Annotated in this window: 45 protein-coding genes; 19 read left to right on the top strand and 26 right to left on the bottom strand. The window is 70.6% G+C overall.

All coding sequences use genetic code 11. The annotated features are described in order from the left end of the window. Positions 1–385: 385 nt before the first annotated feature. On the top strand, positions 386–1324 hold the full coding sequence (locus FNH05_RS02210) for an EamA family transporter (protein ID WP_144585478.1): 939 nt from the start codon (positions 386–388) through the stop codon (positions 1322–1324). On the opposite strand, the gene FNH05_RS37760 is transcribed toward FNH05_RS02210, so the two are convergent. The 3 genes from FNH05_RS37760 to FNH05_RS02200 all read right to left on the bottom strand — a co-directional run bounded on the left by FNH05_RS37760 (position 1319) and on the right by FNH05_RS02200 (position 3325). Beyond that, positions 1319–1480 (bottom strand): hypothetical protein, encoded by a 162-nt coding sequence (locus FNH05_RS37760; protein WP_186382331.1) that lies wholly within the window; start codon positions 1478–1480, stop codon positions 1319–1321. The two genes, FNH05_RS02210 and FNH05_RS37760, sit on opposite strands and share 6 nt — an antisense overlap. A 69-nt stretch (positions 1481–1549) precedes the next feature. Continuing rightward, positions 1550–2674 (bottom strand): S1 family peptidase, encoded by a 1125-nt coding sequence (locus tag FNH05_RS02205; RefSeq protein WP_144585475.1) that lies wholly within the window; start codon positions 2672–2674, stop codon positions 1550–1552. Positions 2675–2791: 117 nt separating this feature from the next. Next, positions 2792–3325 carry a helix-turn-helix domain-containing protein gene (locus FNH05_RS02200; protein ID WP_144585473.1) on the bottom strand — a complete coding sequence of 178 codons (534 nt, stop codon included), beginning with the start codon at positions 3323–3325 and terminating at the stop codon, positions 2792–2794. 33 nt (positions 3326–3358) lie between these two features. Here FNH05_RS02200 and FNH05_RS02195 point away from each other — a divergent pair, with 33 nt between their 5' ends. Then, positions 3359–4702, top strand: coding sequence for an erythromycin esterase family protein (locus FNH05_RS02195; RefSeq protein ID WP_246127452.1), 1344 nt, complete (start codon positions 3359–3361; stop codon positions 4700–4702). On the opposite strand, the gene FNH05_RS02190 is transcribed toward FNH05_RS02195, so the two are convergent. The 7 genes from FNH05_RS02190 to FNH05_RS02160 form a co-directional block, all read right to left on the bottom strand. Beyond that, positions 4687–5238: an SRPBCC family protein gene (locus tag FNH05_RS02190; protein ID WP_144585470.1), complete on the bottom strand. Its 552-nt coding sequence runs from the start codon at positions 5236–5238 to the stop codon at positions 4687–4689. The genes FNH05_RS02195 and FNH05_RS02190 overlap by 16 nt on opposite strands. Before the next feature lie 168 nt (positions 5239–5406). Further along, positions 5407–5913, bottom strand: a complete 507-nt coding sequence (locus tag FNH05_RS02185; RefSeq protein ID WP_144585468.1) for a mycothiol transferase — start codon at positions 5911–5913, stop codon at positions 5407–5409. Between the two features lie 10 nt (positions 5914–5923). Further along, on the bottom strand, positions 5924–6637 hold the full coding sequence (locus tag FNH05_RS02180) for an ABC transporter permease (RefSeq protein ID WP_144585496.1): 714 nt from the start codon (positions 6635–6637) through the stop codon (positions 5924–5926). 69 nt (positions 6638–6706) lie between these two features. Next, positions 6707–7180, bottom strand: coding sequence for an MmpS family transport accessory protein (locus tag FNH05_RS02175; RefSeq protein WP_246127448.1), 474 nt, complete (start codon positions 7178–7180; stop codon positions 6707–6709). A 146-nt stretch (positions 7181–7326) separates the two neighbouring features. After that, positions 7327–8097: an MgtC/SapB family protein gene (locus FNH05_RS02170; RefSeq protein WP_144585462.1), complete on the bottom strand. Its 771-nt coding sequence runs from the start codon at positions 8095–8097 to the stop codon at positions 7327–7329. A gap of 22 nt (positions 8098–8119) precedes the next feature. After that, positions 8120–9625: an FGGY-family carbohydrate kinase gene (locus FNH05_RS02165; RefSeq protein ID WP_144585459.1), complete on the bottom strand. Its 1506-nt coding sequence runs from the start codon at positions 9623–9625 to the stop codon at positions 8120–8122. Next, positions 9615–11033 (bottom strand): L-fucose/L-arabinose isomerase family protein, encoded by a 1419-nt coding sequence (locus tag FNH05_RS02160; protein WP_144585456.1) that lies wholly within the window; start codon positions 11031–11033, stop codon positions 9615–9617. The genes FNH05_RS02165 and FNH05_RS02160 overlap by 11 nt, the downstream gene beginning before the upstream one ends. 98 nt (positions 11034–11131) lie before the next feature. Here FNH05_RS02160 and FNH05_RS02155 point away from each other — a divergent pair, with 98 nt between their 5' ends. From FNH05_RS02155 to FNH05_RS02140, 4 genes are read left to right on the top strand one after another with little or no spacing between them, the layout of a single operon-like run. Next, positions 11132–12127, top strand: a complete 996-nt coding sequence (locus FNH05_RS02155) for a LacI family DNA-binding transcriptional regulator (protein WP_144585453.1) — start codon at positions 11132–11134, stop codon at positions 12125–12127. 53 nt (positions 12128–12180) lie between these two features. Beyond that, entirely contained in the window at positions 12181–12432 is a 252-nt protein-coding gene (locus FNH05_RS02150) for a FeoA family protein (protein ID WP_186382328.1), read from the top strand. Continuing rightward, positions 12429–14414 (top strand): ferrous iron transport protein B, encoded by a 1986-nt coding sequence (feoB, locus tag FNH05_RS02145; RefSeq protein WP_222426486.1) that lies wholly within the window; start codon positions 12429–12431, stop codon positions 14412–14414. Before FNH05_RS02150 ends, feoB begins: the two co-directional genes overlap by 4 nt. Further along, complete coding sequence (locus FNH05_RS02140) at positions 14411–14734, top strand: FeoC-like transcriptional regulator (protein ID WP_144585447.1); 324 nt, start codon at positions 14411–14413, stop codon at positions 14732–14734. Before feoB ends, FNH05_RS02140 begins: the two co-directional genes overlap by 4 nt. On the opposite strand, the gene FNH05_RS02135 is transcribed toward FNH05_RS02140, so the two are convergent. From FNH05_RS02135 to FNH05_RS02125, 3 genes are read right to left on the bottom strand one after another with little or no spacing between them, the layout of a single operon-like run. After that, positions 14721–15722 carry a substrate-binding domain-containing protein gene (locus FNH05_RS02135; RefSeq protein WP_144585444.1) on the bottom strand — a complete coding sequence of 334 codons (1002 nt, stop codon included), beginning with the start codon at positions 15720–15722 and terminating at the stop codon, positions 14721–14723. The two genes, FNH05_RS02140 and FNH05_RS02135, sit on opposite strands and share 14 nt — an antisense overlap. A gap of 30 nt (positions 15723–15752) precedes the next feature. Then, positions 15753–16796: an ABC transporter permease gene (locus FNH05_RS02130; protein ID WP_246127446.1), complete on the bottom strand. Its 1044-nt coding sequence runs from the start codon at positions 16794–16796 to the stop codon at positions 15753–15755. Beyond that, on the bottom strand, positions 16793–18364 hold the full coding sequence (locus tag FNH05_RS02125) for a sugar ABC transporter ATP-binding protein (protein ID WP_144585441.1): 1572 nt from the start codon (positions 18362–18364) through the stop codon (positions 16793–16795). Before FNH05_RS02125 ends, FNH05_RS02130 begins: the two co-directional genes overlap by 4 nt. Before the next feature lie 236 nt (positions 18365–18600). Between FNH05_RS02125 and FNH05_RS02120 the strand changes: the two genes are divergently transcribed. The 3 genes from FNH05_RS02120 (at position 18601) to FNH05_RS02110 (ending at position 20395) form a co-directional block, all read left to right on the top strand. Continuing rightward, positions 18601–19185 carry a helix-turn-helix domain-containing protein gene (locus FNH05_RS02120; protein ID WP_144585439.1) on the top strand — a complete coding sequence of 195 codons (585 nt, stop codon included), beginning with the start codon at positions 18601–18603 and terminating at the stop codon, positions 19183–19185. 20 nt (positions 19186–19205) lie between these two features. Then, positions 19206–19856, top strand: coding sequence for an RES family NAD+ phosphorylase (locus tag FNH05_RS02115; protein ID WP_144585436.1), 651 nt, complete (start codon positions 19206–19208; stop codon positions 19854–19856). Positions 19857–19945: 89 nt separating this feature from the next. Then, positions 19946–20395, top strand: coding sequence for a carboxymuconolactone decarboxylase family protein (locus FNH05_RS02110; RefSeq protein ID WP_144585434.1), 450 nt, complete (start codon positions 19946–19948; stop codon positions 20393–20395). Between the two features lie 33 nt (positions 20396–20428). On the opposite strand, the gene FNH05_RS02105 is transcribed toward FNH05_RS02110, so the two are convergent. From FNH05_RS02105 to FNH05_RS37755, 3 genes are all read right to left on the bottom strand, one after another. Then, a complete protein-coding gene (locus tag FNH05_RS02105; RefSeq protein ID WP_144585431.1) occupies positions 20429–20980 on the bottom strand; it encodes a P-loop nucleotide/nucleoside kinase family protein in 552 nt (183 codons plus the stop codon). Positions 20981–21085: 105 nt separating this feature from the next. Then, positions 21086–21460, bottom strand: a complete 375-nt coding sequence (locus tag FNH05_RS02100) for a VOC family protein (protein ID WP_144585428.1) — start codon at positions 21458–21460, stop codon at positions 21086–21088. Between the two features lie 151 nt (positions 21461–21611). Further along, on the bottom strand, positions 21612–21755 hold the full coding sequence (locus FNH05_RS37755) for a hypothetical protein (RefSeq protein ID WP_186382327.1): 144 nt from the start codon (positions 21753–21755) through the stop codon (positions 21612–21614). 127 nt (positions 21756–21882) lie between these two features. Between FNH05_RS37755 and FNH05_RS02095 the strand changes: the two genes are divergently transcribed. Next, positions 21883–22389 (top strand): HAD domain-containing protein, encoded by a 507-nt coding sequence (locus FNH05_RS02095; protein WP_144585426.1) that lies wholly within the window; start codon positions 21883–21885, stop codon positions 22387–22389. Between the two features lie 11 nt (positions 22390–22400). On the opposite strand, the gene FNH05_RS02090 is transcribed toward FNH05_RS02095, so the two are convergent. Next, positions 22401–23015, bottom strand: coding sequence for a TetR/AcrR family transcriptional regulator (locus FNH05_RS02090; protein ID WP_144585423.1), 615 nt, complete (start codon positions 23013–23015; stop codon positions 22401–22403). 77 nt (positions 23016–23092) lie between these two features. On the opposite strand from FNH05_RS02090, the gene FNH05_RS02085 reads away from it, so the two are divergent. The 6 genes from FNH05_RS02085 (at position 23093) to FNH05_RS02060 (ending at position 29931) form a co-directional block, all read left to right on the top strand. Further along, positions 23093–24154, top strand: a complete 1062-nt coding sequence (locus tag FNH05_RS02085) for a hypothetical protein (protein WP_144585420.1) — start codon at positions 23093–23095, stop codon at positions 24152–24154. Continuing rightward, a complete protein-coding gene (locus FNH05_RS02080; RefSeq protein WP_246127444.1) occupies positions 24151–25908 on the top strand; it encodes a hydroxysqualene dehydroxylase in 1758 nt (585 codons plus the stop codon). Before FNH05_RS02085 ends, FNH05_RS02080 begins: the two co-directional genes overlap by 4 nt. Continuing rightward, on the top strand, positions 25905–27275 hold the full coding sequence (locus tag FNH05_RS02075) for an NAD(P)/FAD-dependent oxidoreductase (protein WP_144585417.1): 1371 nt from the start codon (positions 25905–25907) through the stop codon (positions 27273–27275). Before FNH05_RS02080 ends, FNH05_RS02075 begins: the two co-directional genes overlap by 4 nt. A gap of 79 nt (positions 27276–27354) precedes the next feature. Further along, positions 27355–28233 (top strand): SAM-dependent methyltransferase, encoded by an 879-nt coding sequence (locus FNH05_RS02070; protein ID WP_144585415.1) that lies wholly within the window; start codon positions 27355–27357, stop codon positions 28231–28233. A 103-nt stretch (positions 28234–28336) separates the two neighbouring features. Beyond that, positions 28337–28966, top strand: coding sequence for a ScbR family autoregulator-binding transcription factor (locus FNH05_RS02065; RefSeq protein WP_144585412.1), 630 nt, complete (start codon positions 28337–28339; stop codon positions 28964–28966). A gap of 200 nt (positions 28967–29166) precedes the next feature. Continuing rightward, entirely contained in the window at positions 29167–29931 is a 765-nt protein-coding gene (locus FNH05_RS02060; RefSeq protein ID WP_144585409.1) for an AfsR/SARP family transcriptional regulator, read from the top strand. A gap of 79 nt (positions 29932–30010) precedes the next feature. On the opposite strand, the gene FNH05_RS02055 is transcribed toward FNH05_RS02060, so the two are convergent. From FNH05_RS02055 to FNH05_RS02040, 4 genes are all read right to left on the bottom strand, one after another. Further along, positions 30011–30610, bottom strand: coding sequence for a hypothetical protein (locus tag FNH05_RS02055; protein ID WP_144585406.1), 600 nt, complete (start codon positions 30608–30610; stop codon positions 30011–30013). A gap of 113 nt (positions 30611–30723) precedes the next feature. Beyond that, positions 30724–33291, bottom strand: a complete 2568-nt coding sequence (locus FNH05_RS02050) for an ABC transporter permease (RefSeq protein WP_144585404.1) — start codon at positions 33289–33291, stop codon at positions 30724–30726. Beyond that, positions 33288–34055 (bottom strand): ABC transporter ATP-binding protein, encoded by a 768-nt coding sequence (locus tag FNH05_RS02045; RefSeq protein ID WP_144585401.1) that lies wholly within the window; start codon positions 34053–34055, stop codon positions 33288–33290. Before FNH05_RS02045 ends, FNH05_RS02050 begins: the two co-directional genes overlap by 4 nt. Before the next feature lie 4 nt (positions 34056–34059). After that, entirely contained in the window at positions 34060–34293 is a 234-nt protein-coding gene (locus FNH05_RS02040; protein ID WP_144585398.1) for a hypothetical protein, read from the bottom strand. Between the two features lie 198 nt (positions 34294–34491). On the opposite strand from FNH05_RS02040, the gene FNH05_RS02035 reads away from it, so the two are divergent. Further along, entirely contained in the window at positions 34492–35241 is a 750-nt protein-coding gene (locus FNH05_RS02035; RefSeq protein WP_144585395.1) for a TetR/AcrR family transcriptional regulator, read from the top strand. 91 nt (positions 35242–35332) lie between these two features. After that, the gene (locus FNH05_RS02030) at positions 35333–35692 is read left to right on the top strand and encodes a hypothetical protein (RefSeq protein ID WP_144585386.1); all 360 of its coding nucleotides are present in this window, start codon (positions 35333–35335) and stop codon (positions 35690–35692) included. A gap of 191 nt (positions 35693–35883) precedes the next feature. On the opposite strand, the gene FNH05_RS02025 is transcribed toward FNH05_RS02030, so the two are convergent. Next, positions 35884–36216 carry a hypothetical protein gene (locus FNH05_RS02025; RefSeq protein WP_144585383.1) on the bottom strand — a complete coding sequence of 111 codons (333 nt, stop codon included), beginning with the start codon at positions 36214–36216 and terminating at the stop codon, positions 35884–35886. Between the two features lie 110 nt (positions 36217–36326). Here FNH05_RS02025 and FNH05_RS02020 point away from each other — a divergent pair, with 110 nt between their 5' ends. Then, positions 36327–37499, top strand: coding sequence for an HNH endonuclease signature motif containing protein (locus FNH05_RS02020; RefSeq protein WP_246127442.1), 1173 nt, complete (start codon positions 36327–36329; stop codon positions 37497–37499). Positions 37500–38093: 594 nt separating this feature from the next. On the opposite strand, the gene FNH05_RS37750 is transcribed toward FNH05_RS02020, so the two are convergent. From FNH05_RS37750 to FNH05_RS02000, 4 genes are all read right to left on the bottom strand, one after another. Then, complete coding sequence (locus FNH05_RS37750; RefSeq protein WP_186382326.1) at positions 38094–38465, bottom strand: hypothetical protein; 372 nt, start codon at positions 38463–38465, stop codon at positions 38094–38096. A 463-nt stretch (positions 38466–38928) separates the two neighbouring features. Continuing rightward, positions 38929–40461 (bottom strand): glycosyltransferase family 39 protein, encoded by a 1533-nt coding sequence (locus tag FNH05_RS02010; RefSeq protein WP_246127441.1) that lies wholly within the window; start codon positions 40459–40461, stop codon positions 38929–38931. 24 nt (positions 40462–40485) lie between these two features. Further along, positions 40486–41205: a TetR/AcrR family transcriptional regulator gene (locus FNH05_RS02005; RefSeq protein WP_144585380.1), complete on the bottom strand. Its 720-nt coding sequence runs from the start codon at positions 41203–41205 to the stop codon at positions 40486–40488. 73 nt (positions 41206–41278) lie between these two features. Beyond that, a partial coding sequence (locus FNH05_RS02000; protein WP_144585377.1) for a glycoside hydrolase family 183 protein occupies positions 41279–42117 on the bottom strand: 839 nt, incomplete at its 5' end.

Here is a 42117-nt window from a genome sequence, read left to right as displayed (position 1 = left end):
AAGATCATCTTTGGCGAGAGTTCTTCTACCAAGGACTCCACGCCCGTCTCCAAGCAGGGCCCGTCCACACCACCACCCAGGCCAGCCGCCTCCGACTCACCAACCCGATCTTGGTGAGATCACCTCAATGCGGTGCCATTCGGAAGAACGGCAATCGATGCACAATCGCCACCGGCGGCGGGCGCTGTGTGCACCACCAGAAAAACGATGGAACGGAAGACGCGCTAACATCATTCCTGATCTGATCCCAGTTCCGGGACAGCACCGGGAACGAACGCGGAACTCCCGCTGACTGATCCTCTTCACAGGACTTCCCCGGCGCCATCCACACCCGGGCGCCGGAAAACCGTTGGCCAGTCCCCCGGTCCCGCCGCACACTGCCGGTATGGCCGTAATGGAGACGACCAGCCGTGCCCGGGCGACCGGGCTGAGCCTGACCTCGTGGGTGCTGTTCGCGAGTTCCGGCCCACTGGCCAAGGCGGTGATGGCGGCGGGCTGTCCGGCGGCGGCGGTGACCTCGGTGCGGATCGCGCTGGCCGCGATACTGCTGGCACCGGTGGTCGCCGTGCTGCGGCCGCAGGCACTGCGGTTCCGCCGCGCCGACCTGTGGCCGTTGCTCGGCTACGGCCTGGTCGGCGTCGCCGGGGTGCAGTTGTTCTTCTTCCTGGCCGTGGCCCGGGTGCCGGTGGGAGTGGCGATGGTGCTGGTCAACCTGGCGCCCGCGCTGGTCGCGCTGTGGGTGCGGGTGGTGCGGCGCACCCGGCTGCCCGGGCTGGTGTGGCTGGGTATCGGGCTGGCCGTGGCGGGCCTGGCTCTGGTCGCGCAGGTCTGGCAGGGCGCCCGGCTGGACCTCGCCGGAGTCGCCGCCGGGCTGGCTGCGGCGGTCTGCTCGGCCGGGTACTTCCTGCTGGGCGAACACGGTGCGAGCAGGCACGACTCGTCCGGCCTTACCGCGGCCGGGCTGGTGATCGGGGCGGTCGTGATGGCCGCGGTCAGCCCGCCGTGGACACTGCCGTCGGGCCTGCTCCACGCCCCCGCGGTGCTCGGCGGCCTGCGGGCCCCGGTGTGGCTGGCGCTGCTGACGCTCGCCGTGGCCTGCACCGTGCTGCCCTACCTGGCCGGGCTGCGCGCGCTGCGTGAGCTGCCATCGGCACTCGCGAGCGTGCTGGCCCTGGTGGAACCGCTGGTCGCTGCCGTGCTGGCCTGGCTCCTGCTCGGCCAGGCGCTCGGCGGGGCGCAACTGGCCGGAGCCGTGATACTGCTCGCCGGTGCGACGCTGGTACAACTGGCGTCGAAAGCGGTTTCCACAAGCTCGCCGTCATGAGACCCGCAGCCACTCGTCGAGGACGGCGAAGTCCCTGTCGGTGAGACCGATCCGAGAATCGACCCGGTGCAGCAGGGCTCGCCCGCGGTGGTGCGCCGACACCCACGCCCGGTCCGGCTGCACCTGCCACCCGGCTGCCGTGAGGGGTCCCCTCACGGTCGTATCGACTGTGAGGGGCCCCTCACGGGAAAGACACCGCGAGCGAGTGGGCGGCCGAGCCGCGGCTCAGGCCGTGACCAGCGACAGCCCGTACGTCTGCAGGATCTCGTTCACCGGCTGGAACCACGTCTCGCCGCCGGAACTGCAGTTGCCGTACCCGCCCGACGTGACGCCCTGGGCCTGGTCACCGGAAATGAACGAACCACCCGAGTCGCCCGGCTCCGCGCAGACCGACGTCCGCGTCATCTCGTACACCGCGCCCTGCGAGTAGTTGACCGTCTCGTTCAGGCCCTCCACGACCCCGCAGTGCCAGTGCGACGTCGAACCCGAGCGGCAGACCGAGGTACCCGGCGCCGCGACCGCCGAACCCCGCACCAACTGGTCGCTCACGGTGCCCCAGCCGAGCACGACCGGCACGGTCCACCATCCGTTGCCGATGGCGATGTAGGAATAGTCGTTGCCGGGGAAGGAAGAACCCACGAAGGTCCCCATCGCCGAGCCGTCCCAGCCGGTGACCGTGTTGCCCGGGCTGCCGCAGTGACCGGCGCTGACGAACCCGCCCGACACCGAGAACCCGATGGAGCACCGCACGCTGCCGTTGATGATGTACGGGTCGCCGCCGACGGTGCCTGCCGAGGTCGTCGTGGGACGCGGCGCGGTGGCCACGGCCACGGGGGCGCCGGCCTGCCGCGCCCGGGCGAGGAACGCATCGACGTCGGCGCCCCGCGCGCCGGGCTGCAGGGTCACGACGAGGCTGCCGCTGCGGGGGTCCGTGCGCCATCCGCTCACCGACGCCGGAGCGGGCCGCGCCTTCGCGGAATCGTCGAGCGCCTTCTTCGCACCGTCCAGGACGGCGGCGCTCACCCGGGCGGGCACCGTCGTCGCGCCGGTCCGCTCGACGGCCGCGGCCGACGCGCGGTCGGTCACCGCGACCACGAGCCTGCCTTGTGCGGAGTCGAACCATGCGCCGCCGAAGGCCGCGCCCGCGGCACGCTGGGCCGCGGGCAGTATCTCGCCCGCCGTCTTCTCCTGCGCGAGTCTGGTCTGGACCTGTTCCGCCGTCAGCCCGAAATCGTGTTGCATGGCCGCGAGCAGGCCGGGTGACGCCTGCGCGACGGGTGCCGCGGCCGTGGTGAGACTCAGGGCGAGCGCCGCCGCTCCGCAAACGGCGAACGCGATTCTCGAACGCATGGTTTCTCCCTCCGGGGACCGGACGAAAACACACCGTTCGACGAGTATGCGAGGCATCACCGAAATTGGTCTAGACTTTTGCTCGCACTTGACCGCCTTCTGTCCGATTCCTGTCCGTCAGCCGTCCGCCTCGGTGGGAAACTGGATCACGCTCATGAGCCGGGGCCTGCGATCCGGTGCGGGTTGGTTGCCCGACCGCGACGCGATGACGGCACGAAGCTCGCCGATCATCTCGGTGAGTTCGTCCTCGCTGAGCCAGAAGACGCCCTGCCGGTAGCCGATCCGGTCGGCGAACGGGTCGGCGCCTGACCGGTCGAGGTACGCGTTGAACTCGGCGTGGAGCGCGGCCATGGCGGCGGCGAATCCGCGACGATGGTCATCCACCGACATCGAGGCGCCCGCCTCCGCGTCGATCACCGCCCGGTCCCGGCGCAGCCGGTAGTGGCGCTCCACCGCGCCGCGCACCCGCTGCTCGCCGGCGACCTCCAGTACCCCGCCCTCGGCCAGGAGGCCGACGTGCCGGTACACGGTGGTCTTGGGGACATCGGACAGGCTCGCACACAACTCGGCGGTGGTGCGGACGCGCCCGCCGGACAGGGCATAAACCAGGCGCAGGCGCACCGGATGCAGGAGCAGTTCTAGCGTATCCACCCCCCAATGATCTCATATCCGGTACCATTCCCAATGTTGGGAACATTGATCGAAGGGCAGGACATGGCGACGAACACGGAGACACCCGTCCTCAGCAGCGCGGTGGTGCGACCACTGCACACCCTCGATCCGGGCGGCCCGCTGGACGATCTGGGCTGGCTGGACGAGGTGATCGGGGACGCGAGGGTGGTCGCGATCGGCGAAAGCGCGCACTACAACCACGAGTCCTACCAACTGCGTCATCGCCTGATGCGCTACCTCGTGGAGCGACACGGCTTCGGCGCCTACGCGATGGAGACCGGGTTCACCGAAGGACACCGCACCGACCGTTGGGTCCGAGGCGGCGAAGACCGGATCGGCGAGGTCCTGGCTCAGGGCATGACGTCGCTGATGGGGTTGTGGGCACCGATGCGGACCCTCCTGGAGTGGATGCGGCAGCACAACCGCACGGCCGCGCGGCCGGTGGGTTTCTACGGAATCGACCTGTCGGGCTCGAACCTTTCCCTGTTGCCCGGGCTGGACGCCGCTCTCGACTACCTCGCCGAGGCGGATCCCGGGTTCACGGTGGACCCGGACCTCCGGAAGACCGCCGCCGCGTTCGCAGTGCCGTCGGCATTTTCCTTCGCGCAGGCTATCGCCGCCTACGACGGGCTCGAACCCGCGAGGCGGGACGCGCTGACGGCAGGGCTGTCCGAACTGACCGCACGGCTGGAGGGGCGGTGCCTGGACTACCGGCGGCGAACCGGAGCCGCGGCCTACGAGCGCGCGCTGCGTTCCCTGCGCCTCACCGTCACCATCGACGTGAACGTCCGCGCGATGGCCCGTGGCGAGCGGGAAAGCGCCTTCTACAACCGCGATGCCGCGATCGCCGACACCGTCGAGTGGATCCTGCGGCGGGAGGACCGCATCGTGCTCGCCGCGCACAACGGCCACGTCCAGCGCTGGCCCGCCCACTTTCCCGGCCTGTCCCCGGCCGCGACGATGGGGCTGCACCTGGCCGACCGGCTCGGCGAGGACTACCGCGTCATCGCCACCACCAACGGCAGCGGCCAGACCCTCAACACCGGAGCGGACTTCTACACCGGCACCCTGTTCACCGAACTGGAGCCGCCCGAGCCCGGCAGCCTCGACGCGCTCATGGCCGCCAGCCATGAGGGCCCGTTCGCAGTCGACCTCCGGCGGCTGCCGCCGGCCGATGCCGCCACGGTCAGGGCCATCTCGATGCAGCGTTACGGCACGTTCTCGACCGAATTGAACCCGTTGGAAGCCTTCGACGCCGTCGTCCACCTTCCGCGGGTCACCGCAGCCGAACCCGACGACGACGCGATCGCGTGCTCACCGGTTGACGTGCGAGAGCGCTTTCAATCCCGGTCGTAGTCGTCGCCTGCGGGGTCAGCGGGGAGGCCGGCGGCGGCGATCTCCTCTGCGGCGCGCCTGGCGTCTTCGACACCATGGTGCATGTAGCGCCGCCACAGCGGAACGACGATCCGGCGGATGATCCAGCCGCGGTACGGAAGCGGCTTGAATTCGTAGGTCCAGCGGATGAGCGTGCCTTCGGCATCCGGGGTGAAGGTCCACTCCCCGCGGACACCGGATACCAGGCGCCCCAAGACGTTGGTGAAGCCGCTGATCTCGTAGGCGAACGAGTGCGGGGCGGTGTACTCCGTGAGTCGTTCGACGGCGGTGCTGCCGTCGGTGAGGTCGGGGTTGCGGGACTGGCCCGCCGAGTCCCAGGCGCCGGTCTGGTTCTTCACTCCCCGCACCCCGGGGAAGGGACCCCAGCCCTTGAACACGAGGCTGAGGTCGATCGGGACGATGATCCGGAAGGTCTCCCCGGGAGACAGGTGAGTCCGGGTCTGGACGGTCACGGGAACGGTGCGGTCCTCGGACGAGATCAGCGGAGTGCGTGCCATTGCGGTCACCATCCCACGGATCCGGCGGCGCAGCCGATGAAGTGCATGGTGTCAGTCATGGCTTCACTGTTCACCGGCCCCCTGGGCGTCTGTCGTCTACACCGCTCCGCCCGGCAGCGAGGACGAGGCCAAGCTCGAGTTGATCCGCGTGTCCGCATCCTGGAGGTCCTAGCCGCGGAGCAGGATGCCGCGGATGAGGGCGGCCTGCCCGGCGTGCTGCAGGTCATCGGAGAGCACGCTCACCAACCGCACCCCCAGTGACACCGGCGGGTCCCAGTTCTCGTCCACGATCCGATCGAGTTGCGGTTCCTCCAGGCCCGACAGCCAGGCGACGGTCTGGGCGTGCACGGCGTCGTGATAGCCGGTCAGCAGGTCCGCGGCGACCCGCACCGAGGCCACCTGTGCGGCGCTGTGCCCGTAGCCGGTGTCGGCGGGATCGAGCGTCAGCCCGAACCGCTCGTGCCAGCCCTGACTCGTCCAGACCTGTTCGGCGCCCTCGAGGTCGGCGAGGTGGTCGTCCTGGACGCGGGTGAGGTGCCAGACGAGCCAGGCGATCGAATTGGCCTCCGCATCGAGGCGCCTGGCCAACTGGTCCTCGGTCAGGCCGCGGACCGCCCCGTGCACCACCTGCCGGATCCGGTCGAAGCCGTCGGTCACGAGCTCGGCAACAGTCATGGCCGCCAACCTAGTGCCTTCTCACCAGTCCCGCCGCGACGAACTGCACGACGAGCAGCACCGCGATCGCCTCGGCCGCCAGCAGCGCGATCAGCACCAGGATCTGGGTCACCCCCGCCTGTACCGGGCTCGCCCCGCCGAGCAGCACGCCGACGTAGGCCCCGGGCAGGGTCACCAGGCCCACCGTGCGGGTCTGGTCCAGTGCCGGGATCAGCGCCTGCCCCGCGGTGGGGAGGCAGATCTCCAGTGCGGCGGCCCGCGGCAGGAAGCCCAGCGCCAGGGCCGCCTCGTACTCGCCGTGCCGGGTCTTCAACTCGTCGAGGGCGCGCCGCGCGGCCTGCGAGGTCGCGGTCATCGCGCCGCCGATCACGATGCCCGAAACGGGCACCACCGCGATCGGCTTCGGCGGCAGCACGCCGGAGCCGAGCACCAGCGCGAGCACCGGGGCGGCCCCGCCGCCGATCGCCGCCGCGATCGGGGCGACGCGCCGGGGCACGCCGACCCGCCGGGCCGAGGTGACGGCCGCGACCGCGAACATGAGCAGCACGAACAGGCCGGTCCACCAGCCCGAGCGCAGGACCGCGGTGAGCACCACCGACACCGCCGCGAGCTGCACCGCGGCCCGCAGCGCGGCGACGACCACCGCCCGGCCCGGCCCGAGACCACCGCCGCGGAAGACGACGGCGCCGAGCACCACCAGGGCGGCCAGCACGATCGCCAGCATCGGAGAGATCACCACCGAGCCACCCGTCACGACCTCGATCGTGCCAGTGCCGCGGCGCGACGGCCGGGCTCAGCTCAGGGATTTCGAGCAGCGCACCATGCCGCCCGGCTCCGCGACGGTTCCTTCGGCGACCGTGGTCCCGTCCACCCGCACCCGGCAGTGCAGCGGTCCGGAACCGCTGTTGCGCGCCGAAACGCTGACGTAGAGGGCGCCTCCCGCGGGATCGTGCCGCTCGACGATCATGGTCCAGGGAGTGTCGGCCCTGGCGACCTGCGCGATGGCGGAACCCTGGGCGACGTAGGTGATGTCGAGGGCGGTCTGCCCGCCGCCGAGTTCGTAGGTGACGGTGTGGGCCACCGCCTGGGCCACGGGCGCGGCCACCACCGGCGCCCCGGTCATGCCCGACGGTGAGGGGGCGGGACCACCGGCCGAGCGCTGCCCGGCGACCAGCAGCGTGACCAGGCCGACGGCCAGCATCACGCCGAGCGCGGCAATCAGCACCGTCGTGCCCGAATCGGGCCCTCGCCCGTTCCTGGAGTCCACCGCGGGAACCACACCCATGGCAGGGGTCTTCTCTCGCTTCACCGCGCTTCCGGCGAGCGCGTCAACGGGTATTCGGCAGAAGAGCACCAACCGTTACCCCACAACGGTGAAAGAGACGCATTTCACCCATATGGAGGCCAGTGCGGTTATTCGCTCGTGTCGTCGACTTCCCCGGTCTCCACCGCCACCACGCCCGAATGCTCGGCCAGCGCCGTGAGCAGCACGTTCACCGGACGGGGCCCGAGCAGCCGCATCCGCAGATCGATCAGCCGCCCGCCGCCCCGGGGCGGTCGTGGGAAGCCGTCCTCGTCCGCGGGCTCGGCCTGCCGGCGTTCGGTGACCACGTGCTCGACCGAGTAACCCGCACGAGTGGCGTGTTCGAGCACGCTTCGGAGCACCCCACGCCCGTCCTGATAGGTGACCCGCACGGTTGCGGTGACGGGCCGGGTGCGGGTCAGGACCCGGATCAGGGGCGGGTAGCCGTAGACGACGAGGAAGTGCGCGGCGGTCACGAAGATCGCGAGCAACGGGAGCCCCGCCGCACAGGCGCAGCCGACCGCCACGCTCATCCAGACGACCGCCGCGGTGGTCAGGCCGCGCACCACGTCACGGCGGACGAAGATCAGGCCGCCGCCGATGAAACCGATCCCCGACACGATCTGCGCGGCCATCCGCGAGGGGTCGAGCACGATGCGCCCCTCGGCCAGCACATCGCCGAACCCGTACTTGCTCACCAGCAGGAACAGTGCCGCCCCGACCCCGACCAGCGTGTGGGTCCGCAATCCGGCGCTCTTCTGCTTCAGCTCCCGTTCGAGCCCGATGAGCGAGCACAGCACCAGGGCCAGCACCAGCTCCGCCAGTTGCACCCAGCCCTGGCCCACCGGTTCCCCGAACCCGGCCGCCAGGGCAGAGCGCATCCAAGGCCTCCTCGCTTCTTCTTCAGCTCGCCGGGCGGTCGGCCGCCTTCTGCTCGGCCGCCAGGAAATGCGCCAGCTCCGCCGTCGCCGGGTACAGCTCACGGTAATGGCGGTAGAACCGTTCGTAGACCTCGGTGTGGCCGGCCCGCGGCCGGACCGTGCGGGCCACCGGGTTCCACTCCGCGATCTCCGGTGCGGCACCGGTGGCCACGGCCGCCAGCAGCGCGTCCCCGAAGGCCGCGCCGATGGTCTCGGCGGGCACGTCCTGCTCGGCGCCCGTGACGTCGGAAACGATCTGTGTCCACAGCCCGCCCTGGGTGCCCCCGCCCACGGCGACCAGCCGCCGCGCCTTGCCGCCGGAGGCGTGCATGGCCTCGAGGTTGTGCCGCACGCCGTAGGCGATCCCCTCGAGCACCGCCCGGTACAGCTCCCCCAGGCCGTGCCCGGTGGTCAGTCCGGCGAGGATCCCGCGGGCGTCCGGGTCGAACAGCGGGGTGCGCTCCCCGGCGAAGTACGGCAGCAGCAGCAGGCCGCGGCTGCCCGGCGGCACTTCGGCGGCCCGCGCGAGCAGGCCGGCGAAATCACCGCCGACGAGTCCGCGCAGCCAGTCGGTAATGGCCCCCGAGGTGGCCATGCCCGCGGCGAGCGAGTAGGTGCCGGGGAAGGCGCCCCGCGTGGTCCACAGCCCGGCATGCGGGCGCGGATCGGCCAGAACCTGGATCAGGAACATGGTGGTGCCGTACATCACCATGGTCTCGCCCGGTTCGGTCACCCCGACGCTGGCCGCCTCCGCCCAGGCGTCGACCGTACCGGCGGTGACGGGAAGTCCCTGCGGCAGGCCGGTTTCCGCCGCGGCCGCGGCGCTCACGGTGCCGGCCACCTCGGTCGGCCAGAGCAGCCGGGGCAGCTCGATCCCGGGGGCCACCAGGCTCGCCCAGTCCCGCGCCCAGGTACCGGCCCGGAGGTCGTACATGGGATCGCACTGGCTGGCGGAATGGTGGTCGAGCACGTACTCCCCGGTAAGCCGGTGCACCAGGTACGAGTTCGCCATCAGGAACAGGCTGCTGCGCCGGTACACCTCGGGCTCGTGCCGCGCGAGCCAGCGCCATTTCGGGCCGACCGCCTGCGAGGACAGCGCCGTACCCGCACGTTCCACAATGGACCGCTCGCCGAGTTCCGCGGTGAGTTCGGCGATTTCGGCGTGGGCGCGGGTGTCGACGCCGTAGAGGATCGCCGGGCGCAGCGGGCGCCCCTCGGCATCGGCGGGCAGCAGCACCGGGCCGATCCCGCTGACCGCCAGTCCCGCGAGTGCCCGCCCGTCGGCGGCCGCGGTGAGTTCCCGGCACAGTGCGAGGAAGTCCTGCCACCACACGGATTCCGCGTCGTGCTCGACCCAGCCCGGATGCGGGTGGGAGGTCTCGTGCGCCCGCCAGGCGCGGGCCACGATCTCCCCGCGCGGGGAGACCAGCACCCCCTTGGCGCTGGAGGTGCCGATGTCGATGCCCAGCAGCAGCCCGTCAGACGGCACGGGTCCACTCGTTCAGCTCGACGTCGAGCAGCTTCGCCGCCGCCCGCAGTTCGGCCCGGTGATCACCCGGGATGGCGTGGATGTGGTTCGCGCCGAAGTTCGACAGGAACACCTCGCCGGGCACGTCGAGCCGGGCGAAGGCGTGCGGCCATTCCGGGGTGGACTGGCGCATCAGTGCCTGGTTGGTCTCCTCGTCGTAGCTCTCGAACTCGCCGAGCATGAGCTGGAGCCGGTACCGGCCGTCCTTGCGGGTGAGGCGGCCGAGCGTCATCCGCCCCGGCGCCGCGACGTGGTGGACCGAGGCCCCGCCCGCGGGGAAGAAGAACACCTCGGGATAGAAGTTCACCTTCGCCAGGTTCCGCGCCGGATCGTCGCTGCGGGCGGCGAACCACGTGGCGTGCTGGCCGGAGTTGCACAGATCCCAGATGTCCCGGTCGGCGTGGTAGTGGCGCACGTCGGCGAACAGCACGGGGGTGCCGGAGATCTTGTGGAACAGCTGCATGGTCAGCGCGCCGTCCATATCCGCCTCGGTGGCGGTGATGTGCACGTCCTTGGGCCCGTTCCAGTCGTACGGGTCGTTGAGGAAGGCCTCGGTGACGTCCATCGTGGCGTAGTGCTCGGTCAGCTCGGGCTGCCCCTTGATGCCGGAGAAGTCGAGGTGGCGTTCGGCGATGATGTCCCGGATCGCCTGGTAGGAGCGGATCTGCCGGTCGAGCAGTTCGGGGGTGAGCTTGTCGCCGTCGTAGTGCACGCCGGCGGCGTGGGCCTCGATCCACGCGCGGGCCTTCGCGGTCTCGCCCGGATCGGCCTTTTCCGCGCGCAGGACCAGTTCGTACTGGTCGATCTCCTCGACGTCCACACCGAACTGGCGCATCCACTGGTCGGTGTTGGCGACCGCGGTGTTCATGCCCATGGGACGGCCGCCGAAGCGGCCGAAGGTGGAGCCGCGCAGGGAGGCGACCGCGGCCGCGGCCCGGGCGTGCGAACCGATCTCGGCGGCGAGCGCCGGATCGTCCGGGGCACCCCACAGGCGCGTGTGCGCGCGCCCGATCTGGTCGAGCGCCCCGCCCGCGGCGAGCATGCCGACCAGGCCGGGTTCGGTCGGATCGGTGCTGGCCAGCAGGATCAGCGGGCCGCGGGTGGCGTCGGCGGCGAGCATGGTGAAGTGCGGGAAGCTCCACACCGCGTAGGAAAAGACCGTGACGTCGACGCCCGCGGCGGCGACCTCGCGGGCCACCGAGGTGGCGAGGCTGTTCGTGGCCACCGCTTCGGCGCCCTCGACCACCTCGTGCCCGGCTTCGGTCAGCGAGCGCACCAGCGCGCGCTGCTTGCCGCGAATGAACTCGGCGTTTCGCGCGTGTACGTGATCACGTCCGTCGGAAATGCTGATCACACCGATGCGGGCCACCGCGCCTCCCCGGCGAACGTGCGGGTAATCGATTACCCGTGACGCTATTCTGGCACCCGGGCGGTGTCAATACCGCTGGCGTGGAAGGAGTTTTCGGCGTGCCGACCATCAGCGACGTCGCCAGGAAGGCCGGCGTCTCCACGGCGACGGTGTCCCGTGCGCTCAACGGGAAATCGTCGGTGGACCCGGTACTGGTGAGCCGCGTGCGCATCGCCGCCGAGGAGCTCGGCTACCACCCGAACGCGCTGGCACGGAACCTGCGCCGCCAGGAGACCGCGGTGCTGGCACTGATCATCTCGGACGTGGAGAACCCGTTCTTCACGTCGATCGCCCGCGGGGTCGAGGACGTCGCGCAGACCGCCGGGTACTCGGTGGTGCTGTGCAACTCCGACGAGAACGCGGACAAGGAGCGCCGCTACATCGACGTGGCGCTGCAGGAGCGGGTCGCCGGGGTCATCCTCTCCCCCACCGGCCTGTCCTCCGGCATCGAGCGCCTGCGGCAGCGCGGGACGCCGGTGGTCGCGGTGGACCGGCCGCTCGCCGGCCACGGCACCGACCAGGTGCTGGTGGACACCCGGCTCGCCGCCCGCGAGGCGACCGAGCACCTGATCGCGGCCGGATACCGGCGCATCGGCTGCGTCACCGGGCCTTCCGGGATCCGGACGGCGGACGACCGGCTCGCCGGGTACCGGGACGCCCTTTCGGCGGCCGGGCTGGCCCCCCGCCGCGAACGGCGCGCGGCGTACCGGGCGGCCGGTGGCCGCGAGGCGGCCAGGAAACTGCTGGACGCGCCGCACCCACCGGACGCGCTCCTGGTGGCCAACAGCGCCATGGCGATCGGGGTACTGGAGGAACTGGCCGCGGCGAAGCTGCGGCCGGGGCGCGATGTCGGGGTGGTGGCCTTCGACGACGTGCCGTGGGCGAGCCTGATCGACCCGCCGCAGACCGTCGTGGCGCAGCCTGCCTACGAGATCGGCGCCGAGGCCGCCCGCCTGCTGCTCGCCCGCATCGCGGACCCGGCACGGCCGCCGGAGGCCAGAACGCTGGCCGCTCGTCTGGTCGAACGGGGCAGCAGCCGCCGCGCGCCCGTGTGATCCGGCCCATGGGGCTTTGGTTAGGCAAGCCTATGAGGCATACCCTGCAGTGTATGGACGCCGACGCGAGCACCCTGGCCGCGCTGCCGGTGGGCAGCCGGGCGGTCATCGAGACACCCCTGCTCGACCGCGCCCGCGTGCGGCGCCTGGCCGAACTCGGGCTCCGGGCGGGCACCGAGGTCCTGGTGCTGCACCGCACGGCGGGCGGGGGCCGGGTGATCGCCGTTCAGGACGCCCGCATCGCGCTCGACCGCTCGACGCTGCGGGCGCTGCCCGCCCGTTCGCTCCCGGTGGGTCCGGCGTGAACCGGCCGGTGAAGACGGCCGCGCCCTCGTGCCATTCCGACGCGGCGGGCGGCCCGGCCGTCCCCGGCGCGCCGGTGGTGGCCCTCGCCGGAGCCCCGAACGCGGGGAAGTCCACCCTGTTCAACGCGCTGACCGGGGCCCGCCGCTGGATGGGGAACTGGCCCGGCACCTCGGTCGAGATCGGGCGCGGTGCCTGGAGTCTCGGCGGGGCAGGCAACACCGGGGGAACCGGGGCGAGCCCCGTCAGCCTGATCGACCTGCCCGGCGCCTACAGCCTCGACCCGGCCTCCCCGGACGAGGAACTCACCCGGGACCTGCTCGTCACGGTGCCCCCGGCCGAACGCCCCGAGGTCGTGGTGGTCACCGTGGACGCCGCGCACCTCTCGCGGAGCCTCTACCTTCTCGCGCAGTTGCGGGAACACCCGTACCGGCTGGTCGTGGCGCTGACCATGGCCGACGTCGCGGAGCGCCGGGGCCTGCGGATCGACCCCGCCGCGCTGGGCCGTGAGCTCGGCGCCCCGGTGGTGCCGCTCGACCCCCGGCGGCAAAACGGTCTCACGGCCCTCGCCGAAGCGGTCCGCGAGGCGCTCGCGGCCCCGGTGCCCGCACCGCGCGAGGTGCACCTTTCCGGGGACGGCGAACCGGACGAACTGGCACTGGCCGACGAGCGGTTCTCGTGGATCAGCGAGGCCGTCTCCCGTTCGGTCACCCGGGACCCGGTGGTGCGACGCACCTGGACGGACCGGATCGACCGCTGGGTCACCGCCCCGGTCACCGGCCCGTTGCTGTTCCTGCTGGCGATGTTCGCCGTCTTCGAGATCACCACGACCGTCGCGGCACCGTTGCAGGACGCCCTGAGCAGGTTCTTTTCCGGACCGGTGACCGGCGCGGTCTCCGCACTGCTGAACGCGCTGGGCCTCGGCGGCGGCTGGGTGTCCGGGTTCGTCCTCGACGGCCTGGTCGCCGGTGTCGGCATGCTGCTGACGTTCGTGCCGCTGATGGCGTTGATGTTCGTGCTGCTGGCCGTGCTCGAGGATTCCGGCTACATGGCGAGGGCGGCCGTCGTCACCGACCGCCTGATGCGCCGGATCGGCCTGCCCGGCCGGGCCTTCCTGCCGCTGGTCGTCGGCTTCGGCTGCAACGTGCCCGCGATCAGCGCCACCCGTGCCCTGCCGAACGCCCGGCACCGGGTGCTGACCGCGCTCCTGGTCCCGTTCACCTCGTGCAGTGCGCGCCTGACCGTGTACGTCCTGGTCGCCACCACGTTCTTCCCGCACTACGCCGGTGCCGTGGTGTTCGCCCTGTACCTCGCTTCGATCGTGCTCGTCGTGCTGGTCGGGTTGGCCCTGCGTTTGACGCTGTGGCGCACGATGGGCAGCGAACCGCTGATGATCGACCTCCCGCCCTACCAGCGCCCCACCGCCCGGCTCGTCGGGCTGGTCACCTGGGTGCGGCTCAAGGGTTTCCTGCGTACCGCCGCGGGCATCATCGTGGCCGTCGTGTCCCTGGTGTGGCTGCTGCAGGCGATCCCGGTGCGCGGCGACTCCGGTTTCGGCCAGGTGCCAACGGCCGACAGCGTCTACGGCACGACCGCGCAGGCGATCGCCCCGGTCTTCGAACCCGCCGGGTTCGGCCAGTGGCAGACCGCCAGCGCACTGATGGTCGGTTTCGTGGCGAAGGAGGCGGTGATCTCCTCGTGGGCCCAGACCTACGCGACGAGCGAACCCGCGAACAGCCGGGAACCGGGTCAGCTGGGCAACCAACTCCGGGCCGACTTCGCCCGCTCCTCGCACGGCCATCCGCTGGCCGCGGCCTGGGCGTTCCTGATCTTCCTGCTGGCCTACACGCCCTGCGTGGCCACGCTGGCCGCACAGCGCCGCGAGATCGGGCTGAAGTGGACGGCGTTCGGGATCGCGGTGCAGCTCACCGTGGCCTGGTCACTGGCGGTGCTGGTGTTCCAGCTGGGGAGGTTGGTCCTGTGAACGCGCGGCCTCCCGCCGGTCCGGCCGGACCCCTGCGCGCCGTGCTGACGGCGATGGAGGGCGGGGCACCCTCGGTGGAAGCCGTCGTGCGGGTGACGGACCTGTCCCGCGACGTGGTGGAGGCCGCGCTCGACCACCTGGTGCGGATGGGCCGGGTTTCGGCGGCCGAGCTGGCGAGCGGCTGCACGAGCGGCGGCTGCGGCTCCTGTCCCCTCTCCGCGAAGGGACAGCCGGGCTGTGACACCCGGGACACCCGGGGTACCCGGCCGTCCCCCGTCACCTTCACGCTGCGGCGTCCCCGCCCGGTCAGCGACCGTTGAGGGTCGCATAGACCTGGGCCGCGTTCTCCTTGGTGACCAGCCGGGTGGGCAGGGTCTGGATCTTGGGCATCTGCTTGCAGTCGAGGAGGATCTGCTTGGCGGCCTCGATCGCCTCCTTGCCGCCGGTGGGGTAGACGAAGGTCGCCGAGAGCCTGCCCGCTTCGACGGCCTTGATCCCGCCGGACTCGATGGGCAGCCCGTCGATCCCGGTGATCGGCAGGTCCGGACGGCCCGCGTTCTGCGCCGCGATCCGCGCCCCCTCGCCCATCGGATCGTTCTGCGAGTAGATCGCCTGGATGTCCGGGTGCGCCTTGAGGATCGCGTCGGCCTTCTGCTGTCCCTTGTCGCGCAGCCAGTCGCCGTCCTGGGTGGCCACGATGTCGATGCCGTGGCCCTGGATGCCCTGCGCGAACCCGTCGCCGCGTTCCTTGGCCGGGGTCGAGCCCGCGAGCCCGCGGATCTCGGCGATCTTCCCGCCGTGCGGCAGCAGCACGTTCGCGAAGTACTGCCCGGCCTGGCGCCCGATGTCGACGTTGTCCGCGCCGATGAACTCGGTGTAGGCGTCGCCGTCGACCTTGCGGTCCAGCACGAGCACCGGGATTCCCTTGTCGTAGGCCCGTTTCACCGGCGCGGTCAACGGGGTGGCCTCGTTCGGGCTGATGATGAGCAGGTCGATCTGCTGGGTCAGGAACGTGTCCACCTGCTCGACCTGCTTGGCGTTGTCCTGCGCCGCGTCCGCGAAGTTCACGGTGAACTGCGGCACGGACGCGGCGGCGGCGCGGATGTCGTCGTCCATCCGCTGCCGGTAGGGCTCGGCGACGTTGGCCTGGCTCATCCCGATGGTGTACTTGGCGTTCGGGCCGCATTTCGCGCTTCCCTGCCGCGCGGCAGGCCCGCCGGAGGCGTTGTCGTGCGTCGTTCCGCAACCGGCGACCGCCAGCGCGCCGACCGCCAGCACCGCCGCCGTTCGCCGTGCCCTCCCCGTCATGACGAATCCCCTTCCGTGTTCGGGTGACGTTCAGGTGACCGAAGCCGGCCTGAGCCGCTGCAGGCCGGCGGCGAGCACGATCACCAGGCCGATGATCAGCAGTTGGACGTTCGAGTCGACGTTGTTGAGCGCGAGGATGTTGCGCAGCACGCCGACCAGCAGTGCGCCCGCGACGGTGCCGACGACTGAGCCGCGTCCGCCGCTCAGGCTCGTCCCGCCGATCACCACCGCGGCGATCGCGTCGAGTTCGTACATCGCGCCGTCGTTGGGGCCGCCGAAGTTGAGCTGCCCGGCGTGCACGACGCCCGCCAGCGCGGCGAGCAGCCCGCAGAGGCCGAACACCGCGATCTTCACCCGGGTCACCGGCACCCCGGAGAGCCGGGCGGCCTTCTCGTTGCCGCCGATCGCGTAGACGTGCCGGGAGAAGGCGCTGACCCGCAGCAGCAGCACCGCCAGCGCGGCGACGACGATGAAGATCAGCGCCGGGATCGGCACCAGCCCGTCGAAGGTCCGCTCCCCGAGCAGTGAGAACACCACGGGCGCCTGGCCGGGGCCGTCGCCGTAGGTGATGGTGATGCCCTGCCCGCCCGACCAGATGCGGGCCAGTCCGCGCGCGATCTGCATCCCGGCGAGCGTGACGATGAACGCCTGGATGCCGAACCGTGCGATGGCCACGCCCTGCAGCAGCCCGAACCCCAGCCCGATGGCCAGTACGGCGAGCACCGCGGGGACGACGCCGAAGCCCTTCTCGACCAGCAGCACGGCCGAGCCGACACTGGCGAGCCCGAGGACCGAACCGACCGACAGGTCGATTCCGCCGATGAGGATGACCAGGGTCATCCCGACCGCGAGGATGCCGATCTCCGAGATCGACCGGACCACGTTGAACAGGTTGCCGGAGTCGGTGAACAGCAGGTGCCCGTTCTTGCTCGGCGAGTAGAGCACCGCCGCGGCGAACACCAGCACCAGCCCGAACAGGCTCTGGAACCGGAACAGCAGGTTCAGCAGATCCTGCCGCCGCCGTCGCCGCCGCGGCGCCTCTTCCTCCTCGCGCCCGGCCAGTCCGGCGGTCATCCGGCCCCACCCACCACGAGGTCCTGCACGGTGCCCTCACCCATCGCGGCCGCCAGCAGGTCGGCCTCGGACACGGCCGCGGTGTCCACCTCGCGCATGGTGCGTCCCTCGTGCAGCACCACCACCCGGTCGCACACGCCGACCAGTTCGGCAGGCTCGGACGAGGCGAGCAGCACGCCGGTGCCGCGGGCGGCGATCTCACCGAGCAGGCGGTAGATCTCCGCCTTGGCACCGACGTCCACGCCCCGGGTGGGCTCGTCCAGCAGCAGCAGATCCGGTTCGGTCAGCAGGCCGCGCCCGAGCACCACCTTCTGCTGGTTGCCGCCGGACAGCGACCCCACGGGTGCGTGGAGCGACGCGAGCTTCACCCCCAGCCTGGTCGTCGAAGCCCTTGCCGCCCCACGTTCCTTTCGCCGGGACACCACCCCCAGCCGCGCGATCCTGTCCACAACGGACAGGACCGTGTTGGCGAGTACCGAGTGTTCGAGGACCAGCCCGTCGATCCGCCGGTCCTCCGGCACGAACGCGATCCCGAGCCGGAGCGCGTGGCGCGGCCCGCGCGGGCGGACCGGCTCGCCCCGCAGCAGCACACGGCCCTGCCACGGCCCGGGTGTGCCGACCCCGTAGAGCGTCTCCAGCAGTTCCGTACGGCCCGAACCGAGCAGCCCGGCGAGCCCCACGATCTCGCCCTTCGCGACGCGCAGGGCGACCCCGGCCGGGTCGCGCCGCCCCGGCCGGGCCCGCCTGGGGAGCACCGCGAAGTCCTCCAGCCGCAGCAACTCCCCGGCCGCCCCCGCCCCGGCCTTGTCCCGGGCGCGGAACATCAGCTGCACCGGGCGGCCGACCATCGCCTCCGAGGCCTGGGCCGCGGTCATCGACCGGGCCGCGAACTCGGCGACCACGGAACCGTTGCGCAGCACCGTGGCCCGGTCGGCGATGCGGCCGATCTCCTCCATCCGGTGCGAGATGTAGACGATCCCGGCGCCGCCGCGGCGCAGTTCGCCGATGACCTCGAACAGCCGCTCGACCTCCGGCGCCGAAAGCGCCGAGGTGGGCTCGTCCATGATCAGCACGCGGGCGTCGAGCGAGAGCGCCTTGACGATGGTGACCAGTTGCTGTTCCCCCGTGCGCAGCGCCTCCACCGGAAGGCGTGGCTCGAAGGACACCCCCGTGCGCGCCAGCAGCCGCCGGGTCTCCCGCAGCATCCGCCGCCGGTCGACGGTGCCCCAGCGGGTGCGGGGCTCGCGGCCGAGGAAGACGTTCTCCGCGACCGTCAGCGCCGGGACCAGGTCCAGTTCCTGATGGATCATCGCGATGCCCGCGCGACGGGCGTCGGCGGGCGCGGCCAGCCGCGCGGACTCGCCGCCGAGGCGGATCGTGCCCCGGTCGGCGGCCACCTGACCGGACAGCACCTTCATCAGCGTCGACTTCCCGGCGCCGTTCTCGCCGAGCAGCGCGTGCACCTCGCCCGCGCGCACCGAGAAGTCCACGTCCGCCACCGCCCGCGCGCCACCGAAGGACTTGCTGATGCCGATCATCTCGACCAGCGGAGCGACGTCGCTGTCCATCCGGAGACCCCCACGCCGACGGGGAGAAATCGATTACCCAGGGACGCTAGAGTGACCGTCGACACCTGTCAAGCGGGCCCTCCGGGTGGTTCCGCCCTGGACAGGGGTGACCCCACCTGCCACACTCGGTGGCGTCCGCCTACGGATCGTGTTGGATCACGTGCGGTGAGTGTGCGGATCTGGTGAATTCCCGCACCACAGCGCACGAACCCGCACATCTGCGCTACCGTGTGCGTATGACGGTTGCGCTGGAAAGTGTCCTCGCCAGGGTGGGGCTCCGCGTAGACGCTAAGGAGTTCCTCACCCTCGTCGAAGACGCCGCACGCAGGCTCTCACCGCCCCACCCGGATCCGTCGCACTTCTTCTCCCCCGATCAGCGGGCGGCGCTGACCGACGTCGGGCTGGACCTGTCCGAGTGCCGTGACGACGAGCCCGACTACCGGGCCAGGACGGTGGCCGTGCAGGCGGTGCTGGCCGAATCGGCCCTCACCGTCACCGACGCCGCACGGCTGCTCAACGTCGACCCGAGCCGGATCCGGCACAAGCTCGCCGCCGGCCGCCTCACCGGCTGGAAGGACCAGGGCGGCTGGCGCCTGCCCGCCTGGCAGTTCGCCGGCAGCAACGTGCTGCCCGGGCTGGAGGTCGTCCTCTCCGCCGTGCCGGAGGACCAGCCCCCGCTGGTGGTGGCCGCGTTCATGGCCACCCCGCAGGACGACCTGGTGATCCACGGCAAGCCGGCGACCCCGCGCCAGTGGCTGCTCGCGGGCGGCGACCCCGACCCGGTCGCCGACCTCGCGACCACCCTCGGCACCGCGTTCTAGCGGGCGGATCCTCACCCGAGATGGCACGGCTTCCGCTGCCGCCTGCGCGTGCCGCCCTGGCGCACGAACTGCACCCGGAGGACATTGTCGCGGTGCACCCGGGGACCCGGCTGGTCCGGATCTTCACCGCGCACGGCAACCACCCCCAGCGCTGGAACTCCTTTCGCTACACCGGGCCGCTGCCGCACGGCCGGTTCGACCCGCAGCGCCCCGGCCGTGACGGCACCACGGTGCACGACCCGCGCAACGGGGTGCTCTACTTCGGACTGACCGTGCGCACGAGCATCGCCGAGGTCTACCAGACGACTTCCATCGTGGACCGCAGGACGCGAGGTCCCCGGCTGGTCGTGGTGCGCCCCACCCGCACCCTGCGCCTGCTGGACCTGTCCGGGCTGTGGCCCACCCGGGTCGGCGCCTCGCAGGAGATCTCCAGTGGCCCCAAGAAGATCACGCAAGCGTGGGCGCGGGCGATCCGCGGCGCGTTCAAGGACCTGGACGGCCTGTGGTACCGGTCGTCCATGGACGGCGGGGGGCCCGCGTTGTGCCTGTGGGACCCGCCGGCCGGTTCCGCACTGCCGGTGGAGCCGGACGTGCTGCTGCCGCTGGACCACCCGGGCCTGGACGTCCCGCTCGCCCGGATCTGCGAGGAACTGAACTACGTCCTGCTGTGACCGTGGTGGTTGTTACCTTCCCCGGCTCTGTTCCGTCAGGGGTGTGACGGGCCCGGACGGGCCCGGTAACCGGCGAAGGAGCGAGACCGATGGAAGCCCGCATGAAGAGCCCGGCGAATTCCGACGTGTTCACGGCGATCAAGCACCTCAACAAGGCCGTTCACGCCGGGGGCGCCGACCCGCTCCTGCTCGAACTGGTCCACCTGCGGGCCAGCCAGATCAACGGGTGCGCCCCGTGCGTGTTCGCCGGGATCGGGTCGGCCAAGAAGCGGGGCGAGACCGACCAGCGGCTGCACAACGTGGTCGCGTGGCGCGAAACCCCCTTCTTCACCGATGAGGAGCGGGCGGCACTCGCGCTGACCGAGGCCGCCACCCGCATCCAGGACGGCGCGCCGGGCGTGACCGACGAGATCTGGGCCGCGGCCGCCGCTCACTTCGACGAGAACCAGCTGTCCGCCATCATCCTGGAAATCGCGCTGACCAACTTCTTCAACCGCATCAACCACACCGTGCGGGAGCAGGCGGGCAAGACCTGGTGAGTCGCCCCGCTGCCTGGCCTCGGATCGCGGCCTTCAGCGAGCCTGCCCGAAGGCGACGATCTCGGGCAGGCTCGGGTCGTAGCCGTGGGTGGTGTCGACGGTCAGTGTGGGCAGGTCCATGCGGATCCACCTGAAGTCGTCGAGGCGGTGTCCGCCCGAGTCGATCGCTTTCAGGAGTTCGTGATCGGCGTGCGCGGCCCGGCGGGGATCGCGGGCCGCGCGATGGGCGATGCGGCCGTGGGCGGTCGCGGCTTCGACGGTGCAGCGGATGACGCGGATGCGGGCGAGTTCGGCCAGCGGTTCCAGGTTGGGTTGCCAGACGTGGTGCTGGAAAGCGGCTTCGGCGACAAGGGTGACTCCCGCCCGCAGGAGCAGCGCCAGGACGTCGAAGAATGCCTTCAGTGTGCGAATGTTGAGCGAGTCGCTTCCGCCGGGTTCGTCTCCTGCGGCGGCCTGGGTCATGCCCTGTTTGATTTCGTCGCGGATGACCGCCGGGCAGCCCATTTCCCGGGCGATCCGGTGCGCCAGGGTTGTCTTGCCCGCCCCAGGAGGCCCGCTCACGACGATCAGCGTCGGCAATGCCATAGAGCGCATTGTGGCATTTCAGCCCGGCCCGAGGCGGAAAAGGTGGGGTGAATTTCGTTGTTGCGGCTCGGCTTGGCGCGTCGCGAGGTGACCACCGGCCGATGCTCAGCTCAGGCGAGCTCTCAGAAGACAGAATTCATTGCCTTCGGGGTCGGCGAGGCAGTGCCGGCTCTCCTCGCCGGTCTGGCCGATATCGACCCGACGCGCCCCGACCTTCGGGAGGCGTTCCAGTTCGGCGTCCTGATCGCGGTCGGTGGCGTTGACGTCGAAGTGCATCCGCAACTGGCCCGCCTTGGGGGCAGTGGTGGGGATGAAGCACAGGGTCGGCTGCACTCCGCCGAACCCTTCCCGTGGTCCGATCTCCACCATGCCGTCGTCCGTGGTGTCGAGCACGGTAAAGTCCAGTACCTCGCACCAGAACGCGGCCAGCCGTCGCGGATCCAGGGAAGGGATCACCAGTTCCGAAATTCGAGAGGCCACGATCAGACCCTATACGGCATCGACCACAAACAGCCACTGCAATGGCAAAGCCTATGGCAGCAGCGCGAACCGGCCCGCTTTGCGATGCCGCAAGATCAAGGCGGTGGTTCCGCAGCGGCGGGATCAGGTCGCGAACCGACTTCATAAGGGATCAGATGGCGGGTGGCACCCGTCGTTTGAGGCCGAGCAATGCCTCGGCCGCGGCCAGCAGCGAGATCTTGTCATCCCGGTCCAGCTCGGCGATGCGGTCGTACAGTTCCGGATCGGGCCCGGAAAACCCCCAGTTCACGGTCACGTCACCATCGTATCCGCGACCCACCGCCAACAGCATCACACGATCAAGGACATTTCGAACGCGAATTCGTACAGCGCGCACGAACTAAAAGCGTTCGCCGCTGGGTTCCGGCGGGTAATGTGGGGGCGTGAAACCGTTGCTGCTGGTGGACGTGGACGGGCCGTTGAATCCTTTCGCCGCCGAGACGCGACCGCCCGGCTACGTCGAGCACCAGTGGCGCTTGTCGCGGTGGCGGAGGAAGGCCGTGCGACGGGCCTGGCTCAACCCGGCGCACGGGGTCGCGCTGGTGGAACTGGCCGAGCGAACCGGCGCGGAGTTGGCGTGGGTCACTTCATGGGAACACCTGGCCAACACCACTGTCGGACCGGCGCTGGGGCTACCGGCGCTTCCCGTCGTCGGTGTGCGGGCCTATGACCAACATCCTGACTGGAAGTACGGCGCGGTCGGCCGCTTCGCGGCCAACCGGCCACTGGCGTGGCTCGACGACGACTTCGCTCTGTTCCCCGAGGCTCGCCAACGCTTCATGGCACGCCGAAGCGCCACTACGGCACTGATCCCGGTCGACCCCGCAACGGGAATCACCTCCGGCCACCTGGCCGCGGCGGAAGCGGCACTCCACCAACACCCCGCGTGAACAAACGTCGCTCACCCGTAGACGGTCAGCCAGATGGACCGGGCCAGCGCCCTGGCCATGGCCGGGTCCTCGTCCGGACCGGCGATGTGGCAGTGCAGGGAAATGGTGCGTTCCACCATGCCCGCCAGAAGGCGCGCGGTGTTCTTCGGGTCGAGGTCCGCGCTCACCCGCCCGGCGCGCTGCTCGTCTTCCAGCCGCCGCTGTTCGACCTCGACGAACCCGGCCACCTTGTCCAGCCAGTAGGCCGCGACCTCCTCGTCGTAATAGGAAACCTCGGCCAGCGCGCGCAGCACCCTCGGATGCGCGCGGTAGTGGGTGAGCATTTCACGCATCGCGCGTTCCACGCCCGCGGGGCCGTCCCCGTGGTCGGCGCTCCACCAGTGGGCCGCCGCGTCGAACAGCCCCTGGACGGCCTGGTCGGCGACCGCGATCAGCAGCCTGCTCTTGTCCGGGAAGTGCAGGTAGAACGTCGACCGCGCGATCTGCGCCTGCTCGGCGATCCGCAACACCGAGAGCTCCGTGTACGGCGTGCCCCGGCCGAGTTCGTTCTCCACCGCCTCGACAAGCCTGCGCACGATCTCCTCGCGCTTCGGGCGGTTGCGGGACGCTCTGGTCACGGACGGCATGACCCGAATGCTACAACCGGCCCTCTTGACTCATGGACATAGTGTCGACACTCTGTCCATGAACACTGGAGGGTCAGATGAAATTGCGTCACAACGGTGTGGTGGCAATGATCGCGGCCGCTGCCCTGAGCCTGTTCTTCCTGCCGCCGGCCGCTGCGCAGGATCTCGTTCCCCCGCCCACCGACATCACCGGTTCGGACCTGACCCAGGTCCCCGGCCACCTCGCCCAGCCCGCCGACGACGTCGCCCACCCCGGCTCGGCGACCGAATGGTGGTACGTGCACCTGATGGACCCGCGGACCGGGCGAACCTTCATCGCGCTGTTCTTCACCAGCCCCGCCCCGATCACCGCGATGTTCTACTACCCGGAAAACGGTCCGAAGGCGGTGCTCCCGGTGGCGGCGACGCCGACCACGGCGAGCACCGCGACCCCGTCCGCGGGCAACAGCGCGGGAAGCATCGACTACGACCCGGTGCGCGGCGCCTACCATTTCGTGTTCCACGCCAATGGTTTCGACGTCGACGCCTGGCTGGACCAGCCGGTCACCGGGCTGACCGGCGGCCCCATCCGGTACGACGGCGGCCAGGAGATGTACTGGACCTCACCGGTCGCCACCAGCCATCCCACCGGACACCTGCGCACCCCGGACGGGCAGGACACCGATCTCGCGGGCTGGCGCGGTTACCACGACCACAACTGGGGCAGCTTCAACGTCGTCGACCAGCGCTACTCCGGGTGGGAATGGGCCGTCTCGCACGAGCCCGACGGCAGCGCCAGCCTGCTCGGCGGCGTGGTCAAGGGTGACGGCGTGTGGCAGGGCGTGGTCGCGCACGCCACCCCGGACGCGGTGATCGGCTGCATGGCGACGCTTCGGCTGTCCGACTGGCGGGTCTCCGGGGCCTACTCGTATCCCGCCTCGGAGAATGCTTCCTGCACGGACGCCAAGAAGGGCACGCCGACCGGCTGGGAGCCGGAACCGTATCCCGGGCTGGACTACACCTTCCACGTGACCGATCCGTTCGTTTTGGACTCCGGCTTGCTGGCACTGCCCGAGTCGGTCGGGCGGACGGGCCCCGGCTCGATCGGGCTCGTGGAACACATCCGCACGCTGCCGTCCCGCCTCGGGGGTGGGCAGTGAACCCCAGGAAGTTCAGCAGGCGGACGGCGCTGCGCGGCGCGACCATGGCCGGTGCCGCCGTCGCGCTCGGAAGCACCCCGGCGCGAGCAGCGAACGGCGGACGGCGGGTGGCGGTGCTCGGCGGCGGCATGGCCGGGCTGACCGCGGCGCACGAACTGATCGAGCGCGGCTTCGAGGTCACGGTGTACGAGAGCACCGCGCTGGGCGGGAAGGCCAGGAGCATCCCGATGCCCGGTACCGGGACCATGGGGCGGGCCGACCTTCCCGGCGAGCACGGCTTCCGGTTCTTCCCCGGCTTCTACCACAACGTTCCGGACACCATGTCGCGGATTCCGTTGCCCGGCAACGGAAAGACTGTTTCGGACAACCTGGTGTCGCTCAACGGCGCGCTGATCTCGCGCAGCGGCGGACGGTCGGACATCGAGCTCGCCCTGCCGACCAACCCGGCCACCCGGCCGTTGGATCCGGATTCGCTGCGCGACACCATCATCGGCCTCGTGCAGGAGGTCGTCTCCCTGCCTCCCCAGGAGGTGGCCCTGTTCGCCGACCGGCTGCTGGTGTTCATGACCAGCAGCCGCGAACGTCGCGAGAACCAGTGGGAGAACGTGGCGTTCTGGGATTTCATGCGCGCCGATGGACGTTCGAAGGAGTACCAGGTCGCGCTGGTGCGGTTCATGACGCGAGGACTGGTCGCGCTCAAGGAAAAGGTGGCGAACACCCGCACGGTCGGCGCGATGGGCGAGGCGTTCATCCTGGCCTTCCTCGGCCAGGGCACGAACGGCCAGTCCCCGGCCAGGATGCTCAACGGCCCCACCACCGAGGCGTGGATCGATCCGTGGGTGCACTGCCTGACCGGCCGGGGCGTGCGGTTCGAGGTCGGGCAGACGGTGCGGTCGCTGGAACTGTCCGGCGGGCGGATCTCCTCGGCCGTGGTCACCGGCCCCACCGGCACGCCCACGTCGGTCACGGCGGACTGGTTCCTCTGTGCGGTCCCGGTGGAACGGGCCCGGCAGCTGTGGTCACCGGCGATCCTGGGGCAGGCCCCGGAACTGGCCGGGATGAACGAACTGCGCACCGACTGGATGAACGGGGTGCAGTTCCCCCTGCGGGAGACTCCGCCGATCAAGGCGGGTACCCAGTTGTTCCTGGACTCGCCGTGGGAGATCACCTCGGTGCTGGACAGCACCCTGTGGGACCGGGACATCCCGGCGCAGTACGGCGATGGCGCCGCGCGGGACATCCTGTCGCTGGACGTGTCCGATTGGGACACTCCGGGAATCCTTTACGGGAAACCGGCCCGCGAGTGCACGATCGAGGAGGTGCTGGCGGAATGCTGGGCACAGGTGTGCGACGCACTGAACGACACGGGACGATCCGTCCTGCCCGACGGCATCCGGCATTCGTCCTTCCTGGACCCGGCCATCCGGGAAAGCGGCGCCGGGCTGACCAACGACACCCCGCTGTTCGTCAACACGGTGGGCAGCTACCGGTACCGGCCGGAATCGGCGACCTCGATCCCCAACCTCTTCCTGGCGGGTGACTACGTGCGCACCGACATCAACCTGGCCACCATGGAAGGCGCCAACGAGTCCGGCAGGCAGGCGGTGAACGCCCTGCTCGACGCGGCCGGTGCCACGGAAGGCCGGGTACCGATCCAGGCCCTGTACCAGCCGCCGGAGCTCGAACCGCTCAAACGGATCGACGCGGCCCGGTACGCGGCCGGGCAGCCCAACCTGTTCGACCTGCCGGGATGACGAACGCGGAAGACGCCGTGGACGCACTGGTGGTCGGCGCGCGCCCGGCCGGTTCGGCGACGGCGATCGCGCTGGCCCGCGCCGGGAAGCGCGTCGTCGTGCTGGACCGCTCGCGGTTCCCGTCGGACACCCTGTCCACCCACCTGCTGTGGCCGGGCGGGCTCGCCGAGCTGCGGGCCCTCGGCGCGCTGGACCGGGTGGAAGCCCTTGGCGCGCCGCGGCTGCCGATCGGGATGGCGGTCGGCGATGGCATCACCCTTCGCGGCAGTTATTCCACTGTGGACGGCGTCGGGTACGGGATGTGCGTGCGCCGCACCGGGCTGGACGCCGCGCTGGTCCGAACCGCGAGGGAGGCCGGGGCGCAGGTGCGAGAGGGCTGCCGGGTCACCGGGCTGGTGGTGCGCTCGGGGCGCGTCACCGGGGTCCGGTTCACCGGCCGCGACGGTACGGAAGAGGAGTTGCGCGCACCGCTCGTGGTGGGCGCGGACGGCAGGCGCAGCACGGTGGCGAGACTCGTCGGCGTGGAACGGCCGTACCGGCGCGAACCCAGCGGCCGTGCGTGCTTCTTCGGGTACTGGACCGATCCGCATCCCCCATGGCGCGAGATCGCCGCGCAGTGGCGCGCGGGCGCCGAACTGGGCACCGCGTTCCCCTGCGACGGCGGGCTCGTGCTGTGCCTGCTGCAACCACCCCAGGACCGCGCGGCGGACTTCCGGCAGGACACCGAGGCGGAGTACCTCCGCACGATCAAGGCGATGCCCGGCCTCGCCGAACGGCTGCGCGGCGGCGAACTGGTCGGCGGTATCCGCTCCGCCACCGGGATCGAGTCCTACTTCCGCCGGTCGTCCGGTCCCGGCTGGGCCCTGCCGGGCGACGCGGGGCACTTCAAGGACCCCGTGACCGCGCAGGGTATCCGCGATGCCCTGCGGTACGGCCGGCTGCTCGGTGAGATGGCCGCACCGGTACTGCACACCGACCGGCTGGACGCGGCACTACTGGACTGGGAACGCCGCCGGGAGGCCGAATGCCTCGAGGTCTACCAGTGGACCAACGGCCTGGCCCGCGGCGAGCGGATGACGCCGCTGGAGATCGAGTTGTACCGGTCCGCGCGGCAGCGGGACCGGCTGACCACCCTGATGCTCGACGTGTACTCCCGTTCCCGCCGCCCGGGTGAGGTCGCAACCCCGCGCCGGGGACTCGCGCTCGCCACGGCCGCGCTGGCCCGCCCGGCCGCGGACCGCCGCACCGTGCTCGCCGCGCTCTCCCGCGACCTGCGGACCATGGTCTCCGACGCCCTCGAACGCCGCGCCGTCCGCCGCCGGCCGCTCCCGCCCACGCCTGGGCTCGAAGGCCCGCGCGCGCCCTGAAAGTTGATCACCCGGAGGGCGGCGGCGGGCCTGCCGGTTACCATGTCCGCACACCGTGCTACCGACCGAAGGACGCGTTGTGGCCGATTCCGGAACCACCGACTCCCGCCGTGATCCGTACCTCCCGCGGGACGTCGACCTCGAACACCCGAGCGTCGCCCGCGTCTACGACTACTACCTCGGTGGCACCTCGAACTGGGCCATCGACCGCGAGTTCGGCGCCAAGGCGCTGGCCGCCTTCCCCTTCGTGCGGCCCGCCGCCAAGGCCAACCGGCTGTTCCTGCACCGGGTGGTGCGCTACCTGGCGAAAAACGGCATCCGGCAGTTCGTCGACCTCGGCTCCGGTATCCCCACGATGGGCCCGACGCACGTGGTCGCGGACCGGGTGAACCCGGAGTCGGCCGTGGTCTACGTGGACAACGAGCCGGTCGCGGTCGCGCACTCGCAGGTACTTCTGGAGCGGGACGGCGACCCGGCACGGCATGCCGCGATCAACGGTGACCTCCGCGACCCGGAAGGCCTGTGGGAGAAGGTCGCGGAGACCGGTGTGATCGACTTCGGCGAGCCGGTGGCCCTGCTGATGATCGCGGTGCTGCACGTGCAGCAACTCGACGCCGACGGTGTGGACCAGACCCCGGACATCCTCGCCCGGTACCGCACGCTGCTCACCCCCGGCTCCTACCTGGCCATTTCGCACGGCTCCTCGGACGGGGTGCCCGGACAGCGCGCCCTCGACATGGCCAACTTCGCCCGGATGTACGAGCAGTCCAGCACGCCGGTGCGCTGGCGCCCCCGGGCGGAGATCGACCTCCTGTTCGGCGATCTGGAACTGGTCCCGCCGGGCACCACGTGGACACCGCTGTGGCATCCGGAGGAGTCCACAGCGGACTCGCCGGAGATCGACTTCGACAGCCCGGAAGATTCGGTGGTCTGGGCCGGGGTGGCCCGCAAGAACTGACGCGACGGCCGGGTGCCGGAAGGGGCCCTGCCGGCGGGCGTAGCGGGCATCCGCCCGAAGGTCTGGATTTGATCTTCCTGCAAGGATCACGGAGGAACTTGCCTTGGCCCGCCAAGAGCGTGCGGAACAAACGCGGAGCGCCATCCTGCAAGCCGCGGCCCGCCGGTTCGACGAAGTCGGTTTCGCGGCCGCCAGCCTGTCGGACATCCTCGCCGAGGCCGGGGTCACCAAGGGGGCGCTGTACTTCCACTTCAAGGCCAAGGAAGATCTCGCCGACGCGCTCATCGACGAGCAGTTCCGGGTCTGGGAGTCCTTGTCCGGAATAGACAATCCGGGACTGCAGACGGTCATCGACCTCGGCCACCGCCTGGCGATCAGTCTGCAGCACGACGTCCGCGTGCGGGCGGGCATCCGGCTCGTGATCGAGCAGGGCTCGTTCCTCCTGCCCGCGAGCAGCGCCTACCAGCAGTGGATCGACACGGTCCGCAGCTTCCTGCTCGCCGCGAAGGCGGCGGGAGACCTTCGCAAGGAGGTCGACGTGCACCAGCTCGCGCAGCTCGTGATCGGCTCGTTCACCGGGATCCAGCTGACCTCGCAGGTCCTCACCGGGCGAGCCGACCTGCCCGAGCGCGTGACCTTCATGTGGGAAACGATCTTGAGCTCGGTGGTGCCGCCGCGGCGACGGCACAAGTTCTCCGCAGCGGGCGCTCTCATCGGCGCCGGCAGTTCCTGAAAGCGGTCACATAATCTCCCCTGGACCTCACCGATTAACAAACCGACCGACCTCCCGGTTTTCGCCTTGAAAACCGGGAGGTCGGTTCAGTACGCTCCGACTGTGGGGCCGGACACGCATCGGCAGACACCAGGCGCTGGGGGAAAGACGAGGCGCCACGGGCAGATCCCGGACAACGCGGACACCGGAAGGCACTTCGGATGCACTACGAGATACTCGGAGAGATCAGAGTCAGCGGCCCGCCCGGTGTCAGCGCACCGCGGGCACGCAAGATCGAGACGCTGCTCGCCGTACTGCTGGCGAAACGCAATCAGGTGGTGACCACCGAGTACCTGATCAGCGAGATCTGGGTCGGGAATCCGCCCGCGCGAGCCAACGCCGCGCTCTACGTCTACGTTTCCCAGTTGCGGAAGCAGCTTCGCGGCATGGGCGGGCACGCGGACGTGAGCCCGCTGGTCACCAACCCGCGCGGCTATTCGCTCCGTGTGGGAACCGACGAGCTCGACGCCGACCGTTTCACCCGCCTCTACCAGAAGGGGCGTGCCCTGCACCGGGACCGCAGCTACCGGCAGGCGGCGGCCGTCCTGCGTGAAGCCGCGGACCTGTGGCGTGGCGCCGCCTTCGGCGGGTTCGCCGACTCGCCCGAAATCCGGTCCTGCGCCGCGCTGCTGGAGGAAAGCAGGCTGGAGTGCCTGGAACTGCTGATGGAGACGGAACTGCTGGTCGGCAGGCATCGCGAGATCGTGGGGCAGCTTTCCGCACTGGCGAAGGAACACACACTGCGGGAAACGTTCTACGAGTACCTGATGACCGCACTCCTGCGCTCGAACCGGCGGGCCGAGGCGCTGGAAACCTTCGCCTCCGCACGACGGAACCTGGTCGAGCAGCTGGGCATCGAACCCGGCAGCTCACTGCGGAAACTGCACCACCTGATCCTCGTCGGCGAACTGTCGGACGCGGTCTGACCCCTCCCGCGCCTGCGGCACCCGGCCCGGTCCCGCAGGCGGCGGGGCCGGGTCGTTCGGCGTCGCCGCGCCCGGTGGGTCAGCTGCGGAACACCGACACCACCGGGCCACCGCACACCAGGGGTTCGCCGTACCAGCCACCCCAGCAGCCCTCGGGTGCCAGCCCGGCCAGTTCCGCCATGAGATCCAGTTCCGCGGGCCACACGTACCGCTGCGGGAACCGCGCCCCGGCCATGAGCAGCGTCTGACGCGTGTGGTCGTGGTCGGCCACCAGCGCGTCCCTCGCCCAGGCGGCCGGGTCGGGGTGACGGCCCTGGATCACCAGGGCAGCGCCGGGGCGCAGGAACGCCGCGAGCCGCCGGACAAGGCGAAGCTGGTCGCGCTGGGAGAGAAGCCGCGAAAGCTCGTCCGAACCCGAGAAGACGACGTCGAAGCGCAGACCGGAGCCGAGCGGGCCTTCGGTGCCTTCGGTGCCGTCGGTGACGCGGTAGCCCTCCCCCGCCAGTGCCCCGGCCACCGGGCCGCCGCCCGGCACGAAGACCCGGCCCGTGCCGGGGCGATGGGTGACCCGGTCGGCGAGTTCGGCGAGGAAGGCCACGGCACCGGCGGGATCGGCGGCCGGCGGAGCGACCGACGTGCCGATGGCGTCGGCCGTTGTCCCGGTGATGCGGATCGGCATCGGGCCACCTCACTTCACGGGCTGTTCCGCTCTTCTCCCCGCAGAGTGCCCGACCGATCTAAAGTGGACCTTGTGCGGACGCGCCGGGGGTGCCGGGTTGTGCGGCGGACACCTCACTGCCCTGGCAGGGTCACCGCTTCGATCGGGCTGCGCCGCATCGCCAGCCGCGCGGAAACCGCGGTGACGGGCCAGACGATCAGGAACACCGCCAGCACCACGGCGAGGAACACCCAGACCGGGCCGGACGGGATGATCTCGCCGGTGGTGATGGCCATCGGCAGCACGGTGCACAGCGAGATGACGATCCCCAGCAGCAGGCCGGTCACCGCGACGATGCCGCCTTCGACGAACAGCATCCGCCGCACCTGCCTGCGGTCCGCGCCCGCCAGCCGCTGCGCGCCGAACTCGCGGCGGCGGGCCAGTACGGCCACGGCGAGGGTGTTCACCGCCGCGATCGCCGCGTAGGCGATGGCGAGCACGGCCAGCAGGTAGTTGATCATCGCCTCGACGTCGGCGCTCGCCTGGAAGTTCCGCTTCAGCGCGCCGTCGTCGCCGACGGTGGCTCCCGGCCAGTTCTTCATGCGCTCGGTGAGCGCCGAAACCAGCGCGTTCGCGTCCTGCCCCGGGGCCGCCCTCACCAGCACCTGCGCCGGCAGGCCGGTGGTGGTGTGCGCGGTCAGCAGGTCCGCGGGCAGCACCATGCTCGCGTAGCTCGACGGGCTGTCCAGCAGCGCGACCACGACCACCTGTGCCTGCGCCCCGTCGCCGAGCCGCATGGTGATCTTCTGGCCGAGCCTGATGCCCAGGTCCTCGGCGACGTTCCGCGGCAGCGCGACCGAGTCTCCGGTGAGGTTCTTCAGCGAACCGGACGTGACCTCGGTGGCGAGCACCGAACCGTCCTGGTCCTCCGCGGCAATGCCGATCAGGCGCAGCGGGTCGCTGCCGTTGCCGTCGTAGGGCTGCTCGATCCAGCCGGAGCTGGTGACCAGCGGCGACGCGGTGCCGACGCCCGGCGTGCCGCGGATCCGCCCGAACGCCTCCGGCGAGAGGCCGCCGGTGTCCGAGCTGATCACCGCGTCGGCCCGCAACTGGCCCGCGTACGCCGACACCTGTGCCCGCTGCACGGTGGTCTCCGAGTACACGTTCCCGAGCGCGACCGCGGTGGCGAGCGTGATCGGGGTGAGCACGGCGGCGAACGCCACCGCGCGCGCCCGCGAGTTGATCACGGCGAGGGTGGCTTCGCGGCCCGCGATCCGCCGGATGAACGGGCCGTACCGGTCGGCGACGAAGGCCATGATCTCCGGGCCGATCAGCGCCACCGCGATCGCGCCGGTGAGCACCGCCGGGCCGCCGATCGCCGAGGCCGTGTCGGCGGGCATGAACATCGTCGTCCCGGCGAGCAGTACCGTCGCGGCGGCGAACACCAGCGCGCCCGTGCGGCGCAAGGGGTTCACCCTGGCGCTGGGGATCGCGGCCTCGGCGAGCGCCTGGACCGGCCGCGCCCGTGCCGCCGACAGCGCGGCGAACCAGGCCGCGGCGTAGGTGATCGCGAGCGTGGCGAGGATGCCCGCGGCGAAGGCGATGACGTCCTGCCGGAACACCAGCTCGCCGGGCACGATGCCGAGCGACCGGCTGGTGCCGAAGATCCGGTTGCCGGCCAGGCCGCCCAGGAAGGCTCCGCAGACCGCGGCGAGCACGCCGACGGCCATGGTCTCGGCGACCACCATCCGGTGGACCTGTTTCGGCGTCGCACCGGTGGCCCGGAGCAGCGCGAGCTCCTGCTGCCGCTGCCGCACGGTGAGGCTGATCGTCGCGGAGACGACCAGTGCCATCACCACCAGCACCATGCCACCGAACACCGCGGCCAGCAGGATCAGCGGCAACTGGCCGGCGGACACGCCGAGGAACTCGGCCGAACCGCGGTCGTCCCCGGTGAGCACGCTGACCCCGGGGACCTGGTCGGCGATGCGCGCGGCGAGCTCACCGGCGGCCACCCCGTCGGCGGGGAACACCCCGGCCAGGCCGACGCTGCCCGGATGCGTGCCGAACCGCTGCACGTCGTCCGCCGAGAAGAAGAACGCGGGCGCCCGCACGGTCCGGCCCGGCTCCGCCGTCCCGGTGACGACGAAGTCCTGCTTCTGCCCGTCCACCGCGAGTCCGACCCTCGCCCCGGGCCCGATCCCGGCCGCGCCCGCGGTGGCGGAGTCGAGCACGACCTGCCCCGGAGCCTGGGGCTGCGCGCCCTCGCGCAGCGTGTAGCCGCCGAGCGCCGCGGAGTCCCAGCCATGTCCGGAAAGGACGGACGCGGAACCGGAGACCTGCGGCATGCCGTCACGCAGCAGCACGGCGGGGAACGACACGTCCGGCACCGCCTGCCGCACGCCCGGCACCGCCGCGATCCTGCCGATCTGGTCCCGGGTCAGCCCCGCGCGCTCGGCATACGGCACCACCTGCGACTCTTCGTCCGGCAGTCGGAACCCCGCCGAGCCGCCGACCACGACCGGCGCCGACGCGAGCCGCTGCGGCGGTGCCTGCAGCACGATGGCCGTTTCGAACAGCCCGGCGCAAGCGATCAGCAGCCCGCACCCGATCAGGATGGCCACGAACGAGGCGAACGAGGCGGCCGCGCGGAACCTCAGGCCGGCCAGTGCCAGCCTGAGCACCACCCGCCGCGAACTCACCGCTGCCCCCGCGTCTGCTTGGCCCGGGCGCCCAGCTGCGCCAGTGTGGCGGCGACGGCCTCCGCGCCCGGTGCGGTCAGCTGCGTGACGATCCGGCCGTCCACCAGGAACAGCACCTCGTCCGCGAACGACGCCACCACCGGGTCGTGGGTGACCATCACGATGGTCTGGCCCGCGCGCACCAGTTCGCGCATCAGGTTCAGTACCTCGACCGCGGTGGTGGTGTCGAGCGCGCCGGTCGGCTCGTCGGCGAACACCACCGCGGTCCTTCCCGCGAGGGCGCGGGCGATCGCGACGCGCTGCTGCTGTCCGCCGGAGAGCTCGCCGGGGCGGTGCTTCACCCGCTGCGACAGCCCGACGCGCGCGATCACCTGGTCCACCCATGCCCTGTCCGGTTCCTGGCCCGCCAGCAGCGAGGGCAGGGTGACGTTCTGCTCCACGTTCAGCGCGGGCATCAGGTTGAACGACTGGAAGACGAACGCGACGTGGGCGCGGCGCAGCAGCGTCAGTTCGGTCTCGTTCTTGCCCTTGAGGTCGGTCCCCACCAGGGTGACCCGGCCGGAGGTCGGCTTGTCCAGACCAGCCGCGCAGTGCAGCAGCGTGCTCTTGCCGGAACCCGACGGGCCCATCACCGCGGTGAAGGTGCCGGCGCGGAAGTCGGCGGAGACACCGGCCAGCGCTTCGACCGCGCTGTCGCCGGAGCCGTAGGTCTTGTGCACCGAGTCCAGCCGTACCGGGGACTCGACGGAAGTCGTGGCGGACACGTGCTCACTCCGTTCCTTGCCGGGTGCGGCGGTCCGGTCCGAAGTACCACCACAGCAGCAGTGCCGCACCCCCGATGCCGATCGTCCACAACCAGAACGGGTACTTGACGGACGTGCTGATCAGGCTCATGAGGAGCCAGATCACGAACTCGATGCCGCTGACGACCGCCCAGACGATCGTGACGACCCGGCGCGCGAGTCCGCTCGAGGAGCGGGCGTCTCCTGTGCTCTCCGGCATGAAGCCCCCATATCGGCTCGGCGGAGCATCGGATTAATTGTGCAACGCTTACACAGTTTAGCGGAACCGGGCCGTACGGAAAACCCGGACCGTGTCTCTCGCCGACCCGGCCGCGAGTTTCCGGTCCGGCTCACACCACCCCCAGCCGGGATTGTGTAAGAATTGCACAGTTTGCGGAACGAGGCTGCGGAGCGAAAGATGCCGACCGAACCCGACCCCCACGAGCTTCCCGGGCTGCCGCCCGGCCTGACCGCGGCCTGGGTCACCACGCCGCGGTCCCGCCCTGGCCCGAAGCCTTCGCACAGCGTGGCGCAGATCGTGGCCGCGGCCGTCGAACTCGCCGACACCGAGGGGCTGGCCGCCGCCTCGCTGCCCAACATCGCCGCCTCGCTCGGGCTGACCACCAACGCCTTGTACCGCTACGTGAGTTCGAAGGAGGAACTGCTGATCCTCCTGGCGGACACCGGACTCGGACCGCCCCCCGCCCCGCGGGCCGGGGAGACGGACTGGCGGGCCGCCGTCCGTCACTGGGCGCACGCCGCGCTCGAACGCTACCGCGCCCGGCCATGGCTGCTCGACGTCTCCTTCCGCGGCGGGCCCGTGACACCGCATCACCTGAGCTGGACGGAGCGGCTGCTGGCGGCGCTGTCCATGGCCGGTCTGTCCGATGTGGACGCTCTCGGCTGCGCCCGGCTGGTGGCCGACTTCACCCGCACGACGGCCGAGCGCCTCCGCGCCCTCACCGATCCGGACTCCACCGACTTCCCGCCGCGGGCAGCCGGAGTCCGCGCGTTCCTGAGCCCACTCCTCGCCGAGCGCGACTACCCCCGTCTGGCGGCCCTCGCGGCCAGCGGCGAGTACCCGGCGGCCACCTCCGTGGACTTCGGCCTCGACCGCATCCTCGACGGCATCGCCGCCCTCCTTCCGGGCCCCGGCACAATCCGGTGATCGGAAACTTGGTGGCGCCTTTGGCCTGGCAGGACCAGGCTGCGGAGCGTTGACGAAACGGATCGATGCGCTGGGCACGAAGGGATGCAGGGTGGTTCAGGACGAGGAGACAGCCACCACGGTGCTGTGGCGCCCGACCGGGCCGGAGGAGTTGGAGCTCGTCCGGCAATCCGGCTGGCGCGCCTGGCCGCCGCGGCTTCCCGAGCAGCCGATCTTCTACCCCGTGCTCAACGAGGAGTACGCGATCAAGATCGCCCGGGAATGGAACGTCCCACACCATGGAGTCGGCTACGTGACCCGCTTCCGGGTCGAGTCGGATTTCCTCCGGCGCTACCCGGTGCGGCAGGCCGGCGGCAAGACCATCCTCGAGTTGTGGGTTCCGGCCGAGGAACTGGACGAGTTCAACGCCCACCTGGCAGGCCCGATCGAAGTCGTGCACGAATTCCGGTGATGCACTCCGGCGCTACACCGATTCCCGGCCGAGTCGGAACTGGCGTCCTTGGTGGAGAATTCGCGAGGATCGATTTCGCCGGCCGAGGCCAACCCCAGCCATTCGAGATGGTCACACCCGTCCCGGAAGGCGGGATTTCCGCAGAGGCGATCTCGGTCAGCAGGGAGAACAGCCGCGACGCGGCCGGCTGGTCACTGCCTGCCAGTAGCGGCAGTGCCTCGGCAGGTCGGCGTCGGCCTGAGCCCGCAGGAAGCGGACAGCATTTTCTGGGGGCAGGTCGGGTGGCATCGCGTCCAGCATGTTGTCCAGCATGTCCACCGTGACGGGCGCGCCATCAGCGCGGCGATCGCGATCGGAAGTCCGGCCACCGCACCGACCAGGGTGGCGGCATCGGCATCGGCATCGGCATCGGCGGCCGCGATGCCGTCGCGGAACAGGAAAGCGGCGAACCAGCGGCCCAGCGGCTCCTCCAGATCGGCCAGCGAGATCGACCTCGTCCACCTGGTCCAGCACCCTTGGCCCACGCCGTCCAACGGAAGCGAGGACTCTTCGGAAACACGACCGTTCGAATTACTGTTCGAACCTACCTGATCGTGTGATGCTGTTGGCGGCGTGTCGTCGATAGAATTGTGGGGTGACCGAAAACTGGGGGTTTTCCGGGCCCGACCCGGAACTGTACGACCGTATCGCCGCACTGCAGCGGAATGAGGTGTTGTCGCTGATCGCGGCGGCTGAGGGGTGTTCGAATGCATGCCAGGCGGTGAAACTGGCCGCGGTGGCGGCGTTGGGGGATGCGGATTCGGTGGCGAAGGAGGTCGCTCTCGAATTGCATTATGGTGCGCGTCAGGCGGAGGGTCAGGTGTCCCTGGCCCGGGATCTGGCGCGGCGGTTGCCTTCGACGTTTGAGGCGATGAAGCGGGGTGCGGTGGATCCGTATCGGGCGTCGAAGGTGGCCGATCAAACCTCGGTTCTGACCGACGAGCAGGCGCGGGAAGTCGATGCCCGGGTGGCGGGGAAGATCGCTACCCGGGATGCGACGTCGGTGCGGCGGCTGGTGAACAGGACCGTTGCCCGCGTCGATCCCGAGGGGCATGCGCGGCGGTGCGAGGAGCGTAGGCGGTCCCGCAATGTTCAGCTGTGCCACGAGGACGAAGGGATGGCCACCCTGTATGCGTATCTCCCGGCGGAGATCGCCGCCACGATCTACACCCGAGTCGATCGCGTCGCCCGCCGACTGCGCAGCAATGGTGAGGAGCGCACCCTGGACGAACTGCGGGCGGATGTGTTCTCCGACCTGTGTCTGGGTGTCGTGCGGCCGGTGGAGCCGCCGCGGGCGGAAGTGTTTGTGTATCTGGATTTCCTGACCTGGACCGGGCTGCGCAACGAACCGGCCGAACTGGCCGGACATGGGCCAATCCCCGCCCAACTGGCCCGCCAGATCGCCGCGAATGCCACCATCCGGCGGGTCATCACAGACCCCATGACCGGCACCCCCATCAACGTCGGACGCCACCGCTACCGGCCACCCACCGCCACCAAGGAGTTGGTGCAGGTGCGGGACCGGGAGTGTCGGGTGCCGGGGTGTCACCGACCGGTCCAGGCCTGCGATCTGGACCACGTCGAGCCCTGGGCCCAGGGCGGTGGCACCGACAGCACCAATCTTTGCGGCCTGTGCCGCCGAGATCACCGGCTCAAGGACGAGCCCGGTTGGCGCCACCGGATGACCGAAACCGGCGTTCTGGAAATCACCACACCCGCCGGTCGCACCTATCGCAGCGAACCCGAACCCCTCACCACCGCCGCCTGAGGGACTCACAGAGAGTTCGGCTCAGTTCACCACCTGCTTGACGTGGACCGCGCCTGACCGATTGCGGTCAACTCCGGTCGTCCCCGGGACGGGGATGACATCGTGTCCGCATGGGATCGAGACGAGGCCTCGTCTGGGGAGACGTCATCCTGGGCTGGTCGCGGCCGTGGGAATCGGCTCTGTACTGGGCATCAGCGGGGTGTTCTCGCAGAGGGTGACCGGCGCCCCGGTGGTGTGCGGCAGCGAGATCACCCTCTACTTCCGTAGCAATGATGAACTGAACGCCGCCCGCGAGCGAGCGGTCCGTGAAACAGGAGTTGCGGCCGTCATGGTTGTGCCCCCGAGAGCCGGTGACCAGGGGCACTGCGCGTCAAGCCGACGAACTCCCACTTCACCGATGACCTCTGCCGCCATTTCCTCGCGGCCCTTCCCGAGGCAGTGCACGTTGGTGTCGCCCCCTGTTGACGGCCCCCGCTCGTCGCGAAAAGGCAGGTCCGTGACCGGCACCCATCGCGCGGGCAGAACCCCACTGCGCGAAGCCCGCCTGATCGCCGGCCACGACGTCGCCCGGTGCTTCGGCGACGACCGGTCAGCTCAGTCCCAATAATTGAAAAGTGCCTCGCCCACGGTGGCCGGCTTCCAGTAGGTGACATCATCGGGCACGATTTCAGGCCATTTCGCCAGGTCGAACGATGAGTCCAGTTCGGCTTCCGTGAGCACGCGAACCCCGGGCAGGTCCGCCAACGCGCCCACTAGGTCCGGTGCTTGGACGAACGTCAGCGGCCAGACCTCGCCGAACCGCGTGTCGATGCGGTGCGGTTCAGCAAGAGAGAACAGAGGGGTGTGTCGAAGCGGCTTTGCCGGATTTCTCGGGAGAATCGCCCCCGCGATGGCCGGGAAGGCACCCACGTCGTCCACACGGCGCCGCGACGGAGCATGCTTGGCGAGATCTTCCTGCTTCCGCACGCCCCGCGGTTCCTGGGGCTTCCATCGCAGGTTCCGTTACTCTACCGTCCACAGTGGCCGGAGTCGTCTTCCCCACCTGCAGACTGACCAGTGAAGCCGCGGCATTCGCGCGGAACGTGTGCTCGGAGACGCTGTTCAACCATGTCATGAGGACGTATCTCTTCGGTGCCTGCTGTTCGACCGGGAACTCGTTTTCGTGGCGGCCGTCGTACATGAGCTCGGACTCGTCGAAGCGTTCCAGACCCCGTGCGAGCGTTTCGAGGTCGACGGCGCCGACGCGGCACGCCGGTTCCTGCAGGAACACGGAAATCGCAGAGTCGACGCTCCTGCAGGTAGTGCCGGCAAGCACACGATGACGGCCCGGTCGCCGACCGCCAGCCCAGCACGCCGGCCTTAAGGGCGGCAGCCAAGATCCTCGGACCCGGCAGGAGGGCGTCTTGCCGAAGGTCCGCGCGATCCAGTGCTAGTTGAGATGGCGTAGCCCCGGCCAGAGTTGCGCCCAGTCGCCGTGCGGCTGCCGGCACAGGTAGATCGCCGCGTGGTGGGCGGTCTCCTCGTCCACGATCCCACCGGGCATGGTGATACGCGCGATCTCCCGCACGTCGGACCAGAACCGGTGCAGGTAGTCGGCGTTCCACTCGCCCACACACAGGACGGTGTCCGGGGTGCCCGACGGCGGGCCCCACAGCAGGTAACCGTTGTGTCCGCTGGACACCGGCAGTCGCAGGCCCTCAGCCGGGCCGAGGATGGTCAACGCACCGGCTTCGCCATAGTTGCTGGTGAAGACGCTCGCCCCGGCAGGCAGGGTGTCGGCCACCGCCGTGACCTGGCGGACGAACTCGGGCCAGCCGTAGGTCTCGAGTGGTTGGGGGTTGACCGGCCGGAGCGCGTCGGCCGCGCCCACCGGCAGCACGGGCAGGCCGATCAGCACCGCGAGCACCCCGGACGCGGTGATCACCGCGGGCAACTGCCATCGGTGCCGACGGACGGGCGGGGTTCGGGGTTGCGTGGCAAGGGCTTCGGCCAGCACGGCCCCGGCCGCGAACAGTCCGATCAGGACGGGTGCCGGGTAATAACCCTTGCCGCCACTCGCGGTGAACACCAGCACCGCGGTCACCGCGACGACGAGGACCCACCGGTGGTCTCGGCCTGCGGGCGAACCCAGCCAGCGGATCCCGAGAACCCACAACACGATCAGCGGGCTGGCGAACGCCACCGGGAGCTGGGCCAAGGCGCCGAGCGGACCGCCCTGCTCGGCCGAGAGCACGGCGGCCATGCGGAACTGCGCCCAGCTGTGCTGCGCGTTCCACACCAGGTTCGGCGCGAGCATCACGGCCGCGAGGACACCGGCCAGCCATGGCCCGGGGGTGCGCAGCACAGCACGCCGATACAGCGCCAGCCCCAGCACGATGCCGACCAGCAACACCCCGACGGTGTACTTGTTTTCCAATCCGATCCCGGCCACCACTCCGGCAGGCAGCCACGCCCGCACCGTGCCCAACCGCACCGCCCTGGCCACCGTCACGAACAGCGCGGCCCAGGCCAGCTGGTCGGTCACCGTGGTGCCGAACAGCATCGCGCCCGCGACGAACACGGGGCTGGCCGCGACCGCTCCGGCCGCGATGGCCTGGGCGCGGGCCCGGCCGCCGAACTCGGCGGCCAGCAGTGCGGCCAGCAGGACACAGCCCAGCTGGGCGGCGATCGCGAGCAGCCGCAGCGGCAGCACCCCGCCGGGCAGGTCGGCGGCCAGCCGGGCCAGCAGCGGGGTCAGCGGCGGCTGGTCCGGGTACCCCCACGCCAGGTGCCTGCCGGAGATCACGTAGTAGAACTCGTCGCGGTGCCAACCGAACCGGGCCGCCACCCCCAGGTGCACGACACCGGCCACGGCCAGCACGGCCGAGACGGGTTTCCACGCCACCTGCGGGGAAACCCGTGTCGCGTCCGGTTCTCCCGGTCCGGCCGACGCGCTCGCCTCGGACATTCCGATGTCATCCATGACCTTCCAGACCCCCATTTCGCATCATGCCGGTGCTCCGGCCTGGTCCGGCTCGGGCAGGAACGCGGCCAGCAGCAGGTGCCGGACGGTCCGGCGGGAGACCTCGTCGTCGAGCATCGCCGAGTCCGGATCGTCGATCCGGTGCCAGGCGAACCAGGTGACGGTTTCGACGACGAAACGCGCCGCCGCCGCCACGTCGGGAACGGGGCGCAGCGCGCCGGAGCGGATACGTCTCCGCAGGTAGTCACCGAGGGCGGCCAGCAGGTTCCTCCGGCGTTGCACGAAGTAGAGCTGGGCCAGTTCGGGGAGGTCCTGGGCGCACCGCTCGACCAGAGCCAGCAGTCGCCGATTGGTCTCGACGAACGCGTACAGTTCGTCGATGATCGCGCCGAACTCCTCGGGGACCGCGACGTGCCGCCGACGACCGCCGGATGCCCCGGCCAGCACGGGCAGCACCTCGTGGTCGGCGGCCCAGGCATCGACCATGGCCACGATCTCCCCGGGAGCGGGCCTGACCACCGGAATGTCCAGCCCGGCCAGGGACTCCGGCCGGGTCAGGTGCAGCAAAGCCAGGTACAGCAGGGCTTCCTTGCTTTTCGCGTAGGTGTACACCGCGCCATGGCTCAGGCCGAGGGCCGCGGACACGTCGGACACTCCGGCCGCCCGGTAGCCCTTGCTCATGAACACCCGCGCCGCGGCTTCGGCAATCTCGTCCACCGAACGCGGCGGCACCCGACCTCGCACCCGCCTAGTATTGACTGACTGGGTTAGTCAGTCAATAGCCCCCAGGCCGGCTTCGACGTCGCGTTGGCGAAGGTCAGCGATCGCGCGTCAGGTGCGAACGCAGGAGAAACACGTTGTACGGCCCCCATTGCGACATCAGGTAATAGATGTCGGGGCCGTCGAGCGCCCACGGATGCAGGTAGCCGCCGTACAGTCCGGGGAACCGGGCGCCGGAAACGGCCACCTCCCCCACCGACCACGGGCCTTCGAGGCGATCCGCGGTGCGCAGCAGGATCACTCCGCCCGGATCGTCCAGGTGCAGGGCCAGCCATTGTCCCCAGTGGACACTGTAGGCAACGGACAGCTCACCGACCGGGCCCGGCAGGACCGCAACCGCGGCGGACTCGTCACGGACCCAGCCACGGCCCGTGAAGTAGTCGTAGGCGGAAGCGTCCAGGATGTCCGCGATTTCGGCACGGGCGAGGTAGGCGTCGCCATGCCGCCCGTTGGTCGTACCGAACAGGTAAACGTGGTCACCGTCGCGGGCAAGGGCACCCATCTGGAACGGGTCGTCCCGCTCCGCCCGGTTGATCCAGCGCGCTCCGCGCGGTTTGTCCCACGTCACGCCGCCGTCCCGGGAGACGGCCATGCCCCCGTAGTTGGTGTGCCACCAGCCCGGCGGACCCCACTCGCGCACGGACATGTACTGCACGTACTGCCCACCCTCGACGGCGATGCCCGAATTCGGGATGACGGTGACCTCATCGCGTCGCCTGTCCCGCGGGATGACCTGGGCGGCGGTGCCGTCCGCGCGGGCAACCACGCCGTCGAGGATCAGCCCCTGCGACAGATCACGGGTACGGGAGAAGGCGAGGACGTTGCACCGCCAGTCGGCACTGTCCGGTCCACCGCCCTCCCCGCCCCATCCCTCGC

Source organism: Amycolatopsis rhizosphaerae (assembly GCF_007713715.1).
GTDB lineage: Bacteria > Actinomycetota > Actinomycetes > Mycobacteriales > Pseudonocardiaceae > Amycolatopsis_E > Amycolatopsis_E rhizosphaerae.
Note: the sequence above shows the minus strand (reverse complement) of the source record. Positions and strands in the feature narration are given on the sequence as shown.

Excerpts from the sequence above, each read along its gene's own strand:
- FNH05_RS02210 (WP_144585478.1), top strand. The coding sequence starts at position 386 with ATGGCCGTAATGGAGACGACCAGCCGTGCCCGGGCGACCGGGCTGAGC.
- FNH05_RS02205 (WP_144585475.1), bottom strand. The coding sequence starts at position 2,674 with ATGCGTTCGAGAATCGCGTTCGCCGTTTGCGGAGCGGCGGCGCTCGCC.
- FNH05_RS02195 (WP_246127452.1), top strand. The coding sequence starts at position 3,359 with ATGTTGGGAACATTGATCGAAGGGCAGGACATGGCGACGAACACGGAG.
- FNH05_RS02190 (WP_144585470.1), bottom strand. The coding sequence starts at position 5,238 with ATGGCACGCACTCCGCTGATCTCGTCCGAGGACCGCACCGTTCCCGTG.
- FNH05_RS02185 (WP_144585468.1), bottom strand. The coding sequence starts at position 5,913 with ATGACTGTTGCCGAGCTCGTGACCGACGGCTTCGACCGGATCCGGCAG.
- FNH05_RS02180 (WP_144585496.1), bottom strand. The coding sequence starts at position 6,637 with ATGCTGGCGATCGTGCTGGCCGCCCTGGTGGTGCTCGGCGCCGTCGTC.
- FNH05_RS02170 (WP_144585462.1), bottom strand. The coding sequence starts at position 8,097 with ATGCGCTCTGCCCTGGCGGCCGGGTTCGGGGAACCGGTGGGCCAGGGC.
- FNH05_RS02150 (WP_186382328.1), top strand. The coding sequence starts at position 12,181 with ATGGACGCCGACGCGAGCACCCTGGCCGCGCTGCCGGTGGGCAGCCGG.
- FNH05_RS02135 (WP_144585444.1), bottom strand. The coding sequence starts at position 15,722 with ATGACGGGGAGGGCACGGCGAACGGCGGCGGTGCTGGCGGTCGGCGCG.
- FNH05_RS02130 (WP_246127446.1), bottom strand. The coding sequence starts at position 16,796 with ATGACCGCCGGACTGGCCGGGCGCGAGGAGGAAGAGGCGCCGCGGCGG.
- FNH05_RS02125 (WP_144585441.1), bottom strand. The coding sequence starts at position 18,364 with ATGGACAGCGACGTCGCTCCGCTGGTCGAGATGATCGGCATCAGCAAG.
- FNH05_RS02120 (WP_144585439.1), top strand. The coding sequence starts at position 18,601 with ATGACGGTTGCGCTGGAAAGTGTCCTCGCCAGGGTGGGGCTCCGCGTA.
- FNH05_RS02115 (WP_144585436.1), top strand. The coding sequence starts at position 19,206 with ATGGCACGGCTTCCGCTGCCGCCTGCGCGTGCCGCCCTGGCGCACGAA.
- FNH05_RS02110 (WP_144585434.1), top strand. The coding sequence starts at position 19,946 with ATGGAAGCCCGCATGAAGAGCCCGGCGAATTCCGACGTGTTCACGGCG.
- FNH05_RS02105 (WP_144585431.1), bottom strand. The coding sequence starts at position 20,980 with ATGGCATTGCCGACGCTGATCGTCGTGAGCGGGCCTCCTGGGGCGGGC.
- FNH05_RS02090 (WP_144585423.1), bottom strand. The coding sequence starts at position 23,015 with ATGCCGTCCGTGACCAGAGCGTCCCGCAACCGCCCGAAGCGCGAGGAG.
- FNH05_RS02085 (WP_144585420.1), top strand. The coding sequence starts at position 23,093 with ATGAAATTGCGTCACAACGGTGTGGTGGCAATGATCGCGGCCGCTGCC.
- FNH05_RS02075 (WP_144585417.1), top strand. The coding sequence starts at position 25,905 with ATGACGAACGCGGAAGACGCCGTGGACGCACTGGTGGTCGGCGCGCGC.
- FNH05_RS02060 (WP_144585409.1), top strand. The coding sequence starts at position 29,167 with ATGCACTACGAGATACTCGGAGAGATCAGAGTCAGCGGCCCGCCCGGT.
- FNH05_RS02055 (WP_144585406.1), bottom strand. The coding sequence starts at position 30,610 with ATGCCGATCCGCATCACCGGGACAACGGCCGACGCCATCGGCACGTCG.
- FNH05_RS02040 (WP_144585398.1), bottom strand. The coding sequence starts at position 34,293 with ATGCCGGAGAGCACAGGAGACGCCCGCTCCTCGAGCGGACTCGCGCGC.
- FNH05_RS02035 (WP_144585395.1), top strand. The coding sequence starts at position 34,492 with ATGCCGACCGAACCCGACCCCCACGAGCTTCCCGGGCTGCCGCCCGGC.
- FNH05_RS02010 (WP_246127441.1), bottom strand. The coding sequence starts at position 40,461 with ATGGATGACATCGGAATGTCCGAGGCGAGCGCGTCGGCCGGACCGGGA.